At 74.5% G+C, this 55,869-nt stretch carries 48 protein-coding genes and 1 pseudogene (1 of these 49 running past the window's edge); 29 read left to right on the top strand and 20 right to left on the bottom strand.

The window, feature by feature from the left end:
* The 3 genes from AC3CHW_RS33380 to AC3CHW_RS33370 all read right to left on the bottom strand — a co-directional run.
* A protein-coding gene (locus AC3CHW_RS33380) for an MOSC domain-containing protein (RefSeq protein ID WP_488468982.1) crosses the window boundary here: on the bottom strand, positions 1-349 show its 5' portion. Its footprint begins 194 nt before the window's first position; only the first 349 of its 543 coding nucleotides appear in the window; its start codon is at positions 347-349; its stop codon lies off the left edge, out of view.
* Positions 350-455: 106 nt separating this feature from the next.
* Positions 456-638 carry a hypothetical protein gene (locus AC3CHW_RS33375; protein ID WP_398609499.1) on the bottom strand — a complete coding sequence of 61 codons (183 nt, stop codon included), beginning with the start codon at positions 636-638 and terminating at the stop codon, positions 456-458.
* A 76-nt stretch (positions 639-714) separates the two neighbouring features.
* A complete protein-coding gene (locus AC3CHW_RS33370; RefSeq protein WP_488468981.1) occupies positions 715-1,764 on the bottom strand; it encodes an acyl-CoA desaturase in 1,050 nt (349 codons plus the stop codon).
* A 370-nt stretch (positions 1,765-2,134) separates the two neighbouring features.
* On the opposite strand from AC3CHW_RS33370, the gene AC3CHW_RS33365 reads away from it, so the two are divergent.
* The 4 genes from AC3CHW_RS33365 to xylB all read left to right on the top strand — a co-directional run bounded on the left by AC3CHW_RS33365 (position 2,135) and on the right by xylB (position 9,383).
* Entirely contained in the window at positions 2,135-5,161 is a 3,027-nt protein-coding gene (locus tag AC3CHW_RS33365) for a DEAD/DEAH box helicase (RefSeq protein ID WP_488468980.1), read from the top strand.
* Complete coding sequence (locus tag AC3CHW_RS33360) at positions 5,161-6,603, top strand: SWF or SNF family helicase (protein ID WP_488468979.1); 1,443 nt, start codon at positions 5,161-5,163, stop codon at positions 6,601-6,603. Before AC3CHW_RS33365 ends, AC3CHW_RS33360 begins: the two co-directional genes overlap by 1 nt.
* A gap of 334 nt (positions 6,604-6,937) precedes the next feature.
* The gene (locus tag AC3CHW_RS33355; protein ID WP_459247566.1) at positions 6,938-7,807 is read left to right on the top strand and encodes a YceI family protein; all 870 of its coding nucleotides are present in this window, start codon (positions 6,938-6,940) and stop codon (positions 7,805-7,807) included.
* Between the two features lie 133 nt (positions 7,808-7,940).
* A complete protein-coding gene (xylB, locus tag AC3CHW_RS33350) occupies positions 7,941-9,383 on the top strand; it encodes a xylulokinase (protein WP_488468978.1) in 1,443 nt (480 codons plus the stop codon).
* Positions 9,384-9,411: 28 nt separating this feature from the next.
* Here xylB and AC3CHW_RS33345 read toward each other — a convergent pair whose 3' ends face one another.
* From AC3CHW_RS33345 to AC3CHW_RS33335, 3 genes are all read right to left on the bottom strand, one after another.
* Positions 9,412-9,786, bottom strand: coding sequence for a VOC family protein (locus tag AC3CHW_RS33345; protein WP_488468977.1), 375 nt, complete (start codon positions 9,784-9,786; stop codon positions 9,412-9,414).
* 109 nt (positions 9,787-9,895) lie between these two features.
* Complete coding sequence (locus AC3CHW_RS33340; protein WP_187088552.1) at positions 9,896-10,384, bottom strand: GNAT family N-acetyltransferase; 489 nt, start codon at positions 10,382-10,384, stop codon at positions 9,896-9,898.
* Positions 10,385-10,592: 208 nt separating this feature from the next.
* A complete protein-coding gene (locus AC3CHW_RS33335) occupies positions 10,593-11,453 on the bottom strand; it encodes a phosphatidylinositol-specific phospholipase C/glycerophosphodiester phosphodiesterase family protein (RefSeq protein ID WP_488468976.1) in 861 nt (286 codons plus the stop codon).
* Positions 11,454-11,662: 209 nt separating this feature from the next.
* Between AC3CHW_RS33335 and AC3CHW_RS33330 the strand changes: the two genes are divergently transcribed.
* The 3 genes from AC3CHW_RS33330 (at position 11,663) to AC3CHW_RS33320 (ending at position 15,912) form a co-directional block, all read left to right on the top strand.
* Positions 11,663-12,907 carry a phosphodiester glycosidase family protein gene (locus AC3CHW_RS33330; protein WP_488468975.1) on the top strand — a complete coding sequence of 415 codons (1,245 nt, stop codon included), beginning with the start codon at positions 11,663-11,665 and terminating at the stop codon, positions 12,905-12,907.
* Positions 12,908-13,025: 118 nt separating this feature from the next.
* Positions 13,026-14,438 (top strand): family 2B encapsulin nanocompartment shell protein, encoded by a 1,413-nt coding sequence (locus AC3CHW_RS33325; RefSeq protein ID WP_488468974.1) that lies wholly within the window; start codon positions 13,026-13,028, stop codon positions 14,436-14,438.
* 70 nt (positions 14,439-14,508) lie between these two features.
* Positions 14,509-15,912, top strand: a complete 1,404-nt coding sequence (locus AC3CHW_RS33320; protein ID WP_488468973.1) for a family 2B encapsulin nanocompartment shell protein — start codon at positions 14,509-14,511, stop codon at positions 15,910-15,912.
* Between the two features lie 130 nt (positions 15,913-16,042).
* Here AC3CHW_RS33320 and AC3CHW_RS33315 read toward each other — a convergent pair whose 3' ends face one another.
* The 7 genes from AC3CHW_RS33315 to AC3CHW_RS33285 form a co-directional block, all read right to left on the bottom strand.
* Positions 16,043-16,711 carry an ABC transporter ATP-binding protein gene (locus AC3CHW_RS33315; RefSeq protein WP_381157375.1) on the bottom strand — a complete coding sequence of 223 codons (669 nt, stop codon included), beginning with the start codon at positions 16,709-16,711 and terminating at the stop codon, positions 16,043-16,045.
* Positions 16,704-17,804 (bottom strand): ABC transporter ATP-binding protein, encoded by a 1,101-nt coding sequence (locus AC3CHW_RS33310; protein WP_488471258.1) that lies wholly within the window; start codon positions 17,802-17,804, stop codon positions 16,704-16,706. The genes AC3CHW_RS33315 and AC3CHW_RS33310 overlap by 8 nt, the downstream gene beginning before the upstream one ends.
* Before the next feature lie 59 nt (positions 17,805-17,863).
* Positions 17,864-18,787, bottom strand: coding sequence for an ABC transporter permease (locus tag AC3CHW_RS33305; RefSeq protein WP_488468972.1), 924 nt, complete (start codon positions 18,785-18,787; stop codon positions 17,864-17,866).
* Complete coding sequence (locus AC3CHW_RS33300) at positions 18,780-19,745, bottom strand: ABC transporter permease (protein WP_176165793.1); 966 nt, start codon at positions 19,743-19,745, stop codon at positions 18,780-18,782. Before AC3CHW_RS33300 ends, AC3CHW_RS33305 begins: the two co-directional genes overlap by 8 nt.
* A gap of 35 nt (positions 19,746-19,780) precedes the next feature.
* The gene (locus AC3CHW_RS33295; RefSeq protein ID WP_488468971.1) at positions 19,781-21,373 is read right to left on the bottom strand and encodes an ABC transporter substrate-binding protein; all 1,593 of its coding nucleotides are present in this window, start codon (positions 21,371-21,373) and stop codon (positions 19,781-19,783) included.
* Between the two features lie 236 nt (positions 21,374-21,609).
* Positions 21,610-22,938 (bottom strand): acyl-CoA dehydrogenase family protein, encoded by a 1,329-nt coding sequence (locus AC3CHW_RS33290; RefSeq protein WP_488468970.1) that lies wholly within the window; start codon positions 22,936-22,938, stop codon positions 21,610-21,612.
* Positions 22,935-24,218 (bottom strand): acyl-CoA dehydrogenase family protein, encoded by a 1,284-nt coding sequence (locus AC3CHW_RS33285; RefSeq protein ID WP_488468969.1) that lies wholly within the window; start codon positions 24,216-24,218, stop codon positions 22,935-22,937. The genes AC3CHW_RS33290 and AC3CHW_RS33285 overlap by 4 nt, the downstream gene beginning before the upstream one ends.
* A 616-nt stretch (positions 24,219-24,834) precedes the next feature.
* Here AC3CHW_RS33285 and AC3CHW_RS33280 point away from each other — a divergent pair.
* The 9 genes from AC3CHW_RS33280 (at position 24,835) to AC3CHW_RS33240 (ending at position 33,596) form a co-directional block, all read left to right on the top strand.
* The gene (locus AC3CHW_RS33280; RefSeq protein WP_488468968.1) at positions 24,835-26,127 is read left to right on the top strand and encodes a transglycosylase family protein; all 1,293 of its coding nucleotides are present in this window, start codon (positions 24,835-24,837) and stop codon (positions 26,125-26,127) included.
* A 126-nt stretch (positions 26,128-26,253) separates the two neighbouring features.
* Complete coding sequence (locus tag AC3CHW_RS33275; RefSeq protein WP_488468967.1) at positions 26,254-26,811, top strand: DUF1697 domain-containing protein; 558 nt, start codon at positions 26,254-26,256, stop codon at positions 26,809-26,811.
* Positions 26,808-28,016 (top strand): SGNH/GDSL hydrolase family protein, encoded by a 1,209-nt coding sequence (locus AC3CHW_RS33270; protein ID WP_488468966.1) that lies wholly within the window; start codon positions 26,808-26,810, stop codon positions 28,014-28,016. The genes AC3CHW_RS33275 and AC3CHW_RS33270 overlap by 4 nt, the downstream gene beginning before the upstream one ends.
* The gene (locus AC3CHW_RS33265; protein WP_398609518.1) at positions 28,013-28,870 is read left to right on the top strand and encodes an SCO6745 family protein; all 858 of its coding nucleotides are present in this window, start codon (positions 28,013-28,015) and stop codon (positions 28,868-28,870) included. Before AC3CHW_RS33270 ends, AC3CHW_RS33265 begins: the two co-directional genes overlap by 4 nt.
* Positions 28,871-29,060: 190 nt before the next feature.
* A complete protein-coding gene (locus AC3CHW_RS33260) occupies positions 29,061-29,990 on the top strand; it encodes an ABC transporter ATP-binding protein (RefSeq protein ID WP_488468965.1) in 930 nt (309 codons plus the stop codon).
* Entirely contained in the window at positions 29,984-30,805 is an 822-nt protein-coding gene (locus AC3CHW_RS33255) for an ABC transporter permease (RefSeq protein WP_488468964.1), read from the top strand. Before AC3CHW_RS33260 ends, AC3CHW_RS33255 begins: the two co-directional genes overlap by 7 nt.
* A gap of 38 nt (positions 30,806-30,843) precedes the next feature.
* Positions 30,844-32,049, top strand: a complete 1,206-nt coding sequence (locus AC3CHW_RS33250; RefSeq protein WP_488468963.1) for a sensor histidine kinase — start codon at positions 30,844-30,846, stop codon at positions 32,047-32,049.
* Positions 32,046-32,651 (top strand): response regulator transcription factor, encoded by a 606-nt coding sequence (locus AC3CHW_RS33245; protein WP_488468962.1) that lies wholly within the window; start codon positions 32,046-32,048, stop codon positions 32,649-32,651. Before AC3CHW_RS33250 ends, AC3CHW_RS33245 begins: the two co-directional genes overlap by 4 nt.
* 222 nt (positions 32,652-32,873) lie before the next feature.
* The gene (locus AC3CHW_RS33240; protein ID WP_488468961.1) at positions 32,874-33,596 is read left to right on the top strand and encodes a hypothetical protein; all 723 of its coding nucleotides are present in this window, start codon (positions 32,874-32,876) and stop codon (positions 33,594-33,596) included.
* A gap of 64 nt (positions 33,597-33,660) precedes the next feature.
* Here the strand turns inward: AC3CHW_RS33240 and AC3CHW_RS33235 are convergent, their stop codons facing one another.
* On the bottom strand, positions 33,661-34,284 hold the full coding sequence (locus AC3CHW_RS33235; RefSeq protein ID WP_488468960.1) for a histidine phosphatase family protein: 624 nt from the start codon (positions 34,282-34,284) through the stop codon (positions 33,661-33,663).
* A gap of 215 nt (positions 34,285-34,499) precedes the next feature.
* Here AC3CHW_RS33235 and AC3CHW_RS33230 point away from each other — a divergent pair, with 215 nt between their 5' ends.
* Both AC3CHW_RS33230 and AC3CHW_RS33225 read left to right on the top strand, forming a co-directional pair.
* The gene (locus AC3CHW_RS33230) at positions 34,500-34,970 is read left to right on the top strand and encodes a DUF3574 domain-containing protein (protein WP_488468959.1); all 471 of its coding nucleotides are present in this window, start codon (positions 34,500-34,502) and stop codon (positions 34,968-34,970) included.
* A gap of 87 nt (positions 34,971-35,057) precedes the next feature.
* Entirely contained in the window at positions 35,058-35,240 is a 183-nt protein-coding gene (locus AC3CHW_RS33225; RefSeq protein ID WP_488468958.1) for a hypothetical protein, read from the top strand.
* Between the two features lie 111 nt (positions 35,241-35,351).
* On the opposite strand, the gene AC3CHW_RS33220 is transcribed toward AC3CHW_RS33225, so the two are convergent.
* Positions 35,352-36,149: a PaaX family transcriptional regulator C-terminal domain-containing protein gene (locus AC3CHW_RS33220; RefSeq protein WP_488468957.1), complete on the bottom strand. Its 798-nt coding sequence runs from the start codon at positions 36,147-36,149 to the stop codon at positions 35,352-35,354.
* A gap of 166 nt (positions 36,150-36,315) precedes the next feature.
* Between AC3CHW_RS33220 and AC3CHW_RS33215 the strand changes: the two genes are divergently transcribed.
* The gene (locus AC3CHW_RS33215; protein ID WP_488468956.1) at positions 36,316-37,962 is read left to right on the top strand and encodes an acyl-CoA dehydrogenase family protein; all 1,647 of its coding nucleotides are present in this window, start codon (positions 36,316-36,318) and stop codon (positions 37,960-37,962) included.
* An 80-nt stretch (positions 37,963-38,042) separates the two neighbouring features.
* Here the strand turns inward: AC3CHW_RS33215 and AC3CHW_RS33210 are convergent, their stop codons facing one another.
* Positions 38,043-39,179, bottom strand: a complete 1,137-nt coding sequence (locus AC3CHW_RS33210) for a cytochrome P450 (RefSeq protein ID WP_488468955.1) — start codon at positions 39,177-39,179, stop codon at positions 38,043-38,045.
* A gap of 820 nt (positions 39,180-39,999) precedes the next feature.
* On the opposite strand from AC3CHW_RS33210, the gene AC3CHW_RS33205 reads away from it, so the two are divergent.
* The 6 genes and pseudogenes from AC3CHW_RS33205 to egtD all read left to right on the top strand — a co-directional run bounded on the left by AC3CHW_RS33205 (position 40,000) and on the right by egtD (position 47,065).
* Positions 40,000-40,956 carry a hypothetical protein gene (locus AC3CHW_RS33205; protein ID WP_488468954.1) on the top strand — a complete coding sequence of 319 codons (957 nt, stop codon included), beginning with the start codon at positions 40,000-40,002 and terminating at the stop codon, positions 40,954-40,956.
* 129 nt (positions 40,957-41,085) lie between these two features.
* Entirely contained in the window at positions 41,086-41,841 is a 756-nt protein-coding gene (locus AC3CHW_RS33200) for a bestrophin-like domain (RefSeq protein WP_398609527.1), read from the top strand.
* Positions 41,842-42,332: 491 nt separating this feature from the next.
* A complete protein-coding gene (egtA, locus tag AC3CHW_RS33195; protein WP_398609528.1) occupies positions 42,333-43,619 on the top strand; it encodes an ergothioneine biosynthesis glutamate--cysteine ligase EgtA in 1,287 nt (428 codons plus the stop codon).
* A complete protein-coding gene (egtB, locus tag AC3CHW_RS33190; protein WP_488468953.1) occupies positions 43,616-44,995 on the top strand; it encodes an ergothioneine biosynthesis protein EgtB in 1,380 nt (459 codons plus the stop codon). Before egtA ends, egtB begins: the two co-directional genes overlap by 4 nt.
* A gap of 40 nt (positions 44,996-45,035) precedes the next feature.
* Positions 45,036-45,857, top strand: a pseudogene (egtC, locus tag AC3CHW_RS33185) (ergothioneine biosynthesis protein EgtC); the annotation flags it as partial.
* A gap of 239 nt (positions 45,858-46,096) precedes the next feature.
* Positions 46,097-47,065 (top strand): L-histidine N(alpha)-methyltransferase, encoded by a 969-nt coding sequence (gene egtD / locus AC3CHW_RS33180; RefSeq protein ID WP_488468952.1) that lies wholly within the window; start codon positions 46,097-46,099, stop codon positions 47,063-47,065.
* A 105-nt stretch (positions 47,066-47,170) separates the two neighbouring features.
* On the opposite strand, the gene AC3CHW_RS33175 is transcribed toward egtD, so the two are convergent.
* Positions 47,171-48,031 carry a metallophosphoesterase family protein gene (locus AC3CHW_RS33175; protein WP_488468951.1) on the bottom strand — a complete coding sequence of 287 codons (861 nt, stop codon included), beginning with the start codon at positions 48,029-48,031 and terminating at the stop codon, positions 47,171-47,173.
* A gap of 210 nt (positions 48,032-48,241) precedes the next feature.
* Positions 48,242-48,982: a DedA family protein gene (locus tag AC3CHW_RS33170; protein WP_488468950.1), complete on the bottom strand. Its 741-nt coding sequence runs from the start codon at positions 48,980-48,982 to the stop codon at positions 48,242-48,244.
* A 363-nt stretch (positions 48,983-49,345) separates the two neighbouring features.
* Here AC3CHW_RS33170 and AC3CHW_RS33165 point away from each other — a divergent pair, with 363 nt between their 5' ends.
* Both AC3CHW_RS33165 and AC3CHW_RS33160 read left to right on the top strand, forming a co-directional pair.
* Positions 49,346-49,807: a universal stress protein gene (locus AC3CHW_RS33165; RefSeq protein ID WP_187088360.1), complete on the top strand. Its 462-nt coding sequence runs from the start codon at positions 49,346-49,348 to the stop codon at positions 49,805-49,807.
* Positions 49,808-49,989: 182 nt separating this feature from the next.
* A complete protein-coding gene (locus tag AC3CHW_RS33160) occupies positions 49,990-50,208 on the top strand; it encodes a dodecin (protein ID WP_176160117.1) in 219 nt (72 codons plus the stop codon).
* Between the two features lie 66 nt (positions 50,209-50,274).
* Here AC3CHW_RS33160 and AC3CHW_RS33155 read toward each other — a convergent pair whose 3' ends face one another.
* A complete protein-coding gene (locus tag AC3CHW_RS33155) occupies positions 50,275-51,318 on the bottom strand; it encodes a phosphatidylinositol-specific phospholipase C domain-containing protein (RefSeq protein ID WP_488468949.1) in 1,044 nt (347 codons plus the stop codon).
* A gap of 219 nt (positions 51,319-51,537) precedes the next feature.
* Between AC3CHW_RS33155 and AC3CHW_RS33150 the strand changes: the two genes are divergently transcribed.
* Positions 51,538-52,074, top strand: a complete 537-nt coding sequence (locus tag AC3CHW_RS33150; protein ID WP_398609534.1) for a DUF2165 domain-containing protein — start codon at positions 51,538-51,540, stop codon at positions 52,072-52,074.
* A 300-nt stretch (positions 52,075-52,374) separates the two neighbouring features.
* Entirely contained in the window at positions 52,375-52,575 is a 201-nt protein-coding gene (locus AC3CHW_RS33145; protein WP_466296566.1) for a hypothetical protein, read from the top strand.
* A 25-nt stretch (positions 52,576-52,600) separates the two neighbouring features.
* Here AC3CHW_RS33145 and AC3CHW_RS33140 read toward each other — a convergent pair whose 3' ends face one another.
* The gene (locus tag AC3CHW_RS33140; RefSeq protein WP_488468948.1) at positions 52,601-55,822 is read right to left on the bottom strand and encodes a cytochrome P450; all 3,222 of its coding nucleotides are present in this window, start codon (positions 55,820-55,822) and stop codon (positions 52,601-52,603) included.
* Positions 55,823-55,869: the final 47 nt, after the last annotated feature.

Below are 55,869 nucleotides of genomic sequence, written 5' to 3'. Positions count from 1 at the left end.
GCAGCCCCGTCACCTCGACGACGGCCGTCGCGCCGAGGCGCAGCAGGGTGCCCACCGGCAGGCCGAGGAGGTCGACGCCGCTCGTGGTGACGTTCTCGCCGAGGTCACCCGGGCGCACGGTGAAGCCGGCCGCCGCCAGGTCGGGGAACAGCTCCGACTGGAGCAGGTGGACCTGGCGCAGGTTGGGCTGGGTGGGGTCCTGGGCGACGCGGGAGCGGTGCTGGACCGTGACGCCGAGGTGGGCGTCGCCTTCCACGCCCAGCCCGGCGAGCAGGGTGATCTCCTCCCGTACCGGCTTGCTGAACGCATGCCGGTCGTCACTGCACACCGCTGTCACCGTCGCACCCATGCCGGGGCGCCCCTCTCCTCGTGGCTGTGGCTCGCCCCGGCATTCTGACATTCGTTGCCCCGTGAAACCATGCCGCGTTGGCCGGGTTCGGGGGCTGCGACGCTGGTCAGCGGCCCAGTTGCTTGCGCGAGGCGCGGCGCAGCCGGGTCCGCTGTGAGGAGTCGAGCAGGAGGTAGGCGCCGACCGGAACACCGATCATGACCAGGAACGCCAACCAGTTCGGGAGCAGCCACAGCAGCACCACTCCCGCCACCACTCCACCAACGGCGACCTTCGCACGGTTCGACATCGTCTTAGCCTCCTCCTGCGCGTGTGCCGCTCTCTCCATCCTGTCAACGGTTGCGGAGCGCGGCACGTTCCACGGGTCAGCGGAGCGGGGCGCCGACGTCGTGCATGTGGCGTAGGGCCCAGGCGTAGGAGGCGACGAGGCCGGTCTCGGTGTACGGCAGGCCGAGCCGTGCGCAGTGCGCCCTGACCAGGGGCTGGGCGAGCGGCAGGTGGGGGCGGGCCATGCTGGGGAAGAGGTGGTGCTCGATCTGGTAGTTCAGGCCGCCGAGCAGCCAGTCGGTGGTCCGGCCGCCGCGTATGTTGCGCGAGGTGACGACCTGGCGCTTGAGGTGGCCCCAGCGGTCGTGTTGCGGGTCGGGCATGTCCATGCCCTTGTGGCCGGGGGCGAAGGCCATGCCCAGGTAGAGGCCGAAGAGCGCGTGGTGGACGAGGGCGAAGACGGCTGCCTTGCCCGGGGAGAGCACGGCCAGCAGGAACCCGACGTAGCAGAGGTAGTGGGCGGCCAGCAGTGACGCCTCCACGACGCGCTCGCGCGGCGCCTGGCGGCGCAGGTCGCGCAGGCCGGAGACCTTGAGGTTGAGCCCTTCCAGCAGCAGCATCGGGAAGAACAGCCGTGCCTGGTGGCGGGTGAGCCAGCGGGTGAAGCCCTGTCGGAGCGCGGCCTGGTGCCGGGTCCACACGAGGGCGCCGACGGCGACGTCGGGGTCCTTGTCGATGTGGTTGGGGTTGGCGTGGTGCCGGTTGTGCTTGTCGTTCCACCAGGCCCGGCTCATGCCGAGGAACAGGTTGCCGTGGACGAGGCCGATCACCGCGCTGACGCGGCGGTCGGTGGTGATCTGGGCGTGTCCGGCGTCGTGCCCGACGAAGGCGCTGCGGGCCCAGAAGACGGCCGCGGGCACGGCGAGCGCCACCACCCACCACGAGTCGCCCACCAGCGCGACCGCCGCCACGACGGCCGCCAGCGCCAGCAGGTTGAGACCTATCCCCACCACGTACCAGCCGGTGCGCCGCTCCAGCAGGCCGGCCGCCCGCACCTCGCGCAGCAGGGGTGCGAAGTCGCTGCCCGCGGTGGGCGGGCGGGCACCGCCGAGCGATGCGAGGGGGGCTTCGGCGGTGGCCTGTTGCATGGGCGTCTCCGGTGCACTGTGACGATCCCCGTGCGACCGCATGCCGTACGGGGTCTGACCTTGAGGAAGGTATGCGCTACGGACCGCACATAGCCATGGCGGACGCCCCCGGCCCGTGCGGGGGCCACGCCCCGTAGCACAAGGGGGTGCTAGCAACACCCCCCGCACCCCGCGACGGGGCGGCAGGTTGGCATCGGTGCACGCCAGGGGGTGTGCGCCCGGCAGGCCCGGGCGGAATCGGCACCGAATTCCCAGGGCACGGGACGAGCGCCGGGGCGACGTGGGATTCCTCACTGCGCGCGACGGCCCGCGAGCGTGCGGCGTCCGCTATCCTCGGCCGCCATCGGCGTTCACTAGTCAAATTTGAGGAATGCAGCAGCCTGTGACCCCACCTGCCCCAGCCCGCTCCCTGGCGCTCCCGCAACTCGCCCAGCTCGGTCGCTGCTCGGCCGTCTACCTTCCCGGCGACCCTGCGCGTACCGGCCAGATCGCCTTCTGGCAGCCGGACGACCCCTCCCGCGCTCCCCTGGACCCCGGCTCCGATGCCGACTCCGACTCAGGCTCAGACTCCGAGCACGAGCTGACCGTCCTCGTCGCGGAGGGCTCGGGGGTGGCGGCCCTGTCGGTGCGCGCCACGGTACTCCCCGTACGCGACGCGCTGCCGGCGCTCACCCGGGCCAGGGCCGCGTGCACCGATACCGCGGCCGCCTTCTGGGGCGCCGCCGCGGTGTTGGCCCTCCAGTTGGCCGCGCGCGGGCGGCTGTTGCCCGGGCTCAGCGCCGCCGATCACGACGCCTGGCGGGTCGGCCCGCTGGACGAGGCGGACCTGCTGCGCGTGCGCGAACTGGCCGCGGCCATGCCCCCGGCCGCCCACGCGGCGCCGCAGCCCTCCCCCGAGGCCGCCCCCGACGCGGACCCGGGCGACCTGCTGCTGGCCGAGCCCGAGCACCTGTTGCGCTCCTTCCTCGACGCGGTCGCCGACGGGCTGCCGCGCTCCCCCGCCGCCGCGCTCGCCGCGGGCAGCCCCGCCTTCGCCGCGCCCGAGCCCGTGCGCCTGCCCGAGCAGCGCGCATGGGCCGCCAGCATCGCCGCCGGGCACGACGCGGGGGTACGGCTCTCGCTGCGCGTCGAGGTCCTGGGGCTCACGGCGCGCGAGGTCTCGGACGGACTGGCGCCCGAGACCGCCGGCGACGCCGACGCGGCTGCCGACGACAGCGGCGCTCGGGCGCGGTTTCGCGCCGTGCTCCAGTTGCACAGCGCCACCGATCCCACGCTGGTGGCCGACGCCGCCGAGGTGTGGGGCGGCGACGCGCGGCTGGCCGCCGAGTTGGGGCCACGGGCGCGGATGGACGCGCTGCTCACGCTGCGCCGGGCGGCCCGGGCCTGGGCCCCGCTGGCGCCGCTGCTCTCCGCGGCCGTGCCGGACGCGCTCGACCTGGCCGACGAGGAGGTGAGCGAGCTGCTCGGCCCGGCGACGGCCGCGCTGGAGGCGGAGGGCGTGCGCGTGCACTGGCCACGGGAACTGGCCCGCGAGCTGACCGCCCGCGCCGTGGTCGGCCCACCCGACGACGCGTACGGACGGGACGGTTCCGGACTGCCGACCTTCCTCTCCGCGTCCGCCCTGCTGGACTTCAGTTGGCGGTTCGCGATCGGCGACGTGGAGCTGACCCGCGCCGAACTCGACCGGCTCGCCGAGGCCAACCGGCCGGTGGTGCGGCTGCGCGACCAGTGGGTGCTCATCGACCCGGCCGTGGTCCGCCGCGCCCGCGAGCGCAAGGACCGTACGGTCACCCCGGTCGCCGCGCTGGGCGCCGCGCTGACCGGGCGGACCGAGGTCGCCGGCGCCGAGGTGGAGGTCGAGGCGACGGGCTGGCTCGCGGCGCTGCGCGACCGGCTGCTCGGGGCGAGCGCGCACGGGGAGAAGGGTGAGACGGCCGACGGGCTGGCCGAGCCGGTGCCACAGCCGGCCGCGCTCGCCGCCACGCTCCGCGACTACCAGTTGCGCGGGTTGGCGTGGCTGCACCAGATGACCTCGCTCGGGCTCGGCGGCTGCCTCGCCGACGACATGGGCCTCGGCAAGACCATCACGCTGATCGCCCTGCACCTGCACCGCCAGACGGCGCCCGAGGCGGCCGGGCCCACGCTCGTGGTCTGCCCGACGTCGCTGCTCGGCAACTGGGAACGGGAGATCAACACCTTCGCGCCCGGCACCCCGGTCCGCCGCTTCCACGGCTCCGCGCGCGACCTGGCCGCGGTACCGGACGGCGCCTTCGTCCTCACCACCTACGGCACCATGCGACGCGACGCCGCGCGGCTCGCCGAGGTGGGCTGGGGCATGGTCGTCGCCGACGAGGCGCAGCACGTCAAGAACCCGTACGCGGCGACCGCGCGGGAACTGCGGACCATCGGCGCGAAGGCGCGGGTGGCGCTGTCCGGCACCCCGGTGGAGAACAACCTCTCGGAGCTGTGGGCGATCCTCGACTGGACCACGCCCGGCCTCCTCGGGCCGCTGGCGCGCTTTCGCACCCGCTACGGACAGGCGGTGGAGGGCGGGGACCCGGCGGCGGCCGAGCGCCTCGGCAGGCTCATCCGCCCCTTCCTGCTGCGCCGCCGCAAGTCCGATCCCGGGATCGCGCCGGAGCTGCCGCCGAAGACGGAGACCGACCGGGCCGTGGCGCTGACCAGGGAACAGACCGGGCTCTACGAGGCGGTGGTGCGCGAGACGCTGGCCGAGATCGCGGGCGCGGACGCCCTCGCGCGCCGCGGCCTGGTGCTCAAGCTGCTGACCTCGCTCAAGCAGGTGTGCAACCACCCGGCGCAGTTCCTGCGGGAGGACGACCCGGTCATCGAGGGCCGCTCGGGCAAGCTGGAGCTGCTCGACGAGTTGTTGGACACCGTGCTGGCCGAGGGCGCCAGCGTGCTGGTCTTCACGCAGTACGTGGTGATGGCCCGCCTCCTCGAACGGCACCTGGCCGCGCGGGGCGTGCCCACCCAACTCCTGCACGGCGGCACGCCGGTGACCCGCCGCGAGGAGATGGTGCGCCGCTTCCAGGACGGGCGGGTGCCGGTCTTCCTGCTCTCCCTCAAGGCCGCCGGCACCGGCCTGAACCTCACCCGGGCCGAACACGTCGTGCACTACGACCGGTGGTGGAACCCGGCGGTCGAGGCCCAGGCCACCGACCGCGCGTACCGCATCGGCCAGACCCAGCCGGTGCAGGTGCACCGCATCATCGCCGAGGGCACGGTGGAGGACCGGATCGCGGCCATGTTGGAGCGCAAGCGCGAGTTGGCGGACGCCGTGCTCGGGTCCGGCGAGTCGGCGCTGACCGAGCTGTCCGACGCCGAGTTGACGGAGCTGGTGGCGCTGCGCCCGGCGCGCACGAGGGAGGCCATGTGATGTCCCCCGACGACCTGAGCGCGATCCACGGTGCACACGACGGACACGAGGAGGACGAGCTGTACGACGGGGCTGGCGAGGACGCGTACGAGGGGACGGCGGACGACCCCTACGGGGACGAGACCGAGACGCGCCCGAAGCGGTCGGCGGGGAGCGGGGCGGTGGAGCGCACCTTCGCGGCGCTGCCGCCCGCGCACGGGCGGGGCTTCGCGCAGACGTGGTGGGGCCTGGCGTGGCTGAAGGCCCTTGAGGACACGGCGCTGGACAACCAGCAGCTCAAGAAGGGGCGCAAGCAGGCCAGGGAGGGCGCCGTCGGCGCGGTGAGCGTCCGGCCCGGTCGGATCACCGCCGTGGTGCGGGGCAGGGACCGTACGCCGTACCGCTCGGACGTGTTGCTGCGGGAGCTGACGCCGGGCGAGTGGGACCGGTTCCTCGACATGGTCGCCGACCGGGCGGGGCACATCGCCGCGCTCCTCGACCGCGACATGCCGCCGCACCTGGTGGAGGACGCCGCCGCGGCGGGCGTGGAACTGCTCCCCGGCATCGGCGACCTGGAGCCCGAGTGCGGCTGCGAGGCGTGGGACCACTGCCCGCACACGGCCGCGCTGTGCTACCAGCTCGCCCGGCTGCTGGACCAGGACCCGTTCGTGTTGCTACTGCTGCGGGGGCGGGGCGAGCGGGAGTTGCTCGACGACCTCCAGGCGCGCTCGGCCGTGCGCGCCGCCGCACACGCTCCGCAGCGCGCGAGCAGCGCGCCGGCGCCGCGCACGGTCCCGGCGCGCGAGGTGTTCGCGGAGGCGCTGGCCGTCGCCCCGCTGCCCGCGCCGCCACCACCGGTGGCGCAGCCGGGCCGCCCACCCCGGTTGCGCGGCGAGGAGGCGCCGGCCGACCCGCCGGCGGGCGGGGTGCCCGTCCCCGACGCCGAGGCGCTGGAGTTCCTGGCGGCCGACGCCGCGGTCCGCGCGCGGCACCTGCTGACGCAGGCGTGCGCGCCGGGCCACGCCGACGCGCCCGCGCCCGTGGAACTGACCGTGTGGCAGGACGCGGTGCGGCTGGCCGCGTCCGCCCCGGGGCCGCGCGTCATGGCCCGGCTCGCGGCGGGCTGCGGCCGGGACGGCGCCGACCTCGACCGCGCCGTGCGGGCCTGGGAGTACGGCGGGCGCGACGCGCTGGCCGTACTCGACGAGCGGTGGACGCCGGACGCCGAGGCGCTGGCGCGCGCCGGCGCACAGCTCGCCCGGGCGTGGGAGGACGAGGCGGGCCGACCCCGGTTGCGCGCCGAGGGCGACCGGTGGACGGCGCACGACGGCCGGGCCCAGCTCCGCTACGGCCGCGACGGACGCTGGTGGCCGTACCGCGAGGAGGGCGGCCGGTGGTACCCGGCCGGGCCCGCGGCCACCGACCCCGCGACGGCGCTGGCCGGCGCGCTCCGCGGCGACTGACCCACCGACCGGCGGCGCGCGGCGTACGGGCGGGGCTGGCCACGTCCGTACGCCCCGCGTCGGGCCCAGCCGACCGGGGACGCGGCCCGTGGGGCGCGTGGGCCGGACGGTACGCGGCGGCGTGAGCCCGGGCGGGAGGCGGCCGGCCCGGGACGCGCCGCGATGGCCTTGGCGACACCCCCGGGGCGGCGGCCCGCCACGGGGCGTGCCGCCGGCCGATGACCCCCGTCCCGTTTGCGATGGCGACGGGGGTCTTGCCTGACCTTGTCCTTTCTGATGACACAATGCGGTGGTCGCACCTTCAACCACCTACTGCTCCAGAGAGGCCATGGGAATGGCATTTGCCCTGCTACGCCGTCGTCACCGCGTTACGGGGAGGGAGGCCACGCCCCTGCCACCAGGCTCCGGGTCGCTGGAATGCGTGGTGCTCGACCCGGTGCGACTCCCGCTCCCCCGGGCCGAGGTTTCCGTTCGCGACGCCGAGGGCCGTGAGGTCGTACGCGGCCAGACCGACCCCAACGGCCGCTTCGCGACGACCGTGCGGCCCGGCGCGTACGGCCTCTCCATCACCTCCGACGGCTACCAGCCCGTGCGCCGCGACTGCCTGGCCGCCGACGGCGTGCGCACCACCGTCGACTCGGTGGCCATGGACCTCGCCCCGCAGCCGTCGCTGCCGACGCCCGGTGCGTGGCGCATCGACCCCGACCACAGCGCGGTGCGCTTCGTCGCGCGGCACATCGGGCTCGCCGCGGTACACGGCCGGTTCAACCAGTTCGAGGGAACCCTGATGGTCGGGGAGCGCATGGAGGACTCCCGCCTGGAGGTCGCCATCGACACCGCGAGCATCGACACCAACGTGCGCCAGCGCGACGACCACCTGCGCTCGGCGGACTTCCTCGACGTCGCCGCCTACCCCTCCATGTACTTCGCCAGCGAGCGCTTCGTGCACCGCGGCGGGTCCCGCTGGTCCGTCCAGGGCGCCCTGAACCTGCACGGCGTCAGCCGCAGCGTCGCGCTCGACACCCGCTACCTGGGCCTTGGCACCGGCATCGCCGGGGAGACCCGGGCCGCGTGCAGCGCGACGGCCGAGTTGCACCGCGAGGACTTCACCCTCGACTGGCGCACCATGCTCTCGCGGGGCATCGCGGTGGTCGGGGCGACCATTCGCGTCGAGCTGGACATCCAGGCGGTCCCCGAGGGGTAGCGCACCCGGTGGGCCACGGGCCAACGGTCGCCACACGCTGGACCGTTGACCCGCCGCGCGCCCACTCCCGGCGGATACCATGCACGACCGTCCGTAGCGGACGCCGAGGCACCGCCAGGCTGGAGGAGAGCGCATGACCGTGGCCGCCGTACCCGAGGGACCGCTCGTCATCGGGGTGGACAGTTCGACCCAGTCCACCAAGGTGCTCGCCGTCGACGCCGCGACGGGCGCGGTGCTCGCCCGCGGCCGGGCCGCGCACACCGTCAGCCCGGGCACGGCCAGGGAGAGCGACCCCCGGCAGTGGTGGACGGCGCTGTGCGAGGCGCTTGGGCAGTGCGGCGACTACGCCCACCAGGCCGCCGCCGTCTCCGTCGGCGCGCAACAGCACGGCCTGGTCACCCTGGACGCCGCCGGCGAGCCCGTCCGCCCGGCGCTGCTGTGGAACGACGTGCGCTCGGCCGACCAACGCGACCGGCTGATCAGCGAGTTGGGCGGCCCGCGGGCGTGGGCACAGCGGCTGGGCAGCGTGCCGCCGCCGGCCTTCACGGTGACCAAGTGGGCCTGGCTGCGCGAGCGTGAACCCGCGGCGGCCCGGGCGACGGCGGCGGTCCGACTGCCGCACGACTACCTCACCGAACGGCTCACCGGCCAGGCCGTCACCGACCGCGGGGACGCGTCGGGCACCGGCTGGTGGGGCACCGAACGCCAGGAGTACGACCGGCGGGTGCTCGACCACGTGGGGCTGACCCCGGAGATGCTGCCCCGGGTGTTGCGGCCCGGCGAGGCGGCGGGCACGGTGCGCCAGGTGCCCGGGCTGCCGCTGCCCGCCGGCGCGCTGGTGGCCACCGGCACGGGCGACAACATGGCGGCGGCGCTCGGCCTCGGGTTGCGCGCCGGGCAGCCCGTACTCAGCCTCGGCACCTCCGGCACCGTCTACGCCGTCTCCGACCGGCGCCCCACCGACCCCACCGGTACGGTCGCGGGCTTCGCCGACGCGCGCGACGCCTGGCTGCCGCTGGCCTGCACGCTCAACTGCACCCTGGCCGTGGACCGGTTCGCGACCCTGCTCGGCCGCGACCGCGAGGCCGTGGAGCCCGGCGGCACGGTGACCGTGCTGCCCTTCCTCGACGGGGAGCGCACCCCGCACCTGCCCGCGGCCACCGGCATGCTGCACGGCCTGCGCCACGACACCTCCCCGGGCCAGGTGCTCCAGGCGGCGTACGACGGCGCGGTGTACGCGCTGCTCACCGCGTTGGAGACGGTGCTCGGCCCGGACGCCGACCCGCGGGCGCCACTGCTGCTGATCGGCGGCGGCGCGCGGGGCACCGCGTGGCGCACCACCATCCAGCGGCTGAGCGGTCGCCCGGTGCGCGTGCCGCGCGCCCAGGACCTGGTGGCCCTGGGCTCGGCGGCGCAGGCCGCCGGGCTGCTGCTCGGCGAGGACCCGGTGGCCGTGGCCCGGCGCTGGGCGACGGCCGACGGGCCGTCGTACGAGGCCGTGCCGCGCGACGACGCGGCGCTGGAGCGTCTCGCGGCGACGCTGGCCGGCGCCGGCACGCTGCTCGGCGCCTCCTGACCGGCCGACGGCGGTGGTCGCCGGTGACTTACTTCCTGGTCAGGCAGAAGGGGTGGCCGGCCGGGTCGACCAGCACCCGCCACCGCTCGCCGCCCGGCTGGTGCGCCGGCTCGCGCGCGCCCAGCTCCACCAGGCGGCTCCGGGCCCGGTCGAGGTCGTCGACCGCGAAGTCGAGGTGGAACTGCTGCGGCGCGGCGGGGTCCGGCCAGCGCGGGGGCCGGTAGTCGGCGACGCGCTGAAAGCCCATGACGAGCCCGTCCTCACGCGTGAGCCCGGCGAAGTCCGCGTTGGACGCGGGGTGCGGGGTGAGCCCGGTGGCCTGCTGGTAGAACGCGGCGAGCGCCAGCGGGTCGGGGCAGTCGAGGTTGATGGCCGTGAGCCGCATGGGCGGGGTCGTCGTCATGTGCGGGTGCTTACCCATCCGGCCCTCGGCGCGCACGTCGGCGGCCGGCCGGAGCGCGCCGGCCCGGGGCCGCCCCGCCGCGCGGGACCCGTCCGGCGCCGACCGGTGGTCACAGGGCACGGTGCATGATGTGCAGCCCGACGAACCCCTTGGTCGGGTGCTGGAATCCCTCGGGCAGCGTGCCGATGACGGTGAAGCCCAGGGACTTCCACAGGGCGACCGCCCGGGTGTTGGTCTCCACGACCGCGTTGAACTGCATGGCGCGGAAGCCCTCGGAGCGGGCCCAGTCCAGGACGTAGGTGCCAAGGGCCCGGCCGATGCCGCGCCCGGAGACCCGCGGGTCGACCATGAAGCTGGCGCTCGCGATGTGCGCGGCGGGCCCCATGTGGTTCGGGTTCATCTTCGCCGTGCCGAGCACCGTGCCCTCGTCGTCGACGGCCACCACGGTGCGGCTCGGCGGGGCGAGCATCCACATCTCGCGCGCCCGTTCCTCGCTCAGGTCACGCGGATAGGTGTAGGTCTCGCCGGCGGCGACGATCTCCCGCAGGAAGGGCCAGATGGCCGGCCAGTCGTCGGCGGTGGCAACGTTGATCTGCATGGCGATCAGCATGCGCGAGGCCCCGCCGTGGGGCCAGCGAATTTTCGCCACCCCCGCGCCGGGGCCCCGGCACGGCGCCCGCACTCCGGCGGGCGCCAGCCGGCGAGCCGCGCCCCGCGCTCCTACGATGGGCCGATGTGCGTAGGAACGTCCGCCATAGATGCGGTGCCAGCGAAGTCGTCCCCTGTCCGCGCCCGCTGAGCGGGGCTCAGCGGGCCGCGCGCAGGAACGCCTCCAGGCCGGCCAGGTCGTCCGTGTTGAGGTGGTCGACGCCCGCGGCCAGCAGCTCGCTCCAGACCGCGTCCCGCGCCGGGCCCGCCTGGTCGGGCGTGGCCCAGAAGCGCACCCGTTGGCGTCGCGCGTGGGCGGCGTCCACGATCTGCCGCAGCTTGGCGCGCTCGGCCCTGGGCATCGGGCCCACGCCCGACCAGGTGAAGCTGTGCGTCCAGTTGCTGCTGATCAGCGGGATGAAGGAGGCCGGCACTCCGGTGCCGAGGTCGTCCAGGCGGCCGTCGTAGAAGGCGTGGCGCACCCGCTCGGCCTCCATCGCCGGCCGGGCGGCCCGGTCGCCGGAGATGACCGGGGTGACGGCGCCCTCGAAGACCCGCCCGCCGGCGGTGAAGCTGAGCATCGAGCGGTAGCGGCGCAGTCGCCTGGAGAGCACCCGGTAGGTCGCGTCGCCCTGGTTCTTGATGTCGATGAGCAGTTGCAACGACTGGCGGTGGCCCGGGTAGACGCGTCCGCCGCCCGCCCGCACCCGGCGCAGCAGCGGGTCCAGGTAGAGCCGCTCCAGGGTGCGCGTCGGGTCCAGCTCCGCCTCCTCGTGCGCGACCAGGAGCTGACCGTCCACCAGCCAGATGTCGGCCTCGACGCTGGTGAAGCCGTGCGCCAGCGCGTCGTGCAGGGGGCGGGGGTGCTCGTAGTCGTTGTGCGCGTGCGCCTGGCGCAGCGGCGGCTTGCCGCCGTGGTGGCCGCCACGTGCCTCGGCGTACGCGGGCGCGGCGATGCCGCCCGCGAGCGCGGTGGCTCCGAGGGTGACGACGAACGCTCGTCGGGTGCTGTGGGGCATGGCGGCCTCCTGGCTCTCGCCCCGGCGCGGGGCCGGGGGTGCACGACGGACGCCAGTGAGTATCGGTCGCGCCGGGGTCGTCCGACAGTGACGCGCGGAGAGTTCCGCAGGTGGTCGTCAGCCATTTCCCTGCCGTTCTGGGCCTCCGCCGCGCCGTGTGGGGATGCCTTCGGTAGCGATGGGTGGCCGAGGCAGGGAATGGGGCGAGCATGAGGACACGGTTGAGTGGTGGGCGCGCGGCACTGGGCGTGGTGGTCGCCTGGTTGGCCCTGTTGGGTGGGGGGTTGGTCAGTGCGCCGGTGGCGGACGCGGCCGATGCCGGGCCGCGCTTCACCCAGCGCGCGACGATCGCGCCCGGCGTTGAGTACCGGGAGTTCTCGGTCGACTCCTCGCACGGCACGGCCTACGGGCACCTGCTCTCGATCGACCTGCGGACCCCGGGGCTCTCGCTCGACCTGGTCCACCCGGGCGCGGTGGGGGCGCGGGCGCCGCTGTCGCAACTGGCGGGCCGGCGGGGCGCCGTGGCCGCGGTCAACGGCGACTTCTTCAACATCAACGAGAACCAGCACCCGGGCGTCGAGGCGACCGGCGCGCCGGTGGGGCCGGCCATCGCCGCGGGGCACCGGCTCAAGGGCGCCGTGCCGCTGGGCCAGCGGTTCGGGCCCAAGCTGCCGCCCGGCACGGGCACCGAGGACGTCATCGCGGTCGGCAGGAACCGCACCGCGCGGCTCGACCGGCTGAGCCTGCGCGGCACGGTCCGTACGCCGCACGGCTCGTTGGCGTTGCGTGGCCTGAACCAGTACGCGCTGGCGGAGAACGGGATCGGTGCCTTCACCGCGGCGTGGGGTCAGACCTCCCGGGTGCGGGCGACGTGTGGCACCGACACCGACCGGGGGGCGCCGTGCAGCGGCGAGACGTACGAGGTGACGGTGCGCAAGGGCCGGGTGAGCCAGGTGGCGGAGACCCCGGGGAGCGGGCCGGTGGCCGCGGACTCGGTGGTGTTGGTGGGGCGCGAGGCGGGCGCAGCGTCGTTGCGCGGGCTCAGGGTGGGTGACCGGGTGTCGGTGCGGCACGCGTTGACCGCCAGCCGACCGGGCCCGTTGGCGTTCGCGGTGGGCGGCTATCCGATCGCGCGCGGCCAGCAGCCGTTGGCGGGCCTGGACGACGCCACGCCCGCCGTGCGCTCGGCGGCCGGCATCGGCGCGAGCGGGCACCGCGTGTATCTGCTGTCGCTGGACGGCCGGCCCGAATACCGCGCGGGGTTGACCATCGCCGAGTTGGCCGAACTGATGCTCGCCCTGGGCGCCGACGACGCGGTGAATCTGGACGGCGGAGGCTCGGCCACGATGGTGACGCGTGAGCCGGGAACCCCAGGTCCGGCGGTGCGTAACAACCCGTCAGGGGGCGTTGAGCGGGCCATCCCCAATGGGATTGGAGTATTTACCGCGATTTAACTCATAGATTTATGCCACTCTTTCGAGTGAATGCAACCGGTTAAATCCGCTGATAGCTTCGGGACTGCTTCGGGGGTACCCCCTCCGCATGTCCGTTTCGGGGTTAGGTGACCATTTAATGACAACGTCAGTGGAATCGAGTTCGGCCGGCGCGGCGGGCCAGCAGTCGCAACTGAGCCTGAGCACGCAAGCCGCGCGGAATCTCGCCACGACGACCAAAACGGTTCCGCAGATGCAGGGGATCACCTCGCGGTGGTTGCTGCGCGTGCTGCCGTGGATTCCCGTGTCCAGCGGCGCGTACCGGGTCAACCGCAGGTTGAGCTACACGGTGGGCGACGGCCGGGTCACGTTCTCCAGCACGGGTTCCGAGGTGCGGGTCATCCCGCCGGAGCTGCGGGAGTTGCCGCTCCTGCGCGACCTCGGCACCGATGCCGTGCTCACCGCGCTGGCCGACCGCTTCACGCAGCGCGACTTCACCCCGGGCGAGGTACTGGTCGAGGCGGGCCAGAGCGCGGACCAGGTGGTGTTGATCGCGCACGGCAAGCTCAACAAGGTCGGCACCGGCAAGTACGGCGACGAGACCGTGCTCGGCGTGCTGGCCGACGGCGACCACGTGGGCGACGACGGGCTGGTGGGGCCCGAGCGGACGTGGCCGTTCGCGCTCAAGGCGCTGACCAGCGGCACGGTGCTCACCCTGAGCCGGGCCTCGTTCCAGAGCCTGGTCGGCGAGGACGCCGAACTGCGCGCGCACGTCGAGCGCTTCGTGAGCCAGGGCGAGCTGCCGCGCAACGCGCAGGGCGAGGCCGAGATCGCGGTGGCCGCGGGTCACGCGGGCGAGCCGGTGCTCGGTGGCACGTTCGTGGACTACGAGTTGGCGCCGCGCGAGTACGAACTCAGCGTCGCCCAGACCGTCCTGCGCGTCCACACCCGCGTCGCCGACCTCTACAACGAACCCATGAACCAGGTCGAGGAGCAACTGCGACTCACCGTCGAAGCGCTCCGCGAACGCCAAGAACACGAAATGATCAACAACCGCGACTTCGGCCTCCTCCACAACGCCGACCTCAGCCAGCGCATCCACACCCGCACCGGTCCGCCCACCCCCGACGACCTCGACGAACTGCTGGCCACCGTCTGGAAGGACCCGGGCGTCATCCTGGCGCACCCGCGGGCCATCGCGGCCATCGGTCGGGAGTTCAACGCGCGGGGCATCTACCCGCAGAGCATCGACTTCGGCGGCCACGCCGTGCCGGCCTGGCGGGGCGTGCCCGTGCTGCCGTGCAACAAGATCGGCGTCAGCGAGAGCGGCACCACCTCGATCCTCGTGATGCGTACCGGTCAAGAAAACCAGGGTGTGGTCGGTCTCCAGCCCACCGCGTTGCCCGACGAAATCCAACCGGGTCTTTCCGTTCGCTTTATGGGAATCAGCGAACAGGCCATCATGTCCTACCTCGTCAGCGCCTACTACTCCGCCGCCGTTCTCGTGCCGGACGCGCTCGGCATTCTCGAAGACGTGGAAATCGGCCGCTGAGCCGCCTCGCCAGACATCTCCAGCGGTCACTCCCGGCACCACAGAACCTTACGAAAGGCTGTTCCAAGAAATGACGACTTCCGCGGAAACGGGTGCGGCGACAGCCGGCGAGCAGCAGCTCAGCCTGGGCACCGCAGCCGCTCGCAACCTGGCCACCACGACGAAGACCGTCCCGCAGATGCAGGGCATCTCGACGCGTTGGCTGCTGCGGGTGCTGCCCTGGGTGCAGGTCCAGGCCGGCACGTACCGGGTGAACCGGCGGCTCACGTACACGGTCGGGGACGGCCGGGTCGAGTTCGTCACCACCGGTGCCGAGGTCCGGGTGATCCCGCCGGAGCTCGGCGAGCTGCCGCTGCTGCGCGGGTTCGCGGACTCCGCCGCGCTTGAGGCGCTCGCGGACGCCTTCGAGCAGCGGGAGTACGACGCGGGGAGCGTGCTGGTCGAGGCGGGCCAGAGCGCGGACCAGGTGGTGCTGATCGCGCACGGCAAGCTCAACAAGGTCGGCACCGGCAAGTACGGCGACGAGACCGTGCTCGGCGTGCTGGCCGACGGCGACTACTTCGGCGACCGGGTGCCGGTGGACCAGGACGCCGTGTGGGAGTACACGGTCAAGGCCGTCACCCGGTGCACGGTGCTCACGCTCTCCCGGCAGGCGTTCCAGACCGTCGCCGAGCGGCACGCCGCGCTCACGGAGCACACCGAGGCGTTCGCGGCCCGGCCCGAGCTGCCGACCAACCGGCGGGGTGAGGCGAACATCGCGGTGGCCTCGGGCCACTCGGGCGAGCCGGTGCTCGAAGGCACCTTCGTGGACTACGAGTTGGCGCCGCGCGAGTACGAACTCAGCGTCGCCCAGACCGTCCTGCGCGTCCACACCCGCGTCGCCGACCTCTACAACGAACCCATGAACCAGGTCGAGGAGCAACTGCGACTCACCGTCGAAGCGCTCCGCGAACGCCAAGAACACGAAATGATCAACAACCGCGACTTCGGCCTCCTCCACAACGCCGACCTCAGCCAGCGCATCCACACCCGCACCGGCCCGCCCACCCCCGACGACCTCGACGAACTGCTCTCGCGTCGGCGGAAGACGCAGTACCTGCTGGCCCACCCGCGGACCATCGCCGCGTTCGGCCGCGAGTGCAACAGCCGCGGGCTGTACCCGACGGGCGTGGACTTCATGGGTTCGTCGGTGCGGGCCTGGCGCGGGGTGCCGCTGCTGCCCTGCAACAAGATCCCGATCAGTGAGACGGGCACGAGCTCGATCCTCGCCATGCGCACCGGCGAGGCGGACCAGGGCGTCGTCGGCCTGCACCAGACGGGCATCCCGGACGAGTACCAGCCGAGCCTGAACGTCCGCTTCATGGGCATCAACGAGCAGGCGGTCTCGTCCTACCTGGTCAGCGCGTACTACTCCGCCGCCGTCCTGGTGCCGGACGCGCTGGGCATCCTGGAGGACGTCGAGATCGGCCTCTGACGCGGCTCGGGCCGGCCGTCAGCGACTGACGTCGGCCGACACCGACCGTGTGGCCGTGGGGCCCGGGCGACGGCACCGGACCTCACGGCCACACGTGTGCCCGCGGGCGCGTCGGGCGATCGGGCCCACGTCAGTCCGTGTCGGCGCCGGACAACTCGGCCCAGCCGACGGTGCGGTCGCACCACCGGGTGAGCAGCGCGCGGTCGTGGCCCACGGCGAGCAGGCCCGCGCCGCTCTCGCGCCGGTACTCCTCCACCACGTGCACCAGCGCGGCGGTGGTGGACGCGTCGAGCATGGCGGTCATCTCGTCGCAGACCAGCCAGCGCGGGCGCAGGGCGAGCGCGCGGGCGAGGCAGGCGCGCTGCAACTGGCCGTCGCTGACCTCGTGCGGGCGGCGGGTCAGGAGGTCGTCGCCGAGGCCGACCCGGTGCGCCAACTCGCCGGTGCGCGCCACCGCCTCGCGGCCCCGGCCCGTGGCCCGCAGCGGCTCCGCGATCAGGTCGGCGAGCCGCAGCCGCGGATCGGCCGAGAGCCGTGGCTGCTGGAAGATCACGCCGTAGGCGGTGCGTTGGGCGCGCGGCGCGCGGTGGCGCCAGCCGCGGGCCACCTCACCGTCGAGCACCACGCGCCCCGCGTCGGGCCGGTGCAACAGGGCCGCCACCCGGGCCAGGGTCGACTTGCCGCAGCCGCTGGGGCCGAGCAGCCCCACCGCCTCGCCGTCCGCGACGCGCAGCGAGACCCCGCGTACGACGGGGGACCGTCGGTCGTACCCGGCCGTGATGTCGCGCAGCTCAAGCATGGTGGGCCTCATCGGTGCGTGGCTCGGCGGCACGTGGGGCGGCGGCGGTCGGCTGCTCCGCGCGCGTGGCGGTGTGCTGTGCGCGGGCTGGGGCGTGGTGGCAGGCCACGTCGTCCAGGAGCGCGGGGAGCGCGGCGCACCGCTCGGTCGCCTGGTCGCAGCGGGGGGCGAAGGCGCAACCGGCCGGCAGGTCGCCGAGTTCCGGGGGCATGCCGGGGATGGGTGTGAAGGAACGCTCGGGCAGGGCGTCGAGCAGCCGCCTGGCGTACGGGTGGCGGGGGCCTGGGTCGCCGAAGAAGTCGCGGGCGTCGGCGATCTCCACGATACGGCCGGCGTACATCACGGCGACGCGGTCGGCGATGCGCTCCGCCGCGACCAGGTCGTGGGTGATCATGAGCAGCGCGCGGGCCCGGTGCTCGGTGTTCGCCGGTTCGGTGGTCGGCCCGGCGGCGGGCGCGGCGGCGGGCGCGGTCTCCTGCGGGGCCGGAGCCGGCTGGTGTGCCGGGGCCGGCGCCGGGGAGATGTGGCGGCGCAGTTCGTCCACCGTGCGGTCGACGAGGTCGCGGTCGAGGCCGGTGGTCGGCTCGTCCGCGAGCAGCAGCGCGGCGTCACCCACCAGGGCCAGCGCCGTCGCGGCGCGCTGGGCGAGGCCGCCGGAGAGCTGGTGCGGGTAGCGGTCGAGGTGGTCGGCGGGGAACGCGGCCCGGTCCGCCGCCTCCCGCGCCGCGCGCCGCAGCTCGGGCCGCCGGACCCCGGTCAGCTCCCGTACCGTCTCCTCCAACTGGGCGCGCACGGTGCGCACCGGGGTGAGGTGGGCGGACGGGCTCTGCGGGACGAGGCCCACCCGTCGCCCCCGGATGGCGCGGGAGAGCAGGCGCTCGTCGGCGGTCAGCAGCTCGACGGGCTCGGCGTCGGCCGGGCCGGCCAGGTGGGCCGTGCCGGCGGTCTCCGCGTTGCCCGGCAGCAGCCCGAGCAGCGCGGAGGCGAGTACGGACTTGCCGCAGCCGCTCTCCCCCACCAGGGCCAGGCACTCGCCGGGCCGCAGCGCGAAGGTGGCGTCGGAGACGGCGGCGATGTGCCGGCCGCCGCGCATCCGGAAGCGGACCGAGAGGCCGTTCACGGCGAGGACCGGGGTCGACCGGTCGGGGCCTGTCACAGCGTCAGCTCCGATCGACGGCGCGGGTTGATGCGTTCCCGCCAGGCGCCGGCGAGGCCCGCGATGGCCAGGGTGGGGATGATGATCAGCAGGCCGGGGAAGAGGGTGGGCCACCAGTCGCCGGCCAGCAGTGAGCTGCGGGCGCTCTGCACCATCGCGCCCAGGCTGGCCTTGTGGCTGGGCAGGCCGAGGCCGAGGAAGGAGAGCGCGGACTCGTGCCAGATGGCGTGCGGCACCATCAGTACGGCGGCGAGTCCGGCCTGCGGCAGCACCGCGGGCAGCAGGTGGCGCACCGTCACGCGCAGCCGCGACGCCCCGCCGGAGATGGCCGCCTCCACGTAGGGGCGGGACCGCAGCGAGAGGAGTTCGGCGCGCACGATGCGGGCGGTGGACAGCCAGTGCGTCAGCGCCACCGAGATGACCACCGGCCAGACGCCGGGTTGGAACATGGCCACGATGAAGATGCCGAGCAGCAGGTGCGGCACCGACGAGAAGACGTCCACGAGCCGCATCACGACCCGGTCCATCCAGCCGCCGACGGCGCCGGCGAGCGCGCCGACGGCGGTGCCGATCACGGTGGCGGCCAGCGCGGCGACGACCCCGACCAGGAGGGAGACGCGCAGTCCGTACACGCAGCGCAGCAGCAGGTCGCGGCCGACGTCGTCGGTGCCGAAGGGGTGGTCGAGCGAGGGTGCGCGCAGCTTGTCGGCCAGGTGCACGGCCTGTTCGTCCAGCGGGAAGAACAGCGGTACGAGCAGCACGGTCAGGACGACGACCGCCACGAGCCCGGCGCTGACGCGCACCCGCAGCGCGCGGCTGCCGCGCTGGGCGCCGGCGGCGGTGGTCCGCCAGCGTGGGGCGGGCGAGCCGCGCTCCACCGAGGTGGGCGGGGCTTCGGCGGTGGGTGTGAGGTCAGCCATCGAAGCCCACCCGGGGGTCGGCGAGGCCGTACAGCAGGTCGGAGAGCAGGTTGCCGGCGAGCACCGCGACCGTGGCGAGCACGGTGAGGGCCGCGAGCAGCGGGAAGTCCACGCTGGTGGCGGCCTCAACGGTGGCGGAGGCGATGCCCGGCCAACTGAAGACGGTCTCGATCAGCAGGGCCCCGGTGATCAGCTCCGGGACGCGGGAACCGACGAGGGTGAGTACCGGCAGCAGCCCCGAGCGCAGCGCGTGGCCGAAGAGGACGGTGCGCTCGCTGAGCCCGCGGGCGCGGGCGCCGCGCACGGGGTCCTCGTCCATCGCGTCGCCGACGCCCTGGCGTACGTAGAGCACGAACCACGGCAGTTGGGAGACGGCGAGCACGGCGGCCGGCAGGATCAGGTGGTGGGTGACCTGGCCCGCGGTGGCGACCTCGCTGGCGGTGTCGGTGAGCCCGCCGGCGGGCAGCGCGTCCAGCTTGAGGGCGAACAGCCACACGGCCAGCAGCCCGAGCCAGAACGGCGGCGCGGCCTCCAGCGTGTAGCAGACGAAGGTGATCGCGCGGTCGAACAGGCCGCCCCGGCGCCGGGCCGCGAGCACGCCGAGCACGGTGCCGCCGAGCACCGCGAGGGTGAAGGCGACCGCGCACAGCAGCGTGGACCAGCCGATGCGCTCCGCGATGACCTCGGCGACGGGCTGCCGCAGCGAGCTGGAGTCGCCCAGGTCGCCGGTGACGGCCGAGGTCAGCCAGTCCCACCAGCGGACGGTGAACGGGTCGTCGGCGCCGAGGTTGGCGCGCAACTGGTCGAGGTTCTCCTGCGAGGCGGTGAGCCCCGCGGTGCCGGCGTACGCCTTGACCGGGTCGAAGGGCGAGGCCGCCGCGATGGCGAAGACGCCGAAGGTCACGCAGAACAGCACGGGCACCGCGAACAGCACCCGGCGCCCGACCAGCCGCGCCATCGGCAGCCACGGCAGGCCCGGGCGCCGGGTGGGCGTCACTTCTTGGGCCGCCACTTCTCGACGTTCCACCACGGGCCGGAGGCCAGGCCGTGGTCGTGCGGCTCGACCTGGGTGGTCAGCGACTCCCAGCGGTCGGCGAGGACGTAGAGGTGGTCGATGTGGGTGAGGAAGGTGTAACCGGGGTTGTCGACCAGTTCGCGCTGGATGGTGTCGTACGCGGCCTTCCGCTTGGCCTTGTCGCCGCTGCGCCGGCCCTCGGCGAGCGCCTTGTCGACGTCCGGGTTGTCGTAGAAGGCCATGTTGTTGAAGCCGTCGCCGGCCAGGGCGGAGTTCAGCAGCGTGTACTGGTCGAAGTCGGGGTCGGCCGGGCTGCCGCCGCCCGCGAGGACCGCGTCCCGCTTCATCCGCGGCTCGATGACCTCCCAGGTGCCGGACTGCACCTTGATCTCGATGCCGGCCTTCTTGGCGTCGGAGGCGTAGGCCAGCGCGTGGTCCTGGCGGAGCTTGTCGCCGCTGAGGTACCAGAGGGTGAACGAGGCGCGCTTGCCGTTCTTCGCGCGGACGCCGCCCTTGCCCGGCTTCCAGCCCGCCTCGTCCAGGATGCGCTGGGCCGCCGCCAGGTCGTGCCGGCGCTCGGTGCCCTTGGTGAACCACTCGCTGTCGGTGGGGACCGGTCCGTAGGCTTCTTTGCCCGCGCCGTCCAGGATGCCGTCGACCATGGCCTTGCGGTCCACCGCGACGTCGAGTGCGCGGCGCACGGCGCGGTCACCGGCCACCGGGTTGTCGCTGGGCAGCGTGACGGTGCGGTAGTCGTAGGTCCTGGCGGTCAGGGTGCGCAGGTCGTCGTCGCTCTTGAAGGTGGCGGCGAGGTTGGGCGGCAGGATGGCGCCGTCGAGGTCGCCGGAGCGCAGCCGGGTGGCGCGCACGTCGTCGTCCTTGACGATCGCCATCGTGAACTTCTTGACCTTCGGCACGCCGCCCCAGTAGGTGGGGTTGGCCCTGAAGACGAGCTTCTCGCCCTTGCTCCAGCTACTGAGGACGTAGGGCCCGGTACCGATGGGCTTGGTGGTGAGGGAGCCGGTGTTCACGTCCTGCTTGCTCGCCACGTGTTCCGGCGCGATGGGCAGCACGGTGCGCTCGGCGAACGGCGCGTACGGGTACTTGAGATGGAAGACGACCGTCTTGTCGCCCTTCTTCTCGACGCTCTTGATCGCGTCGAGTTCGGTCTTGGACGCGTTGTTGGTCTTCTTGTCGAGAATGGTGCGGTAGGTGAAGACCACGTCGTCCGCGTTGAACGGCTCCCCGTCGCTGAAGCGCACGCCGTCGCGGAGGGTGTAGGTGTACGTCAGGCCGTCGCCGGAGACCTGCGGCAGCCTGGCCGCGAGGGCGGGCTTGAGCCGCATCTTCGCGTCGTGCGTCAGCAGCCCGTCGAAGATCTTGGAGTTGCCGTCCTTGCCGTAGCCGAGGAGCGGGCTGAGCGTGTCGGGCTCGTACGCGATGCCGACGACCGCCGCGTCCTTGGGGCCGCCGCCCTTGCCGTTGTCCGGGGTGGAGCACGCTGCCGCGCCCACTGCCAGGACGCCCGCCGTCGTCGCGGCGGTCAGTATCCGTATCGTCCGGGCCGTCATGCCCCACCTCTGTTGAAGATCAACCGTTACTGCGAAACGGTCGCAATTAAACAACATGTCGAAGCGAAGGCCCAGAGGGGGTGCACGCCTGGCCACACCACGCCATGGAACGGACGGTTTCGGACGGCTGACCCGCCGGCCCGTGGCCAGCCACCGCCCGGGGCGGCGAGCGCGGCCACGGGCCGGCGGCCTCCGGCGCGCTGGCCTGTCCGGTCCGACGCGGTGTGGGCCACCGCTCAGGCAGGTGGGGCCGGCAGGTCGACGAGGTCGGCCAACGCCTCCTGGTGGCGGCCCGGCGTGCCGAGGGCGATCTCGTCGCTCTTGGCGCGCTTGAGGTACAGGTGCGCGGGGTGCTCCCAGGTCATGCCGATGCCGCCGTGCAGTTGGACGCACTCCTGCGCGGCGTGCACCGCGACGCGCGCGGCGTGGGCCTGGGCGACGGCCACGGCGACCGGCGCGTCCGGGGCGCCGGTGGCCAGGGCGTCCGCGGCGGCGCGGGCCGCCGCGCGGGCCGAGACCAGGTCGAGCCAGATCCGGGCCATCCGGTGCTTGAGCGCCTGGAAGGAGCCGACCGGACGGCCGAACTGGTGCCGTTCTCCGGTGTGGCGCACGGTCTCGGCCAGGCACCATTCGGCGAGCCCCAGTTGTTCGGAGGCCAGCAGCCCGGCCCCGGCGCGCAGCGCCCGGCCGATCGCCGCGTCGGCCGTGGCGGGCCCGGCGACGCGGCGGGCCGGCGCGCCGTCCAGGCCGACCCGGGCGAGCGGGCGCGTCGGGTCCAGCGCGGTGGTCGGCTCCAGGCGCGGCCCCGACGAGCCGGCGGCGCCGGCGTCCACCGCGTAGAGCCCCGCGCCCGCCGGGCCGCGCGCCGGGACCAGCAGCACGTCGGCGGCGAGCGCGTCGGCGACGCTGGTGACCTCGCCGGTGAGGGCGGCGCGCGCGTCGGCGCGCACGGCGGTGTCGGCGCGCACGGCGGTGGGGTGTGCCGTCCCGGGGGCGCTGGACAGCGGCACGGCGAGCACTCCGATCCGCTCCCCCGTGGCGAGTGCCGCGAGCAGTTCGGCGGCCACCGTGGCCTCGGGCTCCTCGGCCTCCTCGGCCGCCTCGGCCCGGCCGTCGGGCCGGGTCGCTGCCCGGGGCGTGGCGTCGGCGCGCGGGCCCGGCACGGCGGCGGGCTCGTGGGTCGCTCCCCCGGGGCCGGCTCCGACGCAGGCCAGCAGGGCTTCGGTGGCGATGACGGCACTGGTCAGGTACGGCACCGGGGCCACCGCGCGGCCCAACTCCTCCAGGACGACGGCGGCTTCCCGGGCACCGGCGCCCTGCCCTCCGAGCGCGTCCGGGACCAGGAGCCCGGCGAGGCCCAGGTCGGTGGCGAGGATCTGCCAGAGCCCGGCGTCGTACGCGCGGCCCGCGTCGACGTGCGCGAGCACGGTCGTGGGTGGCAGCCGGTCGGCGAGCAGCGCCCGCACGGCGGACCGCAGGTCCTCCTCGTGCTCGCGGTAGAGCAGGTCGGGGGCGTTCGGGGCGGCCGGCCGGGGTGACGTCGGGGCCGGGTCCTGGTGCGTCATCGGGGGAGGTCCTTCCAGGCGGCGTCCGTGTCGGCGCGCGGCTCGGGCGGCAGGCCGAGCACGCGTTCGGCGATGATGTTGAGCAGGATCTCGGAGGTGCCGCCCTCGATGGAGTTGCCCCTGGCCCGCAGGTAGCGGTAGCCGGCCTCGCGCGCCGTGAAGTCGACGAGGTCGGGCCGGCGCATGGTCCAGTCGTCGTACGCCAGGCCCGCCTCGCCCATGAGCTCCACCTCCAGGCCGCTGATCTCCTGGTTCAGCCGGGCGAAGGCCAGCTTCATGGCCGACCCTTCGGGACCCGGCTGGCCGACGGCGAGTTGCTGGCCCAGCCGCTGCCCGGCGTACCGGGCGGCCTCGGCCTCCACCCACAGCCGCAGCAGGCGCTGGTGCAGGTCGTGCGTGCGCAGTTCGGGGTGGTCGCGCCAGGCGCGCGCGGCGACGCCGATCATGCCGTGCTCGCGGGGCACGCTGCCGCCGCCGATGGCCACCCGCTCGTTCATCAGCGTGGTCCGCGCCACCCGCCAGCCCTCGCCCACGTCGCCGAGGCGCCGGTCGTCGGGGATGCGCACGCCGGTGAGGAAGACCTCGTTGAACTCGGCCTCGCCGGTGAGTTGGCGTAGCGGGCGCACCTCGACGCCGGGGTCGGTCATGTCGCAGATGAAGTAGGTGATGCCACGGTGCTTGGGGAGGTTCGGGTCGGTGCGGGCGATGAGGATGGCCCAGCGCGCGAGGTGGGCCTGGGACGTCCACACCTTCTGCCCGTCCACGAGCCACTCCCCCGCCCGCGCGCCGTCCGCGCCCGCCGGGGCGCCCTGGCCGGTGCCCCGGGCGGGGACGTGGACCGCGCGGGTGCCGAGCGCGGCGAGGTCGGAGCCGGCGCCGGGTTCGCTGAAGAGTTGGCACCACACCTCCTCGCCGGTCCACAGCGGGCGCAGCAGCCGGTGCTTCTGCTCCTCGGTGCCGTAGCGCAGGATGGTCGGGGCGGCCATGCCGAGGCCGATGCCGATGCGGCGCGGGTCGTTGTCGGGGGCGCCCGCGGCGGCGAGTTCGGCGGTGACCAGGCTCTGTAGCGCGCGCGGCGCGCCGAGGCCGCCGAGCCCGACCGGATAGTGCACCCAGGCGAGTCCGGCGTCGAACTGGGCCCGGAGGAAGTCGATCCGCGCGGTGGTGGCCGGGTCGTGCGTGGCGAGCAACCGACGCACCGCGCGCCGGACTTCGGCCACCTCCACCGGCTCGGGCGAGGTGGCGTGCGAGGCGTCGGGGCCGGCCCCCGCGGGGCTCATCGGGTCCGCGCCAGGTCGCGAACCGGAAGGCCGCGAACCACTCCGGGGACGGGCCGGCGCAGTGCAGGACCGGCCGGGCGGCGGCCCGTACGCGGGGGCGCGGCGGGCCGGTCGGGGCGCGCGGCCCGCGGCGCTGGCGGTGCCGCGCGCGACTCGGGGAACGTCTCTGGTGTCGTACCGCGGCGCGGCTCGCCGCTCTCGTACACCCGCCGTGCTCGCATGCGCTGGCCTCCCGCGTTCGGTCGATGGACGGGCGGGCGCGAGGGCCCGCCCGAGCGCAGACTAACCAGTCGGTACGCCTGGGAGACAGCGCCCCGTCGCGACGGACGCGGCGCGGATCCCCCACCGGCCCCGCGCGACCCCGGCCGTGCGCGCCGTCGCCGGCTCGGGGTCTGTACCGGTGGCCAACAGGCGGTGACCTGGTACGTGTTCGGCGCTCCGGGACGGTCAGCGGACGCGGTCGGCCGTCGCGCGCGGCGGCGCCCCGGGGCGCGGTGTGAGGAGAGCGCGCGGAGTAGCGAAACGGCGGGCGAATGCCCTCTTGTAGCGGGTTCGGCGGCGGCCCTACGCTGTGGCGCGCCGAACACCCGTCCACGGGTGCAGCGAGAGGAACGCTATGTCCGTACGTGGTCGCCATCGCCGTCATCAGCCCAACCGGGTCTCCCGTGCCTCGCTCACCGTCACCGTCAGCGGCGCGGGCATGGCCCTGCCGCTCGTCGCGGCGGCCGGAGCGAGCGCCGCCACCCAGGAAGCCTGGGACAAGGTGGCCCGATGTGAGAGCACCAACAACTGGGACATCAACACGGGCAACGGCTACTACGGCGGGCTCCAGTTCTCGCAGAGCACCTGGCAGGAGTACGGCGGCGCCGCCTACGCGCCACGCGCCGACCTGGCCACGCGGGAACAGCAGATAGCGGTCGCCGAGAAGGTGTTGGCCGCCCAGGGCCCGCAGGCATGGCCCAACTGCTCCGGCTCCGTTCTGACGCGGGGCGACGCACAGCCCCAGGCCAAGTCCGCCCCCGCGACGACGGGGCAGGTCACGACGGCGGCCGGCCAGCAGCGCAAGGTCGAGACGACCCCCACCTCACTGCCCGGCCGCGGACCCAAGGCGGGGCCGTACGTGGTGGTGAGCGGCGACACGCTCTCGGGCATCGCCGACGAGAACGACGTGCGCGGGGGTTGGCGGGGGCTGTACGAGGCTAACCGGCCGACCATCGGCCAGGACCCGAACCTGATCCTGCCGGGCCAGCGGCTGTCCCTGAAGGGTGGCTCGGCCGCGCCGGCCCAACCCAAGCGCCCGCAGGCCAAGACGCCGCCCACGGCACGGCCGAAGCCCGCGCCGAAGGCACCCGAGCGGCCCTCGGTGAAGCCGCGCCCCAAGGACGACAGTCGCCAGCAGGTGAGCAAGCCAGCGCCCAAGCCCACCCAGAAGCCGGCGCCCAAGCCACGGCACAGGCCGGAGCGCGTACCGGAGCAGCGGAAGCGGCCGGCCCCCGCGACCGGTGGCTACACCGCGCCGGTCAGCGGCGTGGGCGTCACCACCGGGTACCGGGTGGCCGGTTCGAGCTGGTCCCGTGGCTACCACACGGGCGTGGACTTCCCGGTCTCGATCGGCACCTCGGTCAGGGCGGTCGGCCCGGGCACCGTCGTCTCCTCCGGTTGGGGCGACGCGTACGGGTACCAGGTCGTGATCCGGCACGCGGACGGCAGATACAGCCAGTACGCCCACCTGTCGCAGATCGTGGTGCGCGAGGGGCAGTCCGTCAGCGGCGGGCAGCGCATCGGTCGTTCCGGCTCCACCGGCAACAGCACCGGCCCGCACCTGCACTTCGAGATCCGCACCGGGCCCGGCTACGGCTCGGACATCAACCCGGTGGCCTACCTCAGGGCACACGGCGTCACCATCTAGGCGGCGCGCTGTTCCCCGGCCCGGGTCCGCACGGCACGTCGGACCCGGGCCGAACGCCGCCTCCGGCCCCACCGCCCACGCCGCCTGCCATCGGTCACTGTCAGTGGTCGCCGTTACGGTGGGCGGGTGACCAGATACGTGGCGCTGTCGCGCGGCATCAACGTGGGGAAGCACCGTCGCGTTCCCCTGCCCACCCTGCGGGAGTCGCTCGCTGACCTGGGGTGCGCGGAGGTGCGCACGTACCCGCGGAGCGGCGACGCGGTGTTCGTGCCGCCCGCGAGCGGCGCGGGCCCGGCCGCGTTGGGCGAGGCGCTGGAGCGGGCCATCGCCGAGCGGCTGTCGCTCGACGTGCGCGTGCTCGTCCTGGAGGGCGGCGAACTGTGCCGCGTCGCCGCGCGGATGCCCTTCTCCGGCCGTGACATCGACCCCGCCCAATCGCTGGTCACCTTCCTCTCCGGCCCGGTGGACCGCGCGCGGCTGGCCGACCTCGACCCGGCCGCGTACGCACCGGACCAGTTCCACGTCGGCGAGCGCGAGGTCCACGTGCACTGCCCGGACGGGGTGCGGCAGTCCAGGCTCACCCAGGGGCTGTGGGAGAAGCGGCTGGGTCTGTTCGGCACCGCCCGCAGCGGGAACACGGTGCGCGCGCTCGCCGCGATGGTGACCGCGGACGAGCCGCGATGAGCGGGCCCGCCGCGCGGTCGCTCGCCCACGACGACCCGCTGTTGCGCTACCGGGGCGCGGTCTCCCTGGAGCGCACCCCGCGGTGGACCGCGCCCTGGCGGCTGCCGTACGAGGAGGCCGCGCTGCACCTGCCGGAGGGCGGGGTCGGGCGGGCCGCGATGCCGTCGGGGGTGCGCGTCACACTCCGCACCGACAGCCCCTGGCTGCACTGCCGCTACCAGGCCGACCCGGCGCCACGGCTGGCGGGCCCGCCCGAGCGGGCCCGCCTGGACGTGCTGCGCGACGGCCGACCCGTGGCGTCGGTGGCGCTGGAGACGCACGGTCGGGACGCGGAGTTCCGCGTGTCGGGGCTGACAGCGCGGCCCGGCCCCGCCCGGGGCGCGCCGGTCGGGCCGCCGCCGGTGGTGGAGTTGTGGCTGCCGTACTACCACCGGTTCCGGCTGTGCGGCCTCACCCTCGCCGCAGGCGCGACGGTGGCGGCCGACCCGCCCGGCGACCGGCCGCGCTGGGTGCACTACGGCAGCTCCATATCGCTGGGCCGCGGCGCGCACTCGCCCAGTCGGACCTGGCTGGCGCTGGTGGCGCGGCGGGCCGGCTGGGATGTGACCTCGTTGGCGCTGGGCGCGGGGTGTTACCTCCAGCCGATGACCGCACGGTTGATGCGCGACCTGCCAGCGGAGTTGCTCACCGTGTGCGTCGGCATCAACGTCCACGCCCTCGGCACGCACAGCGGCGCGTCGCTGACGGCCGCCCTGATCGGCTTCGTGCGCACCGTGCGCGACGGCCATCCGGACACGCCGTTCGGCGTGATGTCCACCATCGTCGCCCCCGAGCGCGAGGAGGTGGCCGGGCCGTCGGGCCTGACGGTGCGGGAGAGCCGCGAGCGGGTGCGGGAGGCGGTGCGCGTGCTGCGCGAGCACGGCGACCGCCGGCTGCACTACCTGCACGGGCCGCGGGTGTTCGGGCCGAGCTGTGTGCCGCTGCTGCTCGAACCGGAGGGCACGGATCGGCTGCATCCGTCGCCGGCCGGCCATCCGGTCTTCGCCGGGCGGTTCCTGACCCTGCTGCGCCGCACGTCGTGCGTGCCGGAGCCGGCGCGGCCACCCGACCCCGGGACCGTCCCGGCGGCCCGCGCGGGAGGTGTCCCCGCGACCGGGGCGGAGCGCGTCCCCTACACGAGGAAGACGAGAAAGGTGGAGACATGAGCGAGGCGGAACGGATCGCCGGCACCCTGTGGCCCCTGATTGAGCCGCTGCACGCCGTGAGCTACTTCGCGCCCGACGCGCACGCCGGGTTCGACGCCGCCGGCCTGCGGGGCTTCTGGCCGGGCTACTTCGCGGGCCGGGCGGCCCCGCTCGGCGCGGTGGGGCCCGAGCCGATCACGGCCGCGTTCTTCACCTTCGCGCCGACCATGGTGGCCAGGGCGCTGCCCGCGGTGTGGCAGACGGTTCCGCCACGGCGGGCGCTGGAGTTGCGGCAGGCCGGTGCGGTCACGGCGCTGCGGCGCCTGCTGGCCGGGCAGGAGGCGGCGGCCGAGCGGGCGGCCGGCCAGCTCGTCGAGGTGGCGGCCAGGCTCGACTGCGCGGGGCGCGTGCTGGCCGCCGCGAACACCGCGCTGCCGCTGCCGGATGACCCGTTGGCCCGGCTCTGGCACGCGGCGACGCTGCTGCGCGAGCACCGGGGCGACGGGCACGTGGCGGCGCTGGTGGCGGCGGGGTTGGACGGCTGTGAGGTACTCGTCCTGCGCGCGGGGGCCGACCTGCCGCGCTCCGAGCTGCAGCCGTACCGGGGCTGGACCGACGAGGAGTGGGCCGCGGCGGCCGAGCGGCTGAGCGGGCGCGGCCTGCTGACCGCGGCCGGCGCGACGACGGAGCGGGGCCGGCAGGCGCTGCGCGAGATCGAGCAGGCCACCAACCGGGCGGCCCAGCGCCCCTGGCAGGACCCGGGCGGCGCCGACCCCGAGCGGCTGATACCGCTGCTCACGCCCCTGGCCCGGGCGTGCGCGACCGCACTGCGGTTCCCCAACCCCATCGGCCTGCCCGTCCCCGACCAGACGTAGGCCCCGCCGATATCGCCCGCCCGCCGCCCGCCGGTCGTCGGCGGTGCGCGCGGGCGCGGGCCGCCGACACCGGAGCCCGGGCGCGGATCGTCCACCGCGCCCGGGGCCCGGGGCTCGCATGACAGATGTCATGTGGCCTCGTGACAGACCGCACTCCTCCCGGGCCCCGCTCGCCGGAACCCTGGATCACATGGAACCAGTCATCGAAACCGCGGACCTGCGGCGCCGCTACCGGGACTTCGAGGCCGTACGCGGCATCGACCTCACCGTCGCGCGCGGTGAGCTGTTCGCCCTCCTGGGCACCAACGGCGCCGGGAAGACCTCCACCCTCGAACTCCTGGAGGGGCAGGCCGCCCCCGCCGCCGGGTCCGTCCGCGTGCTCGGCCACGACCCGTACCGCGAACGCGCCGCCGTCCGGCCCCGCATCGGCGTGATGCTTCAGGAGGGCGGGTTCCCGACGGAGTTGACGGTCGCGGAGACGGCGCGGATGTGGGCGGGCTGCACCAGCGGCGCCCGCCCCGTGGACGAGGCACTGGAGGCCGTGCGCCTGGCGGGACGCGGGAAGGTGCGGGTCAGGCAGCTCTCCGGCGGCGAGCGCCGCCGCCTGGACCTCGCGCTCGCCCTGCTGGGGCGGCCGGAGGTGCTGTTCCTCGACGAGCCGACGACCGGCCTGGACGCGCGGTCCCGCCGCGACACCTGGGAGCTGATCCGCGGGCTGACGGAGCAGGGCACGACGGTGCTGCTCACCACGCACTACCTGGAGGAGGCGGAACAACTGGCCGACCGGCTGGCGATCATGCACGAGGGGTTGATCGCCACCTCGGGCCGGGTGTCCGACGTGGTCGCCGAGCGGCCCGCGCGGATCAGCTTCGAACTGCCCCCGGACCGCCTCCTGGGCGAGCTGCCGCCGCTCGCGCCGCTGGGTGTGACCGGGCACGAGTCGGCCGGTCCGAAGGTCCGCCTGGAGACCGTCGACCTGCAGCGCACGGCGACGGCACTGCTGTCGTGGGCCCGGGACGAGGGCGTGGAGCTGCGCGGTCTTGACGCCCGCTCGGCGACGCTGGAGGAGACGTTCATGGAGATCGCGCGGGACCTGGAGAGCGAGGGAGCACGATGCTGACGCCAGCGACACGCGCCGCCCCGACGCCCCCGCGCCCGGCCGCGCCCGCGCGGGGCTCCGCCACGGCCCGTATGGCCGCCCTCGGCCGGGCCGAGCTGACGCTGCTGCTGCGCAGCAAGGCGTCCCTGGTGACCGTGGTGTTCCTGCCCAGCACGGCGGCCTTCGCGATGCGCGGCATGGTCGACAGGCTGGACCTCGACGGCACCGGCCTGTCGGTGGCCACCGTCATGCTGCCCGCCGCGCTGGCGATGGCGCTGCTCTTCGCCGTCTACACGAACCTGGTCGGCGTGTACGTCGTGCGCCGCGAGGGCCTGGTGCTCAAGCGGCTGCGCACCGGCGAGCCGCGCGACGGGGAGATCCTCGTCGGCAGCGCGCTGCCGGCGCTCTGGCTGGCGCTGGCGCAGTCCGCGCTGCTGGGGGCCGGGATGACCGTGTTCCTGGACGCGCGGGCGCCGGTCGCCTGGCACCTGGTGGTGCTCGGCCTGGTCATCGGGATGGCGATGCTGGTCGTCGGGGCGGCGCTGACGGCGGCGTTCACCCGGACGGCGGAGAGCGCGCAGGTGACGTACCTGCCGTTCCTGTTGCTGACCATGGGCGGCTCCGGTGTCTTCGCGCCGCGCGGGCTGCTGCCGGGCCCGGTGGCCGACGTCGCCGCCTGGCTGCCGTTCTCGCCGGTGATGGACCTGCTGCGAGGTGGCTGGACCGGCGACCTGGGCGGCGTCGAGCAGGTCCGGGCGGTCGCCCTCGCCTTGGTGTGGACGGGCCTGGCGGTGTTTGCTGTGCGTCGGTGGTTCCGCTGGGGGCCACGGAGTTGAGGGCGGCGAGCGAGGTGACGGTGCCGGGGAGCCTGAACGTGGACACGTGGGTGGAGCGGTTCGGGGGCCCGGGAGGGCCCGAACGCTACCGTCGCTACACGCTCTCCAGCATCACCTTCCTCGCCCTCTTCGAGGCCGGACTGTGGGCGTTCTGGGTCGCGACATCCGACGCCGGCGGACCCTGGCTGGCCCTGGTGGCGGCGCTGGGCGCGGCGCACGTCGCCGTCCACGCGCTGCTCGCCCGGGCGGCCCTGCGCCACTATCTCGGCGCGGCCCCGCGCCCGGACCCGCTGGTCGGGCTGTACACCGCGATCACCCTCGCCATGGCCGGCCTGGGTTGCGCGCTGCTGGCCGACGGCCGTATCGCGGGCAACGACCTGGAGTCGTACCTGCTGTGGCTGCTGATGTTCTACGCCGGCCCGCCGGCCCTGGCGCTCGCGCCGCGCACCAGCGTCGTGCTGGTCCCGGCGGTGGCGGTGGTGACGATCGCGGGGGCGGCGGTGGCCGGGCTGAGCGGCCGGCCGCTGGTCATGGTGGCCGGCGCCAGCCTGCTCCTGGTGCCGTTCATGGCGATGACGCTCCGCGCCTCGGGCGGGGGCGTCCACCTCATCGAGAGGCTGGTCGCGGCCCGGGAGACGCAGGCCCGCCTCGCCGTGGCCGAGGAGCGGCTGCGCTTCGGCCGCGACCTGCACGACGTGCTCGGCCGCAACCTCGCCGTGGTCGCGCTCAAGAGCGAACTCGCGGCCCAACTGGCGCGCCGGGGAAGGGAGGAGGCGGTGGAACAGATGGAGGAGGTGCAGCGCGTCGCGCGGGAGTCGCAGCGCGAGATCCGCGCGGTGGTGCGCGGCTACCGAACCGCCGACCTGCACACCGAACTGGCCGGCGCCCGCTCCGTGCTCGAAGCGGCCGGGATCGACTGCCGGATCGAGGACGGCCCGGCGGCGCGGCTGCCCACCGAGGTGCAGTCGGCGCTGGGTTGGGTGGTCCGTGAGGGGACGACGAACGTGCTCCGGCACGCGTCCGGTGCCTCGCAGTGCGAGTTGTCGGTGCGCGCGACGGCGGCGGGCTCGGCGGTGCTGGTGATGGAGAACGACGGGGCGGGCGCCGAGCCCGTGGCCGGCGGCGCCGGCCTGCCCGGGCTGCGCGAACGTCTGGCCGAGCTGGACGGCGCGCTGTCCACGGAACGCCGTTCGGGCGGCGTCTTCCGCCTGACCGCGAGCATCCCCTGGGAGGCGTCCGCGTGATCAGAATCCTGTTGGCGGACGACGAGCACCTCATCCGCGGCGCCCTGGCCGCCCTGCTCGCGCTGGAGGACGACATCGCCGTCGTGGCGGAGGCCGGCTCGGGCGACGAGGCCCTGGCCATGGCCCGCGCCCACCGTCCCGACGTGGCCGTCCTGGACCTGCGGATGCCCGGTCCGGACGGCGTCGCGGTGGCTGCGGAGCTGCGCGAGACGGTGCCGGAGTGCACGGCGATGATCGTCACCAGCCACGCCGGGGCCGGGGCGCTGCGGCAGGCGCTGGCCGCCGGGGTGCGCGGCTTCGTCCCCAAGACGGTCTCGGCGCGGCAACTGGCGGAGATCATCCGTACCGTGCACGAGGGGGGCCGCTACGTCGACTCCGAGTTGGCGGCGGACGCCATCGCCGCCGGCGCGTCGCCGCTGACCCCGCGCGAGGCGGAACTCCTGTCCCTGGCCGCGGACGGAGCGCCGGTCGCCGAGATCGCGACCCGGGCGGCGCTGTCTCCGGGCACGGTACGCAACTACCTGTCGGCCGCGGCGACCAAGCTCGGCGCGGAGAACCGCCACGTCGCGGCCCGCGTCGCCCGCGAGCGCGGCTGGCTGTAGCGGGCAGGCCCCTCTCGTACGCCTCGGTGCGGTCGTGAGCGCGGACGAGGCGGCGGGCCCTCACCGGGGCACACCCGCGACCCACGGTGGGTCGGATCGCGGGCTGTCTCCCCGGCCCCGTTCCGGAGCACCGGTGCCACTCGTCTAGCTTTGCCCACAGCCCGCGACACGGCAGAGGGCGCGACCACTGGAGGAGACGTGCGGGACGGTGTTTCCGATGGGTTGTTCACGAGGGTGGCGCACGACACGCATCCGGTGGACCTGATGTGTCTCTACCTGCTCCACGGCTCGGTCGCCCAGATCCCCGGCCTGCTGGTCGACCCGCCGTCGTGCGCGCGCCTGCGTCAACGCGTCCCCGACAGGGACCGCTGGACCCATCACGACACGGACACGTTCTCACTCTGCGTCAGCAGGAAGGTCCGCGGGCGGCTGTACGGGCTGGAGTTCAGGATCTACTTCAGCGCCGGTGAGCCCCGTGCCGACGCGGTGGTTCCGTTCGGCGCGACGGTCGACCTGTTCCGGTTCATGCGTCACTTTCGCGCGCACTACGCCTCGGGGGGAGCGCCGGGTGACTGGGACTTCGACGTGTACACCGACGTGCGTGATCTCCGGGAGAGTGTCGTGCTGTTCGGCAACCACCGCGAGGTCTGGTTCCAGGTCAACCGCGGCCCGGTGACGACCGGCCGGGCCAAGCCGACCCCCCGGCCCCGGGGCCGGCTGACGACCGGCCGCCTCCAGGGCAACCAGTTCGGCCCGAACGCCCCCGTACTGGACGCGGGAGGCGCGGCGTTCCCTGACCGGCACGACGTCGTCGAGGGCGCCTCGGCCGAGGCGCGGGCGTACCGGCGGTACGTGGCGAGGCTGCGCGATCCGCTTCCCCTACGAGTGGGGCAACCCGTCCGCCCCGCGTTCGGCACGAGGCCCCAGCGGCGCTCTGTGCGCTGACCGTCGGAGCCCACGAGGTGCCCCTCGGCGATGGCACCTCTCGTTCGTACCCCGGCCCCACCCGTCAGACGTGGAGGTCAGGCGGGAAGCCGGTCCAGCGGAGCTGCGCGGGAAGGTGTCCCGTGTCGTTGTAGAACAGCACGGAAGCGGGTCTGTCCGGCGCGTACCGGATGACGGTCAGTGCGGCGTTGGCGTGGTTGAGGCCCATCCAGCGCCACGGGGGCGCGTCGAGGGCGGCTCGCACGAGCCAGCCGATGAGGAAGTTGTGGGTGACGACCAGCTCGTGCCGGGGCTCGTCCCCGTCGACGGGTGTGGCGAAGTGGGCGAGCGCCGCCTCGGCCAGCGCCGGTCCGCGCTCGCGTTCCTCGGCCGGGAACTGGGACAGGCGCGCGAGCATGGCGTCGGCCGACTCCGCCGGCAGTTCCGCGCGCTGCGGCAGGTGGGGGACGTAGTCCCCGGCCAGTTCCGACGACCGCACGGGCACGCCGTCGAGTTGCTCGCACACCAGTCGGGCCGTCTGCTCCGCTCGTGCGAGTGGACCGTGCAGGACCAGCGAGAGCGGGCTGCGCCGAAGTCGCTCACCGAGGAGTACGGCCTGTCGGCGTCCGTTGTCCGTGAGCTCGCTCTCGTCCGGCGTGGCTTCCCCGTGCCGCGCGAGGTAGAGATAGCGGGCAGCTCTTCCGGTCATGGGCCGAGTCCTCCGTCAGCGGTCACGATCTTGCGCATGCCTGGTCGGACGCTGACACGTGCGGCGTGGTTCCGTCGTCGGCGAGGGCGGAGGGCCCAGGCCGATGTCGAGGTCCGTGGCTGACGGGCGACCGTCGGGTGTTCCAGCCGACGCGCGGAGCGCCACACTCCACGCAGCGGCACGCGCCGCCTCCCGCCCAGTGAAGGGACCTCGTCATGTCGATCACCAAGCCTCACCTTCGGCTCGCCGCCCTGGCCAGCGCGGCCGTCCTCGCGCTGGGCGCGCCCGTCGCCTACGCCACGCGCGACGACGGCTCCGCGGCGCCGGCGACCGGCGCCGCCACGGCACACCGTGGCACGGCGTACGTGGAGACCCGGCTCTTCTTCGGCACCGCCCGGGCCGACGGGGGCGCACCCGTCACCGACCGGCAGTTCCGCGCCTTCGTGGACCGTAGGATCACGCCGCGCTTCCCGGCCGGGCTCACCCTCCAGGAGGGCCACGGACAGTGGCGGGACCGGCACGGCACCATCCAGCGCGAGCGTTCCTACGAGCTGATCCTGCTCTACCCCAGGTCGCAGGCCAGCGCCCAGGACGGCCCGATCGAGGACATCCGCACCGCGTACGAGCGCGAGTTCGCGCAGGAGTCGGTGGCCCGGGCGGACGAGGCGACCTGGGTGGACTTCTAGGGCCCTCGACCCAGGGCGTCCGGGACGCTCGGGCCGCCGGGGGCGGGGTCGGGACAGCCGGCCGGCTCGGGGCTTCGGCTCAAGGGCGTGTCCGGCTCGCTTTGGCTGGTTCTGGCCGGCCGCGCGCGCGTGGCGTCGGCCTGCGGGCTCGATGGCGACCGGCTGTACGCCTGGAGTCAGGTGATCGCGCCGTTCGCGGCCATCGCCCACCTCGGCGGCGGCGGTGGGAATCCAGTGGCGATCGACGAACTGCTCGTATTGGCCCGGTAAGCGCGCCCGGCACCCGCGACCGCCCTGTGTTCCGCGCGCTCCCCCGAGCGCGGAACCCCTCTCACTGAGACTGCTCGACCTCCGGCGACGGCAACCCCGGCCCGGGGCGCCTCAGTCCACCCGGTCGAGCACTGTCGTGCGGAACTCCTCCTCGAAGGAGGCGTACGCCTCGCGGAGCGCGTCGCCCGGCCAGTGGTTGGGCAGCAGGGGTGTCGGGAGGACCGGGTCGGTGAGCAGGTGGCGGAGGATGGCCGCCGCTACCGCGAAGCGGTCGGCCAGCCGGTCGGACTCGGCCAGCGTGGAGAGGAGCCAACGGGCCTGTCGGGCCCAGGCGTCCAGGTCCCACAGGCGGGCGGCGAGCGGGGCCGGGGCGTCCTCGGGGGTGCCGGTGAGCCAGGCGCACTGGTCGGCCGCGGCGGGTGGGCGGGGCCGCTCCAGGTTGGCGGGGCGCAGCCAGCTTCCCTCGCGCAGTTCGGCCAGCCGCAGGGTGGCCATCGCCTGCCGTAGCGCGGCGCGCTCGGCCGCGGAGCGTCGCTCCCCGGTGACCAGGGCGATCTCCCAGTCGCCGGCCCAGGGGCGCAGTTGTGGGGCGCGGCTGTCGTCCTGCCGGGCCTGTCGGGCGAGCAGCCGTGCCGACAGCCGGTAGGTCCCGTCGCGCTGCTGGAGGTCGCCCGCGGCGACCATCCGCGTCAGGGCCACCCTGATGGTGCCCTCGGCGGTGCCGAAGACCTGCCCGGCGCGGACCAGGGCGCGCGCGGGCAGTTCGGCGGGGTGGTGGCCCAGCAGCGTGCTGAGCACGATCGACCGCGCGGTCAGCGGGCGCAGGGCCGGCCGGTCCGCTTCGCGCGGCGGCCCGCCCGTGCCGCTGTCGTGGCCGCGCTCGGCCGCGCCGGGTCCCACCTGGTCCATGTCCTCACCCATCCCGTCCGTGCCCGCCGGGCCGCGACCGCCTCGCCCCGCGTCACGCGCCTGAGGAGATTCGACCAGAAACCGCCGCCCACACCCCGTGCGTTACAGTTCCGCGTCACGCATCATGGAAGTGTAAGGGATTCGGTCGCGCCGCCCGGAGGTCACTGTGAGCCCCACCCATGAAGTCCTCAACCAGCCCCCGCCGCTGACGGATTTCAGCACCGCCGACGAGGTGGCCCTGTTCGACGCGGTGCACCGGGAGGGCGGCGGGTGGGCCGAGCCGGAGTTGCGCGCGCTGGGCGCGCGGGCCGGATCCGCCGAGGTGCTGGAGTGGGCGCGACAGGCCGAGGCGTACCCGCCGGTGCTGCACACCCATGACCGGTACGGGCACCGGGTGGACGAGGTCGAGTTCCACCCGGCCTGGCACCACCTGATGACCGAGGCGGTCGCCTCCGGCCAGCACGCGGCGGCGTGGACCGACCAGCGACCGGGCGCCCACCTGGTGCGGGCCGCGAAGTTCTACCTGTGGGCGCAGGCCGAGCCGGGCCACGGCTGCCCGATCTCCATGACGTACGCGGCGATCCCCGCGCTGCGCGCCGAGCCCGGGCTGTCCGCCGCGTACGGGCCGCTGCTCGCCTCGACCACGTACGACTTCGGGCTGCGCCCGCCGCTGGGCAAGCAGGGCCTGATCGCCGGCATGTCGATGACCGAGAAGCAGGGTGGCTCCGATGTCCGGCAGGGCACCACGACGGCCACGCCGACGGGCGACGGCACGTATGTGATCACGGGGCACAAGTGGTTCACCTCCGCGCCCATGAGCGATGTGTTCCTCGCCCTGGCGCAGGCGCCCGAGGGGCTGACGTGTTTCCTGTTGCCTCGGGTGCTGCCCGACGGCAGCCGCAACCCGCTGCGCATACAGCGGCTCAAGGACAAGTTGGGCAACCGTTCCAACGCGTCGGCCGAGATCGAGTACGAGCAGGCCGTCGGCTGGCCGGTGGGTGAACCCGGGCGCGGGGTGCGCACCATCGTGGAGATGGTCAACGTCACCCGGCTCGACTGCGTCATCGCCTCGGCCGCCGGAATGCGTTCGGGGTTGCGGCAGGCCGTGCACCACGCGGCGCACCGGCGGGCGTTCGGCGCCGAGTTGATCGACCAGCCGTTGATGCGGCACGTGCTCGCCGACCTCGCGATCGAGTCGGAGGCCGCCACGGTGCTGGCCATGCGGTTGGCCGCCGCGCTTGACCGGGCGGAGGCCGGCGACGAGCGGGAGGGTGCGCTGCGCCGGGTGGGGCTCGCGGCCGGCAAGTACTGGGTGTGCAAGCGCGGCAGCGGCCACGCGGCGGAGGCGCTGGAGTGCCTGGGCGGCAACGGGTACGTCGAGGAGTCCGGCATGCCACGGCTCTACCGCGAGGCCCCGCTGCTGTCGATCTGGGAGGGCTCGGGCAACGTGGCCGCCCTCGACCTGCTGCGGGCGCTGGCGAAGACACCGGGCGCCGCGGACGCCTTCCTGGCCGAGGTGGACGCGGCGGCCGGCGCCGACGCGCGACTGGACGCCGCGGTGACGCGCGTACGAGGGTTGCTCGGCCAACTCACCGATCCGGTACGGGCCCAGGTGCTGGCCCGACGGCTCGCCGAGCAGATGACGCTGGTGCTCCAGGGCGCGTTGCTGATCCGGCACAGCGACCCGGCGGTGGCCGACGCGTTCTGCGCCTCGCGGCTCGGCGGGGACTGGGGGCACGCCTTCGGCACGCTGCCGCTCGGCGCGGACACCCAGGCGATCATCGAGCGCGCCCTGCCGAAGGGTGCTCGGTAGGCGCCGCGTGCGGGCACGACAGCCCGACCCCCGGCTCCGCCGTCCTCACGGCGGTCGGGGTCGGGCGGGTGCCCGTCGGGTCATCGGCGGCTGGTGAGGTGGGTCCAGCCGGCGGGCGGTGCCAGGAGCGTACGGGCGTGTGGCGCGCTCCGGCGAAACCGCACGCTGCCGTGGTAGTCGCGCAGGATGAGGTAGCCGAGGTGCTCCAGCGCCTTGAGCGCGAAGCCGCTGGCCGGACACGTCGCTTCCCCCTTCCCGAAGGGGAGGTAGGACTGTCGCTGACCGTCGGTCGTCTCCTCCCAGCGCGTGGGGCGCATCGCCAACGGCTCGTCCCACACGGACCCGGCCCGGTGGATCGCGTGCGTGCCGATCAGCACGTGTTCGCCCGCGCGGACCGAGAGGCCGGCGAGTTCGTGATCGACGGCCGCCACCCGGACCAGGCGCCATGCGGTGGGGTACAGCCGCAGCGCCTCTCTGACCAGGGATCGGACATCTTCCGGTCGCACGGCTGGAGTGTTGTACCCGTACTGGACACCGAGCAGGACGACCCATTCGAGGGCGACGCCGGTGAAGCCCACCGTGGACAGGACGAGTCGCTGGAGCAACTGCGCGCGGTCGGCCAGCGACAACTCCCCCTCCAGTCCGAGCACGATGTCGACCAGATCCGTCGGGCCGGACTCCCGTGCCGGTAGCCGTCCGAGGTGTTCGGCCAAGCCGGCCCGAACGGCGGGCACCGTGTGGTGGGGCCTTCGCACGAGGTGACCGACGATGTCGTCGCCGATGACGCTCGCCGTCACATAGGCGTCCACCAGCGAGTTGATCTCGGTATGGCGCTGGTCCGCGATGACGGGGGCGAAGTACCGGCGGATCAGTTCGACCCCCCACCGCTGGTGCCGCAGGCGACGACGGCCATCGCCCACCTGCTGGAGAGCGGCGTCGAGAGCGAAGGCCGACGGGCGCGCGTGGCGGGACAGCACCATGACGAGCTCACGCGACGCCCGCGCTCTCAACTCCGCCGAAAGAGGTGTCGGCCCGATCCGGAAGAACCCGGACTGGGACAGGTAGTTGTCAGCCGAGTCGAGCAGCACCTCTCGGGCCGCGTCCGCATGGCCGATGAAGAGAGTTCCGAAGCGGAGCCTGAACGGCCGGTCGGTCTCGGCCGCCCTTTTCTCCCATCGCAGGAGGTGGGGCCAGAGGCTTTTCCTGTTCAAGAACACGGAGCCGGGTTCCCCTCTGCGAGGGCAGGAACGTGCGGTCCCCCCTCCCCGTAGGGAAGGGGTCAGGAGGTGCGGCCGTACCTGTCGCCGTACTGCTGCCGGCGTGCCCGCATCTCTCCGCTGAGCCCTCGCATGGCCTTGATGATCCAGGACATCGCCGTCCTCCTTATGTGGTCGTCGCGAGGCGCGCCGACAGGGCCAGGTCTTCCGCGTCTTCGGCGGCGAGACCGGGGTGTTAGTCCTGTTGTCCGTATCCGAAGAAGTATCCGTGCCAGCACGCACGCTTCTCACTGCTGAAAGCCCGGAGGCTGCTGACGATCCACGCCATCGTGGTTCTCCTTTTCGGGTGGGCACTCTCCGCTGGTCGGCTGGGCACCGAGACGGTGCCCATGACCTCGCACGGCTGATCTCTCTGAACGATCAGCCCACCGGTGCGCGGACTCACCGCTGACGCGGCTTTCGAGGGGACGCTATCCACGGGACGGCGCGGGGATGACGGGCTAAACCGGCCAAAACAGCGGCACCACAAGAGCCCCTGCCGCCCGCTTGCGCCGCAGACCGCACACGCGCACGGGAATGGGGACAGCGGACACGATCGGCTCCGACTTCCCTCGCGCGCCGCCACCGTCGGCCAACTCACTGCCCTACCGCAAGACGTAGACACGTCCGACTCGTAGGCCGTGAGACACGCCCTCATCTGGAAATTCACCAGGATAGGTGTGCCGAGTCAAAGCAAACCTTTCTGACGCTGATTCAGCACATCGGGGGAACCTGGTAACAGCTCGGCGCGGCATGTGAGTGACGCGCGCAGCATGGCGACGTGAATCGCAGACACTGGGCAACTCGGTTGGGCGTCGGCTGCGCGGCCGTCATCCTCGCTTCCTCCGAGGCGGCGGCTGCGCGAGGCGAGGGCGTCGTCGAGGACGCCCGTACGGTCGGCGCGCGGTCGACACCGACAGCGGCGCACGCCACCAGCGCGGGACCAGCGGGGTACGTCGCGACAAAGCCGCCCCTCGCGCCCCCGCGTCGCCACGCCCAGGCGTCCCCCCGGCTCGGCCAGGGCCCGGGCCTCGATCTCGGCCTCGCCGTCGGCGACGGCGCCGTGTCGGTGCACGCGCGCCACGGCGGCCTGTGCGTCGTCGTCACGGCCGGCGGCATCACGCTCACCATCCGCCACGGCTGCTGCCACTGCCCCCCACCGCCCTGCCCGCCCCACCCCACGCCGACCCCCACCCCAACGCCCACACCCACGCCGACCCCAACTCCCACGCCCACTCCGACGCCCACCCCGACTCCGACACCCACCCCGACCCCCACACCGACTCCCACGCCCACCCCGTCCGAGCCCCGTCCCACGCCGACGGAGCCGAGCCCGACACCGCCCGCGCCGAGCCCCACGCCGTCCCGGCCGGGCCCGACGCCTGGTGTGCCCACGCCGCCGGCCACCGACCGCCCGGACCAGCCCGCGCCGCCCGAGCCACCCGCGCCGTCCGCCCCGGAGCCCAGCCGGGCGGCCCAGCCGCCACCCCGGCCCGCTCCCCCGCGGCTACCGCCCACGCCGCAGGCGCCCGCGACGCGCGACCCGGCCCCGCCGCCCGCGGCCTCACCCGCGCCCAGCGCCGTCAAGGCGCGCGCGTACCACCGTGCGACGCGGCACCAGCCGCCGGGCGGGCTGTCCACGGTGACCCTCACCCTGCTGCTCACCACGCCGGCCGTGCTCGCCGCCGCGGCGCTGCGCTCGCGCTCCTCCAGCCGTGGTCGGGGGCGGGGCCGCTAGCGGTCGCGGGGTCGAGCCCCGTTCCCCCCGGCCGCCACCCCACACCAACCCACCCGCTTCGGGCCGCCACGCGGCCCGCCCGCCCCTCGCTGTCCCGCCTCTGCGCATGTCGACGTACGGAGAAACCCCATGTCCGAATGGCTGGTCCTGGCCCTCGCGATGGCCGCTGCCTGTGCGGTCGTGCTCGTCATCGTCTTCCTCAACCAGCGCCGTATCGGCGAGGACGACGACCCGTCCGAGACGCCGGACGTCATCGAGTACATGACGATGATGATCGGCGTGGTGTACGCGATCGTCCTCGGCCTCGCGATCGCGGGGGTCTGGGAGGCCAAGGGGGCCGCCGGGGACACGGTGCGCGCGGAGGCGCAGGCGTTGCACGAGGTGAGCGAGCGGGTGCACGTGTACCCGGCGGCGGAGCGGGAGCGGATCAGGGCGAGCGTCACCGCGTACGTGCGCTACGTCGTGGACGAGGAGTTCCCGCACATGCTCGACGAGGGCGAGCTCACCGAGCGGGGCGACGCGCTGATGCGCGAGCTGCGGCACGCCGTGGTGGAGGCCACGCCGCGCGACGAGCGGATGGCCCAGACGTACCAGCCGCTGGCCGACCAGGTCGCCCTGGCCGACGACGCGCGCGGCGCCCGCGGTCAGAGCGCGGGGGCCACCATCCCGGGTGTGGTGTGGTTCGGTCTGATCGGCGGGGCGATGGTCGCCGTTGGCATGGTGTTCACGTTGCAGATCCGGCGCTCGGCGCGGGAGCTGGTGCTCGCCGGGCTGTTCAGTGCGCTGATCGCGTTCCTGCTGTTCCTGGTGTGGGACTTCGACGCGCCGTTCGGACGGTCGGCCGGGGACGCGGCGAAGCCGTTCACCGACCTCTTCTCCCTCTGACGCCCGCGCTCCCCGCCGCCCGCCGGGCTCCCGACACACCCTCGTTCCCGCGCCGTGGCCCACCGTCCCACCCTGGCCTCCGCCCGCTCCCGGGCTGCGCGCCACCCCGAGCCAGCCCGGGCCGCCCCGGGTTGGGTGTGCCACCCGTCCGCCTCCCACCCCGGGTACCGGTCCCCGTGCCGCCGCACTCCGTCGGCGTACGGGGGCCGGTACCCGTCCACGTGCCGCGCGAGCCCCGGGAGACCCGGGCCCGGGGACCCACCCCGCGCCTCGGTCGACGGGGGCGGACGGGCGCGGGCGGTGGAAGATCGCGGCCGTCGCGAGAGGTTTCGCGGCCACGACCGTACGATGAGCTGTGGTGCTCGCACCGCGGGTCGGGAAGTGTCAGACGCCCCCTTGAGCGCGTGCGTCGCGTGGCTTTAGGTGGTGTGGGGGCGACAAGCCCTCACACCGAGCCGGACCCGCGGGTCCGGCGGACGGGAGGCCCTGGCATGCCCGAACAACTACGACCGTCGAGAGCGCAGACGGTCACCGAGGACGAGGTCGAAGCACTCGTCCACGGCATCTGTTTCAAGACCGGACCACCCACTCGACTGGGCGTCGAACTCGAATGGGTACTGCACGACCTGCACGACCCCGCACAACCGCTGCACCCGGCCCGGCTGACGGCCGTGACCGAGGGGCTGCGGACCCTGCCGCTGAGATCGGCTCTCACCTTCGAGCCCGGCGGCCAACTCGAACTCAGCTCCCGCCCGGCCTCCTCGCTCACCTCCTGCGTCCAGGAGATGGCGGAGGACCTGAGCGCGGTCAGAGCCTTCCTCACCCCGATGGGACTCGGCATAGCGGGCCACGGCCACGACCCGTGGCGTCCGCCCCGCCGGCTGCTGAACCTGCCCCGCTACCACGCGATGGAGAGCTATCTCGATCGCTGGGGCCCGGCGGGCCGCACCATGATGTGCCGGTCGGCCTCCGTGCAGGTCTGCCTGGACGCGGGCCACGAGGAGCCGGGGCCGCTCGGGTACGGGCGGCGGTGGCGGCTCGCGCACCTGCTCGGCGCGGTGCTGGTGGCCGCGTTCGCGAACTCCCCCCTCGACCAGGGCCGGCCCACCGGCTGGCGTTCCACCCGGCAGGCCGCGTGGGCGGCGATGGACCCGGGGCGTACCCAGGCGCCCGCCACGGACGCGGAGCCGCGCGCCGCCTGGACGGCCTACGTGCTCCAGGCCCCGGTGATGTGCATCCGGGGCACGGACGGCGGGACGGGCCCGTGGGAGGTGCCGGTGGACGAGTTGCGGCTGCGCGACTGGGTCCGGGACGGTCGGCCCCGGCCGCCGAGCCTGGAGGACGTCACGTACCACATCTCGACGCTCTTTCCGCCGGTCCGCCCGCGCGGTCACCTGGAGCTGCGCATGATCGACGCGCAGCCCGGCGCGGACGGCTGGATGGTGCCGTTGGCCGTGACGGCGGCCCTGTTCGACGATCCGGCCGCGGCCGAGGCCGCCTACCGCGCGGTCAAGCCACTCGGCGACACGGCCGGTCTGGCTCCCGCGCCCCGCAACCCGCTGTGGGAGCGGGCCGCCCAGCACGGGCTGACCGATCCGGAGCTACACGCCGCCGCCGTGGCCTGCTTCGCCGCGGCCGAGGAGGCGCTGCCCCGGATCGGCGCGACGCCCGAGGTGTGTGCCGCCGTCGCCGAGTTCCGCGCCCGCTACGTCGCCCGGGGTCGATGTCCCGCCGACGATCTGCTCGACTCCCTCTCCGGGAAGGAAGGCCGCTCATGACCCGCATCCAACCGGGGTCCGGGACGTTCGCCGCGTCCGCCGCGTCCGCCGAGCCCACGCACGACCCGGAGCTGCTCAGGGCGCGCGCCCTGGGCGCGCTGACCACCGCGCGTGAGCGCACCGCGCTGCTGACCAGTTGCGTGGCGGACGAGGAGCTGACCGCCCAGCACTCGCCGCTGATGTCGCCGCTGGTGTGGGACCTGGCCCACATCGGCAACCAGGAGGAACAGTGGCTGCTGCGCACCGTGGCCGGGCGGGAGGCGCTGCGGCCGGAGATCGACTCGGTCTATGACGCGTTCGAGCACCCGCGCTCCGAGCGCCCCACGTTGCCGCTGCTCTCGCCGGTCGAGGCCCGTGGCTACGCCGCCGACGTGCGCGGCCGGGTCCTGGACGTGCTGGAGCGGGCGCCGCTGCACGGCGGGCCGCTGGTCGACGCCGCGTTCGCGTTCGGGATGATCGCCCAGCACGAGCAGCAGCACGATGAGACGATGCTCATCACCCACCAGCTGCGGCGTGGTTCCGCCGCGCTCACGGCCCCCGAGCCGCCGCGCGCGCCGGCCGACGCCGCCGCCCTGCCCGCCGACGTGCTGGTGCCCGGTGGCGAGTTCACCATGGGCACCTCGGCCGAGCCGTGGGCGCTGGACAACGAGCGCCCGGCGCACCGCAGGGAACTGGCCGCCTTCCGCATCGACACGGTTCCGGTGAGCAACGGGGCGTACCTGCGGTTCATCGAGGACGGCGGTTACGACGAGGCCCGCTGGTGGCACCCGCGAGGCTGGGAGCTGGTGCGCGAGCACGGGTTGACCGCGCCGCTGTTCTGGCGCCGTGACGGCGCCACCTGGCTGCGGCGCCGGTTCGGCGTCGTCGAGCCGGTGCCGGTGGACGAGCCGGTGGTGCACGTGTGTTGGTACGAGGCGGACGCCTACGCCCGCTGGGCCGGGCGGCGGCTGCCCACCGAGGCCGAGTGGGAGATGGCGGCCCGTTTCGACCCGGCCACCGGCCGCTCCCGCCGCTACCCGTGGGGGGACGCGGACCCCACGCCCGAGCACGCCAACCTCGGCCAGCGGCACCTGTCCCCGGCGCCGGTCGGCGGCTACCCGCTGGGTGCCTCCGCGCTGGGCGTGCGACAGCTCATCGGGGACGTGTGGGAGTGGACGGCCAGCGACTTCCTGCCCTACCCCGGCTTCGTGGCGTTCCCGTACCGGGAGTACTCGGAGGTGTTCTTCGGGGACGCGCACAAGGTGCTGCGCGGCGGCTCGTTCGCCGTGGACGCGGTGGCCTGCCGGGGCACGTTCCGCAACTGGGACCTGCCCGTGCGGCGGCAGATCTTCGCCGGCTTCCGCACCGCCCGCGACGCGCGACCGGAGCAGCGGTGACCGGGGCCCGGGAGAGCCGGGGCGGGGAGGTGGGGCGCTGATGTGTCGTCATCTGGCCTACCTCGGGGACGAGGTGTCGATCGGCACGCTCCTCACCCAGCCGGCGCACTCCCTGGTGCGGCAGTCGTGGGAGCCGCGCCGACAGCGGCACGGGACGGTCAACGCGGACGGCTTCGGCGTCGGCTGGTACGCGGCCGGGGACCCGGTGCCCGCCCGCTACCGCAGGTCCGGGCCGATCTGGGCGGACCCGTCGTTCGCGGACCTGGCCCGGGTGGTGCGCACCACGTCGCTGCTGGGCGCCGTGCGGGACGCGACCGAACCGGGGGCGGACGGGGAGGCCGCCGCCGCGCCGTTCGGCGGCGGGCCGTGGTTGTTCAGCCACAACGGGTCCGTACGGGGCTGGCCCGGGTCGGTGGCCCATCTGGTGGGCATGCTGGAGCCGGAGGCGCTGCTCGGCATGGAGGCGCGCAACGACGCGGCGTTCGTGTGGGCGCTGGCGCTGCGCCGGCTGCGCGCGGGCACGCCGCTCGGCCAGTCGCTGGCCGAGACGGTCGTGGCGCTGGACGCGGCGGCACCCGGTTCGCGGCTGAACCTGTTGTTGACCGACGGGGCCACCATCGCCGCCACCACCTGGGGCGATTCGCTGTGGTACCGCACCGGGTCGGCGCCGGCCGGCGCCGGTACCGCCGGCCCGGCCGGGGGGCGTTCCGGTCAGCGGGCGCCGGACCTTCGCGAGCTGGCGTCGGGCGGTGCGGTGGTCGTGGCGTCGGAGCCGTACGACGACGATCCGCGCTGGGTCGAGGTGCCCGACCGGACCCTGGTGACGGCCACCCGGTCCGGCGTCCGGCTCACCCCGATCGAGCACCGGGCGGCCCCCGGTGGCCCCCCGGGCTCGGACGGTGGTGCGCTCGCCACCGTGTCGGGGGCTCCGCCCGGGCCGGGGCCCGACGCGCCCCACCGGTCGCCGTCCGCTCCCCCGCCGCCGGCGCGGCCCACGGCCCGCGGGGCCGACCGGCCCCAGCCGGTCGCGCCCGGCACCGGTCACGCGCCGCACGCCGCCCCGCCCCAGCACCTGTCGCCGCAGCACAAGGAGTCGTCACCGTGAGCCCGTTCGCCCTCACCCGCACGCTGCCCGACGACGCGACGGCCGCGGCGCTGCGCGCCGACGTCTTCGCCGGGCTGACCGCCGAGTCCAAGTGGCTGCCGCCGAAGTGGTTCTACGACGCGCGCGGCAGCGAGCTGTTCGAGGAGATCACCCAACTGCCCGAGTACTACCCCACCCGCGCCGAGCGGGAGATCCTGGCCGCGCGGGCTCCCGCGATCGCCGCCGCCACCGGCGCCCGCACGCTGGTGGAGCTGGGCTCCGGCTCGTCCGAGAAGACCCGGCTGCTCCTCGACGCGCTGCCCGACCTCGCGGCGTACGTTCCCGTGGACGTGAGCGGCAGCGCCCTGGAGCTGGCCGGGAACGCCCTGCTGGCCGAGCGGCCCGGGCTGACCGTGCACGCCCTGGTCGCCGACTTCCAGCAGAGTCTGGCCCTGCCGACGACGCCGGGGCCACGGCTGGTGGTCTTCCTCGGGGGCACGATCGGCAATCTGCTGCCCGCCGAGCGGGCCGGGTTCCTCGCCGCCGTGCGCGCGCTGTTGGCGCCCGGCGACGCGCTGCTGCTCGGCACCGACCTGGTCAAGGAGGAGGAGACGCTACTGGCGGCGTACGACGACGCGGCGGGCGTGACCGCCGAGTTCAACAAGAACGTGCTGTCGGTGCTCAACCGCGAGCTGGGGGCCGACTTCGACCCCGCCGACTTCACGCACGTCGCGCACTGGGACCGGGAGCGCGAGTGGATCGAGATGCGCTTGCGGGCCACGTCGGCGCTGACCGTGAAGATTCCCGCGCTCGACCTGGCCGTGTCCTTCGCGGCCGGCGAGGAGTTGCGGACGGAGGTCTCCGCGAAGTTCCGCCGCGCCGGGGTCGCCGCAGAGTTGTCCACGGCGGGGCTCGGCCTGCGGCACTGGTGGACGGACGACGCCGAGCGGTTCGCGCTGTCGCTCGCCACGCCGGTGGCGCCGTGACCGGCTGACCGTCTCCCGCGAGCGCGCTGGCCGCCGGGCTCCCGCCCGGCGGCCAGTGCCGCGCGCCCGCCGGCGGCGGGCGCGTCCTCGCTCAGCTCCGGTCGGTCAGCTCCGCTCAGTCGCGACCCGGGGCAGCACCGGGCGCAGCAGGTTGTCGGGCAGGCCGCGCCGGCGCCACTCGCGCGGGTAGCCGAGCGATACCTCCTCGAACCGCACGCCGTCCTCGGTGGTCACGCGCGGGATGTGCAGGTGCCCGTAGATGACGGCGGCGGCGTTGAAGCGCCGGTGCCAGTCGGCGGTGAGCTGGGTGCCGCACCACAGGGCGAAGTCCGGGTAGTACAGGACTTCGGTGGGCAGCCGGGTGAGCGGCCAGTGGTTGATGAGCACGGGCGGAGCGGCCGGGTCGATCTCGGCCAGCCGCCGCTCGGTCTCGGCCACCCGTGCCCGGGACCAGTCCTCCTTGGTCGGGTACGGGTCCGGGTGCAGGAAGTGTTCGTCGGTGCAGACCACGCCGCTCTCGTAGGCGGCGGCCAGCGCCTCTTCCTGGGTGTGCCGGGGGTTGGCCCGGAAGGTGTAGTCGTACAGCGTGAAGACCGGGGCGATGGTCAGCGGGCCCGCGGCGCCCTCCCAGACCAGGAACGGGTCCTCGGGGGTGGCGACGCCCAGCGAGCGGCACATCTCGACCAGCGCGTCGTAGCGGGCGACGCCGCGCAGCTCCACCGGGTCCTTGGGGTGGGTCCACAGCTCGTGGTTGCCCGGCACCCAGATGACCTTGGCGAACTGCTCGCTGAGCTGCCGCAGGGTGCGCTCGATGTCGCCGAACACCTCGCCGACGTCGCCCGCGACGATGAGCCAGTCATCGTCCGAGCCGGGGCGCAGCTTCTCGCTGATGGCGCGGTTGTCCTCGTAGCTGACGTGCAGGTCGCTGATGGCGAGGAGGTCGCCCCGGTGCGCGCCGCCCGTCATCGGGGCGACACCACGGTCGCGGCGGCCCGCACCCTGGGACAGGGCCGGCCGGTGACCTCGGCCGCGTGCTGTATGTCTACGCCGTCTTCGACGGACGTGCCGCGCATTCGTTTCTCCCGTTCTCGCCACACCGTGCTCTAGCGGGGCCGTTCAGCAGGCCGTTCCCCAAGAGGATCGCATAGTGCGGGAGTTAGCGGCGAGCGAGGAGGGTCACGGTCGGCGCGGGGGTGAGCCCTGTTCACCGGGGTCGCCGTCGGGCCCGGACGGGCCGCCGGGGCCGGCCCCGTGGCGGGCCCGGAGTTGGATGAGGGCGCTGCCGAGGGCCACCAGGAGGGAGATCCCGCAGCCGATGGCGATGGCCTGGAGTTCGCCGCGGGCCGCCGCACTGCCCAGGTAGCCGAGGCCGACCGAGTAGAGCGCCCAGATGGACTCGGCGATTCCGGCGCCGATCAGGTAGCGGTACAGCGGGTAGCCGACGGCGCCGGCGCCGAGCGCGCCGACCAGCCGGCCGCTGGGCAGGAAGCGCACGGCGATGACGAACGGCACCCCGTGTCGCTGTATCCGGCTGGCCGACCATCCAAGGAGCGCCTTGCGCCGGGGCGTGCGGGCGGCCCAGTGACTGACCCGGTCCCTGAACCGGCCGCCGAACCAGTGCAGCAGCCCGTCGCCCAGCAGGGCGCTGCCGGCGACGACGCAGAGCACCAGCGCGATGTCGAGGCTGCCGCGCGCGGCGAGCACCCCGCTGGTGACCAGCAGGGCCGAGTTGGGCACCAGCGGCGGCAGGGTGGTGATGACCAGCAGCGCGTAGGCCCAGGCCGCGCCGTGCGTGAGCTCCTGCTCCAGGCCACCGGCCAGGGCCGGCCAGGCGGCCACCGTGGTGGCGTACGGGACGTCGGGGCCGACGAGGCCCACCAGGGGTGTCAGGGAGTGGGCCAGTGGTGCGGTGTCCATGCGGCCACCTCTCGTCGGGTGCCGCGACGACAGCGGCACGCCCGTAGGGCAACGCTGACAAGAGTCGGCGCGCTGAGGCAACTCAAAATCGCGAACGAGAGCGGCATCCGCCGATCTCTCTCACGTGTTCCTGCCCCCGGGCGCCCAGCCGCAGCCCCCACCGCGCTCACGCGCCGCCTCCCCACCCTCGCGCGCCCGGCCCAGTCCGGGCGCAACGGGCACGTGCGTACGAGGCCGGCGGGCGCCGGGTGGCGGGCGTGGCATGGTGGCGGGCGTGGTCGCGGGCCTGGCCACGCCCCGCGGCTGAGCCGCACGCGCCGGCCGGCCACCGGGGGCGGCGTACCGACCGTTAACCTCACACCCGTGGTGGACAAGACTCCCGGAGAATTCGAACGCGGTACGGACGGCCCGAAGGTCATCGTGACCGGCCTCGACGGCTCGCAGTCCTCGTGGCGCGCGGTGGCGTACGCGGCGGGGCTGGCCAGGCGGCAGAACGCGCTGCTCGCCGTCGTGTACGTGCAGCCCGTGCTGCCGGCGAGCGCCGCCTTCGGGGCGCCGGTGGCCGAGACCACGGGCGAGGTCGCGGAGGAGCTCGTCGCGGAGATGCGGGAGGCCACCGAGCGGCTGCGGGGCGTCTTCGAGGTGCGCTGGGAGTTCCACACCCACGTCGGCGACCCGTACAGCGGCCTGGTCTCCGTGGCCGACCAGCTCAAGGCCGACGCGGTGGTGGTGGGCGCCTCGGAGCAGGCGGGGCACCGGATCGTGGGCTCGGTGGCGATCCGACTGGTCAAGGCCGGGCGGTGGCCGGTGACCGTCGTTCCCTGACCGGGTCGTCGACCCGGTGCTGGCGGGTTACGGGCCGCGACGGGAACGGGGTCGGCGCCCGCGAGGTCCGGCGCGCGCGGCGCCGGATGGTGCCGGGCGCGGGTCCCGGCTCGCGCCGGGCGGCCGGGTGGGGCACGGTGGTGGGGACCGAGCAGCACCCCAGTGACCGGGGAGTTACCAGCATGTCCAACCACACCTACCGGGTGACCGAGATCGTCGGCACGTCGCACGAGGGCGTGGACGCCGCGATCCGCAACGGCATCAGCCGCGCCGCGCAGACCGTGCGCAACCTCGACTGGTTCGAGGTCAAGGAGGTACGCGGGCAGATCGAGGACGGCAAGGTCGAGCACTACCAGGTCGGACTCAAGGTGGGCTTCCGCCTGGAGGAGCCGGGCGAGTAGCCGAACCGCCGCGCGGCGACACGGGCCGGGGCCGGCCGGTGGCTGGCCGCCGGCCGTGCTGTGCCGTCAGCCGCGCGGGGTGACCGTGGCCAGGACGCTCGGCAGCGGGTACCAGTCGGCGGTGGCGAAGCTCGCGTGTCGCGCGGCCAACTCGCCGACCCGGGTGCGGGCCTGCTCCTCGGTGGGGCGGGTGCCGTCGATGGCGGGCGGCACCCGGTGGGCGTCCGTCATGATCAGCAGGTAGTGGCGCCGGTCGTACCACGCGGTGTCGATGGCATCGCCCGCGTAGCCGGTCGCGTCGCCGTCGAAGAGCACGAACCACGGCCGGATGGCCGGGTCGCGGTAGCGCTCGCGCGGGTCGCCCGCCGCCGCGCCGTGCACGGCGGGGAAGGCGGCGGCGCGGCCCAGTTCGCCACGGGCGGCCAGGTCCCGCAGGTGGGTGGCGTACTCGCGGTCGGTCCACAGCGTGTCCAGCGGGTTGTTCTCCTCGACGGTGCCGGGGATCAGCTCCACGATGAACCTGCCCGCCAGCGCTCCGCGCGCGGGCCAGCCCCGGGCTTGGACCGCCTCGTCCAGGGTGGCGTGGCCCGCGGCCAGGTCGCCCGGCCGGAACAGGGCGTCGCCCAGCGTCTCACCCAGCAAGGCGTCGAGTTCGTCGGGCCCCCGGCCGCGCTTGTCGTTGAACCCGTCCTTCAGCTCGACCTTGATGAGCAGCGGGCGGTGGCCGGGGTGTGCGTCGTGCCAGGCTCGCATGTCGGCCAGACACCCCGGCAGGCTCTGGTCCCGCTTGCCGCCGCGCAGCTCGGCCGGGGAGGCCGCGCCCGCGCAGTTGTTGTCGTTGCCGAGCGGGTTGCTGTGCGAAACCCGCCATCCGGGCCCGAACGCGTTGGTCCACACGTCGAGTTCGAGCAGTCCGGCTCCGGAGTCGAGGGCGTCCGCGAAGTAGGGGAAGGCGTCCCTCTCGTACGCGTTGTGCACGCCGACCGAGGTCGTCGCCGAGTACGCGGTGTCCGCGTCGGCGCGCTCGCCCGCTCCGGCCGGGGCCGCGCCGGCGACCAGGGCCGCGAGCGCCGCGATGGTGACCGTGCTCCGCAGTGCCGTCCTGTTCATGTCCCCGCCCTCGTCGACTCCGCCCGACACGCCTGCCGTCGCGACCGCGCGCCAGCGTACGGGACGGGCCCCGTGGCCACCACGGTGGGTGTGTCCCGCCGAAGGCGGGCCGGCGGCGGGCGGCGGGGCTTCCCGGGAAGGCGAGCCCGCGTGTCGCGGGGCGGCTCACGGGCCCACACTGGGGCGGGAGTTGAAGAAGTAGACCAAGGGGAGGATTCGATGGCCATCACCACCCGGCTCCGACCGGTGCCGCTCGCGGCGACCGCGCTCACCGGGGTGACCGCGCTGTACATGACGCTGGTCGCCGTGGGAAACATCGTCGACTTCGGCACCAACCGGGAGTTCGTCCGGCACGTGCTGGCGATGGACACCACCTTCCGCGACGAGGACCTGATGGGCCGCGCGATCGAGTCGCGAGCCGTACAGGACGCTGCGTACGTGGCGATCATCGGCTGGGAGGTGGTGACGGCGCTCGTGCTGCTGTGGGCCACGGCGCTGTGGGCGGTGGGCGTGCGGCGCGGCGACGCAGAGCGCGCCCGGTGGGCGGGCACGGTCGGGTTGGTGATGGTGCTGCTGCTGTTCGGCGGGGGCTTCATGGCCATCGGCGGCGAGTGGTTCGCGATGTGGCAGTCGGCGGACTGGAACGGTCTGGACGCGGCGCTGCGCGTGGTGGTGTTGGCCGGTCTGGCCCTGCTGGTGACACACCTGCCGGCCCGGCCGCAGGAGCTGACCGACGAGGCTCGTCCGCCGCGCTGAGCGGATCCGCCGTGAGCTGGGCCGACGGCGCGGGCGCGGCCTTGCGCCGTTCGGCCCCACCCCGCGCGCACCGCGACGGCGTCGCACGCCGGTGCGGTGCGCGGCTGGTTGTCGTTCGCCGCGCACCGCGCGGCACCGCCGCTCGGCGTGGCGGGCGGGGCGCCCCCGAGCGCCCCTCGTCCGTGGTCGGTGCCGCAATCGTTCGGATGATGTCGCGCGTCCGGCCGTGACCTTGCGGCCGTTCGAGTGGATACGCAGGTCGACGCATGGTCCGATGAACAGTCAAGGCGAGGAGACGACATGAACCTCAAGCTGTCCGCCGTGGGGGCGACGCTGCTGGTGTCCGCGATGCCGGCCGGGGTGGCGCACGCCGACGAGACGCACACCGACTCACACAACGCGCCGGTCGTGGCGCTGATCTCCACCGGGCAGATCGACGACCCGATGGAGGACGTGTTGGAGCACGCGGCCATCTTCGGCCAGACCAGCGTGGTCGACTGAGCCGACCCCGGCGGGCCGGGCGGGTTCAGCCGGCGGCGTAGACGTCCTCCACGTACCGTCCTTCGGCGATCAGGGTGCCGAGCCACCGCTCGGCGTCGGCTGCCGAGCCGCCCACGTGGGCGGTGTGGACGTCGCGGAAGGCGGCGCGCACCCCCGGCGCCATCGCCCGGCCGTCGCCACACACCCGGACCCGGGCCCCGGCCGCGAGCAGCGACCAGACCTCGTTCGCCTCCGCGGCGATGCGGTGCTGGACGTAGCGGCCGTGGAGCTCGGGCCGGGTGCTGAAGGCGGGGCGCAGGGCCACCGCGCCGGCCCGCTCGGCCGCGCGCAACTCCTCGGCGTGCAGGAGGTCCGTATCGGGGGCGTCACAGCCGAGGTAGAGCAGCGCGGGGGTGCGCTGCCCGGCCGCCAGCCGGTCGGCGATGGCCGCGCGGAACGGGGCCAGGCCCGTACCCGCCGCGACCATGATCACCGGCGTCGGGTCGGTCGGGTCGAGCCGGAAGGCGTCGCGGCAGGGTTGGACGCGCGCCCACACCCGCTCCCCCGGCCGCAGCCGGTGGGCGTAGCCGGAGCCGACCCCGCCGGCCTGGCGGGAGACCATCAGGTCAGCGCTGCCCGGGTGCCCGGCCGGCGCGGAGGAGATGGAGTAGTGCCGCGGGCGCAGCGGCGGCAGCAGGTCGAGCAGGACCGGCCACGGTAGTGCGCCGCGCAGCGCGGGGTTGGCCTCCACCAGGTCGATGACGGTGCTCGGGTCGTCGGCGGGCAGGGCCGTGAGCGCCGCGCGCTCGGGCGGACAGGGATGGTGCGCGGCGAGGGCGGCGCGCTGGTCCGGGGTGGCGCGCGCGCCGAGTTCCAGGTGGTGGGTGAGGAGTTCGCGGACGGTGATCGGGCGGTCGACGGGCAGGCTGGTGCGGCCGGGGCGGGTGGCGCGGATGTCGAGGAGGGTGTCGGGGCGGGCGCCGAGGGCGCGCGCCGCGCGGTCCACGGCCTCCGGCGCGTTGGCGGGCAGCAGCGCGAGGTGGTCACCGGTGCGGTAGCCCGTACCGGCGGGCAGGTCGAGCCGCAGGAAGCGCTTGGGCTTGTGGTGGCCGGGCGCGGTCAGGTCGTGGGCCTCGGTGACGGTCATCGCGGTCAGGCCGTGGCGTTCGACCAGCGCGTCCAGCGGGCCGCCGCGCACCTCGGCGACGGTGTAGCCGGGGCGCGCCGCGGGTTCGTCCTGGCCGGTGGCCGCCGGGTCCCCGTACCGCTCCAGCAGAGCGGCGCGCAGCGCACCGGTGAACTCCCGTACGGTGTCGGCGAGTTCGCCGGAGGCGTCGGCCTCGGCGCGGGACAGCAGGCGGGTGGCGCCGAGCGCGCCCAGTCGGTCGTCGACGAGGGCGGGCACGTGCTGGTAGGTGTCGGCCCAGTTGCGGTCGCCGACGCCGAGCACGGCGTACGTCACGCTCCGCGCGGCGCCGGCCGGGGCGTCGGTGAGCCAGCCGACGAAGCGCGCCGCGTCGTCGGTGGGCTTGCCGTTGTACGAGGCCGCCACGATGACCACGGGGCGGTCGGTGGGCAGTTCGCCCGCGTACGCGTCGAGCGCGGCGACCTCGGTGGCGCAGCCGAGCGCCGTGGCCTCGTCGGCGAGGTGGTGGGCCAGCTCGCGGCAGGTGCCGTAGTTGCTGCCGTGCAGCAGCAGCGCGCCGGTGCCCTGGCGGACGCGGCGCGGCAGGCCGGCGCCGGGCTCGGGGGTGGCCGCGGCCGGTGGCTGTGCCGCGAGGGCGGTGGCGGGGGCGAACAGGGACCGGTTCGCGCGCCGGTCGGCGGCGGTGCGCGGGCGGGGGGTGAGGGTCAGGCCGTCCGGCTTCAGGGTCAGCGTCTCCTTGACGCGCAGCCGGTAGTCGGCCTGGTCGACCAGGCGGTAGCGGTGCGCGAGCAGGCCGAGCAGCATGGTCGCCTCGTGCAGCGCGAACTGCCGGCCGATGCAGGCGCGCTGCCCGGTGCCGAAGGGCTTGTACGCGTGCGGCGAGCGCTCCTGCTCCGCTTCCGGCGTGAAGCGCGTGGGGTCGAACAGCTCGACGTTGTCGCCCCAGGCCGCCGGGTCGCGGTGCAGCATGGGGATCAACACGGTGACGCGCTGGTCGGCGGCGAGTGGGTACCGGCCGCCGAGGACGGTGTCCGCGCGGGGCTGGCGGGTGAAGGCCGGCGCGGTGGGCCACAGCCGGAGCGCCTCGTTCAGCACCTGTCGGGTGAAGCGCAGCCGGCCGATGTCCTCGAAGGCCGGGTCGGGGTCGGGGTCGTCGCCCCACAGTTCGTCCACCTCGCGCTGGACCAGGCGCAGCGCGAGCGGGTCCTTGAGCAGGTGGTAGAGGGCGAAGGACAGGGCGCCGGAGGTGGTCTCGTGGCCGGCGATGAGGAAGGTGATGACCTGGTTGCGGATGTTGGCCGGGTCGAGCGGGGTCTGGTCGGCCGGGTGCCGGGCGGTGAGCATGAGGCCGAGCAGGTCGTCGGCGCCGCGCTGGCCGGCCGCCCGCGTGGAGGTGGACGCGGTGCGGGCGGCGATGACCTCGTCCACGACGGAGGCCAGGTAGTCCGTGTCCGCGCGGAACGCCTCGTCCACGGCCCGGTAGTCGCCGCCCGGGGCGCGGCCGACGGAGGCCATGCTCCACCGGAGGCAGCGCACCATGGAGTCGATGAAGGGGTGCGGGGTCTCGCGCGCGAACGAGTCGAAGTCGAAGCCGAAGCCCACCAGGCCGATCGTGTCCAGCGTCATCCGGGTCATGTCGTCGGCGACCTCGACCGGGGCGCCTGCGGCGGCGTGCCGGTCCCAGCGTTCGACGACCCGGCGTGCGACGCGGAGCATCGCCGCGTGGTAGGTCCGCATCGAGCCGTGCGCGAAGGCGGGCATGAGGATGTCGTGCGCCTTGGCCCAGTTGGGTTCGTCGTTGTACGCGGTGAACAGGCCGTCTCCCGCGAACTCGCGCACGCTGTGCAGGGTGGGTGAGATGCCCTTGGCGAAGCGCTCCTCGTCGGCGAGCTCGGCGACCAGCTCAAGGGAGGAGACGAACACCACGTCGCGGCCGTGCAGCCGGCGGCGGAAGATCGGTCCGTGGTGACGGGCCAGCTCCATGGCCTGTTGCAGGGGCGAGGGTCCGAGGCCGGTCGCCGAGATGTCCACGAGCGGGATGGTGTCGAGGGGGTGGGACGCGGCTGGCGCCGGGGGCGGGGCGCTGGGCGGCGCGGTGCTGAGCAGGTGTGTGTCGGTCATATCTCCAGCGTCGCCAGCCCGGTTGCCCGGCTACCGCGTGGTCACTA

It is taken from the genome of Streptomyces sp. MGP-BFMKR1 (assembly GCF_057766585.1).
The sequence above is the reverse complement of the archived record's forward strand: the minus strand, read 5'-3'. Positions and strand labels throughout refer to the sequence as shown.

Bases quoted from the DNA above. Each gene is read 5' to 3' on its own strand.
- AC3CHW_RS33375 (WP_398609499.1), bottom strand. From the start codon at position 638: ATGTCGAACCGTGCGAAGGTCGCCGTTGGTGGAGTGGTGGCGGGAGTG.
- AC3CHW_RS33370 (WP_488468981.1), bottom strand. From the start codon at position 1,764: ATGCAACAGGCCACCGCCGAAGCCCCCCTCGCATCGCTCGGCGGTGCC.
- AC3CHW_RS33365 (WP_488468980.1), top strand. From the start codon at position 2,135: ATGCAGCAGCCTGTGACCCCACCTGCCCCAGCCCGCTCCCTGGCGCTC.
- AC3CHW_RS33360 (WP_488468979.1), top strand. From the start codon at position 5,161: ATGTCCCCCGACGACCTGAGCGCGATCCACGGTGCACACGACGGACAC.
- AC3CHW_RS33355 (WP_459247566.1), top strand. From the start codon at position 6,938: ATGGCATTTGCCCTGCTACGCCGTCGTCACCGCGTTACGGGGAGGGAG.
- xylB (WP_488468978.1), top strand. From the start codon at position 7,941: ATGACCGTGGCCGCCGTACCCGAGGGACCGCTCGTCATCGGGGTGGAC.
- AC3CHW_RS33345 (WP_488468977.1), bottom strand. From the start codon at position 9,786: ATGACGACGACCCCGCCCATGCGGCTCACGGCCATCAACCTCGACTGC.
- AC3CHW_RS33340 (WP_187088552.1), bottom strand. From the start codon at position 10,384: ATGCAGATCAACGTTGCCACCGCCGACGACTGGCCGGCCATCTGGCCC.
- AC3CHW_RS33335 (WP_488468976.1), bottom strand. From the start codon at position 11,453: ATGCCCCACAGCACCCGACGAGCGTTCGTCGTCACCCTCGGAGCCACC.
- AC3CHW_RS33330 (WP_488468975.1), top strand. From the start codon at position 11,663: ATGAGGACACGGTTGAGTGGTGGGCGCGCGGCACTGGGCGTGGTGGTC.
- AC3CHW_RS33325 (WP_488468974.1), top strand. From the start codon at position 13,026: ATGACAACGTCAGTGGAATCGAGTTCGGCCGGCGCGGCGGGCCAGCAG.
- AC3CHW_RS33320 (WP_488468973.1), top strand. From the start codon at position 14,509: ATGACGACTTCCGCGGAAACGGGTGCGGCGACAGCCGGCGAGCAGCAG.
- AC3CHW_RS33315 (WP_381157375.1), bottom strand. From the start codon at position 16,711: ATGCTTGAGCTGCGCGACATCACGGCCGGGTACGACCGACGGTCCCCC.
- AC3CHW_RS33310 (WP_488471258.1), bottom strand. From the start codon at position 17,804: ATGCGCGGCGGCCGGCACATCGCCGCCGTCTCCGACGCCACCTTCGCG.
- AC3CHW_RS33305 (WP_488468972.1), bottom strand. From the start codon at position 18,787: ATGGCTGACCTCACACCCACCGCCGAAGCCCCGCCCACCTCGGTGGAG.
- AC3CHW_RS33300 (WP_176165793.1), bottom strand. From the start codon at position 19,745: ATGGCGCGGCTGGTCGGGCGCCGGGTGCTGTTCGCGGTGCCCGTGCTG.
- AC3CHW_RS33295 (WP_488468971.1), bottom strand. From the start codon at position 21,373: ATGACGGCCCGGACGATACGGATACTGACCGCCGCGACGACGGCGGGC.
- AC3CHW_RS33290 (WP_488468970.1), bottom strand. From the start codon at position 22,938: ATGACGCACCAGGACCCGGCCCCGACGTCACCCCGGCCGGCCGCCCCG.
- AC3CHW_RS33285 (WP_488468969.1), bottom strand. From the start codon at position 24,218: ATGAGCCCCGCGGGGGCCGGCCCCGACGCCTCGCACGCCACCTCGCCC.
- AC3CHW_RS33280 (WP_488468968.1), top strand. From the start codon at position 24,835: ATGTCCGTACGTGGTCGCCATCGCCGTCATCAGCCCAACCGGGTCTCC.
- AC3CHW_RS33270 (WP_488468966.1), top strand. From the start codon at position 26,808: ATGAGCGGGCCCGCCGCGCGGTCGCTCGCCCACGACGACCCGCTGTTG.
- AC3CHW_RS33265 (WP_398609518.1), top strand. From the start codon at position 28,013: ATGAGCGAGGCGGAACGGATCGCCGGCACCCTGTGGCCCCTGATTGAG.
- AC3CHW_RS33260 (WP_488468965.1), top strand. From the start codon at position 29,061: ATGGAACCAGTCATCGAAACCGCGGACCTGCGGCGCCGCTACCGGGAC.
- AC3CHW_RS33255 (WP_488468964.1), top strand. From the start codon at position 29,984: ATGCTGACGCCAGCGACACGCGCCGCCCCGACGCCCCCGCGCCCGGCC.
- AC3CHW_RS33235 (WP_488468960.1), bottom strand. From the start codon at position 34,284: ATGACCGGAAGAGCTGCCCGCTATCTCTACCTCGCGCGGCACGGGGAA.
- AC3CHW_RS33230 (WP_488468959.1), top strand. From the start codon at position 34,500: ATGTCGATCACCAAGCCTCACCTTCGGCTCGCCGCCCTGGCCAGCGCG.
- AC3CHW_RS33220 (WP_488468957.1), bottom strand. From the start codon at position 36,149: ATGGACCAGGTGGGACCCGGCGCGGCCGAGCGCGGCCACGACAGCGGC.
- AC3CHW_RS33200 (WP_398609527.1), top strand. From the start codon at position 41,086: ATGTCCGAATGGCTGGTCCTGGCCCTCGCGATGGCCGCTGCCTGTGCG.
- egtA (WP_398609528.1), top strand. From the start codon at position 42,333: ATGCCCGAACAACTACGACCGTCGAGAGCGCAGACGGTCACCGAGGAC.
- egtB (WP_488468953.1), top strand. From the start codon at position 43,616: ATGACCCGCATCCAACCGGGGTCCGGGACGTTCGCCGCGTCCGCCGCG.
- AC3CHW_RS33175 (WP_488468951.1), bottom strand. From the start codon at position 48,031: ATGACGGGCGGCGCGCACCGGGGCGACCTCCTCGCCATCAGCGACCTG.
- AC3CHW_RS33170 (WP_488468950.1), bottom strand. From the start codon at position 48,982: ATGGACACCGCACCACTGGCCCACTCCCTGACACCCCTGGTGGGCCTC.
- AC3CHW_RS33160 (WP_176160117.1), top strand. From the start codon at position 49,990: ATGTCCAACCACACCTACCGGGTGACCGAGATCGTCGGCACGTCGCAC.
- AC3CHW_RS33155 (WP_488468949.1), bottom strand. From the start codon at position 51,318: ATGAACAGGACGGCACTGCGGAGCACGGTCACCATCGCGGCGCTCGCG.
- AC3CHW_RS33150 (WP_398609534.1), top strand. From the start codon at position 51,538: ATGGCCATCACCACCCGGCTCCGACCGGTGCCGCTCGCGGCGACCGCG.
- AC3CHW_RS33145 (WP_466296566.1), top strand. From the start codon at position 52,375: ATGAACCTCAAGCTGTCCGCCGTGGGGGCGACGCTGCTGGTGTCCGCG.
- AC3CHW_RS33140 (WP_488468948.1), bottom strand. From the start codon at position 55,822: ATGACCGACACACACCTGCTCAGCACCGCGCCGCCCAGCGCCCCGCCC.